This is a genomic window from Sphingopyxis sp. DBS4, from assembly GCF_024628865.1.
GTDB lineage: Bacteria > Pseudomonadota > Alphaproteobacteria > Sphingomonadales > Sphingomonadaceae > Sphingopyxis.
In genome coordinates this window covers 57,672-112,225 of record NZ_CP102386.1, presented here as the reverse complement: position 1 = coordinate 112,225, position 54,554 = coordinate 57,672, and the positions used below count along the sequence as shown (strand labels likewise).

The 54,554-nt window shown below is 64.4% G+C and carries 61 protein-coding genes and 1 pseudogene (2 of these 62 cut by a window edge); 47 read left to right on the top strand and 15 right to left on the bottom strand.

Features of this window, described 5'->3' with window-relative positions; all coding sequences use genetic code 11:
* The 13 genes from NP825_RS22225 to NP825_RS22165 form a co-directional block, all read left to right on the top strand.
* Positions 1-972, top strand: partial view of a hypothetical protein gene (locus NP825_RS22225; RefSeq protein WP_306999285.1) — the 3' portion only. It extends 333 nt beyond the left edge of the window; 972 of the gene's 1,305 nt are visible here — the last part of the coding sequence; its start codon lies off the left edge, out of view; its stop codon occupies positions 970-972.
* Between the two features lie 10 nt (positions 973-982).
* The gene (locus tag NP825_RS22220) at positions 983-1,225 is read left to right on the top strand and encodes a hypothetical protein (RefSeq protein WP_257551837.1); all 243 of its coding nucleotides are present in this window, start codon (positions 983-985) and stop codon (positions 1,223-1,225) included.
* Positions 1,218-1,493, top strand: a complete 276-nt coding sequence (locus tag NP825_RS22215) for a hypothetical protein (protein ID WP_257551836.1) — start codon at positions 1,218-1,220, stop codon at positions 1,491-1,493. Before NP825_RS22220 ends, NP825_RS22215 begins: the two co-directional genes overlap by 8 nt.
* A 4-nt stretch (positions 1,494-1,497) precedes the next feature.
* Positions 1,498-1,668, top strand: a complete 171-nt coding sequence (locus NP825_RS22210; protein WP_020819421.1) for a hypothetical protein — start codon at positions 1,498-1,500, stop codon at positions 1,666-1,668.
* 98 nt (positions 1,669-1,766) lie between these two features.
* On the top strand, positions 1,767-2,033 hold the full coding sequence (locus NP825_RS22205; protein WP_257551835.1) for a hypothetical protein: 267 nt from the start codon (positions 1,767-1,769) through the stop codon (positions 2,031-2,033).
* Positions 2,034-2,225: 192 nt separating this feature from the next.
* Entirely contained in the window at positions 2,226-3,566 is a 1,341-nt protein-coding gene (locus tag NP825_RS22200) for a ferric reductase-like transmembrane domain-containing protein (RefSeq protein ID WP_257551834.1), read from the top strand.
* A gap of 9 nt (positions 3,567-3,575) precedes the next feature.
* Entirely contained in the window at positions 3,576-4,043 is a 468-nt protein-coding gene (locus NP825_RS22195) for a hypothetical protein (protein ID WP_257551833.1), read from the top strand.
* 63 nt (positions 4,044-4,106) lie between these two features.
* Positions 4,107-6,251 carry a TonB-dependent receptor gene (locus NP825_RS22190; protein WP_257551832.1) on the top strand — a complete coding sequence of 715 codons (2,145 nt, stop codon included), beginning with the start codon at positions 4,107-4,109 and terminating at the stop codon, positions 6,249-6,251.
* 372 nt (positions 6,252-6,623) lie between these two features.
* The gene (locus NP825_RS22185; RefSeq protein ID WP_021223103.1) at positions 6,624-6,956 is read left to right on the top strand and encodes an energy transducer TonB; all 333 of its coding nucleotides are present in this window, start codon (positions 6,624-6,626) and stop codon (positions 6,954-6,956) included.
* Between the two features lie 78 nt (positions 6,957-7,034).
* Positions 7,035-7,736 (top strand): VIT family protein, encoded by a 702-nt coding sequence (locus NP825_RS22180; RefSeq protein WP_257551831.1) that lies wholly within the window; start codon positions 7,035-7,037, stop codon positions 7,734-7,736.
* Positions 7,737-7,809: 73 nt separating this feature from the next.
* Complete coding sequence (locus NP825_RS22175) at positions 7,810-8,541, top strand: cytochrome b/b6 domain-containing protein (protein WP_257551830.1); 732 nt, start codon at positions 7,810-7,812, stop codon at positions 8,539-8,541.
* 85 nt (positions 8,542-8,626) lie between these two features.
* Positions 8,627-9,304, top strand: a complete 678-nt coding sequence (locus NP825_RS22170; RefSeq protein WP_257551829.1) for a response regulator transcription factor — start codon at positions 8,627-8,629, stop codon at positions 9,302-9,304.
* A complete protein-coding gene (locus tag NP825_RS22165; RefSeq protein ID WP_257551828.1) occupies positions 9,301-10,317 on the top strand; it encodes a HAMP domain-containing sensor histidine kinase in 1,017 nt (338 codons plus the stop codon). Before NP825_RS22170 ends, NP825_RS22165 begins: the two co-directional genes overlap by 4 nt.
* Before the next feature lie 191 nt (positions 10,318-10,508).
* On the opposite strand, the gene NP825_RS22160 is transcribed toward NP825_RS22165, so the two are convergent.
* Genes NP825_RS22160 through NP825_RS22150 form a run of 3 tightly spaced genes read right to left on the bottom strand, consistent with a single transcriptional unit; the run spans position 10,509 to position 12,171 of the window.
* Positions 10,509-10,847 (bottom strand): DUF6616 family protein, encoded by a 339-nt coding sequence (locus NP825_RS22160; RefSeq protein WP_257551827.1) that lies wholly within the window; start codon positions 10,845-10,847, stop codon positions 10,509-10,511.
* 20 nt (positions 10,848-10,867) lie between these two features.
* Complete coding sequence (locus NP825_RS22155; RefSeq protein WP_257551826.1) at positions 10,868-11,644, bottom strand: DNA alkylation repair protein; 777 nt, start codon at positions 11,642-11,644, stop codon at positions 10,868-10,870.
* Positions 11,641-12,171, bottom strand: a complete 531-nt coding sequence (locus NP825_RS22150) for a MarR family winged helix-turn-helix transcriptional regulator (protein WP_257551825.1) — start codon at positions 12,169-12,171, stop codon at positions 11,641-11,643. The genes NP825_RS22155 and NP825_RS22150 overlap by 4 nt, the downstream gene beginning before the upstream one ends.
* 313 nt (positions 12,172-12,484) lie before the next feature.
* On the opposite strand from NP825_RS22150, the gene NP825_RS22145 reads away from it, so the two are divergent.
* From NP825_RS22145 to NP825_RS22130, 4 genes are read left to right on the top strand one after another with little or no spacing between them, the layout of a single operon-like run.
* On the top strand, positions 12,485-13,597 hold the full coding sequence (locus NP825_RS22145; RefSeq protein ID WP_257551824.1) for an efflux RND transporter periplasmic adaptor subunit: 1,113 nt from the start codon (positions 12,485-12,487) through the stop codon (positions 13,595-13,597).
* A 9-nt stretch (positions 13,598-13,606) separates the two neighbouring features.
* Positions 13,607-16,678 (top strand): efflux RND transporter permease subunit, encoded by a 3,072-nt coding sequence (locus NP825_RS22140; protein WP_257551823.1) that lies wholly within the window; start codon positions 13,607-13,609, stop codon positions 16,676-16,678.
* Positions 16,671-16,970: a DUF3240 family protein gene (locus NP825_RS22135; RefSeq protein ID WP_257551822.1), complete on the top strand. Its 300-nt coding sequence runs from the start codon at positions 16,671-16,673 to the stop codon at positions 16,968-16,970. Before NP825_RS22140 ends, NP825_RS22135 begins: the two co-directional genes overlap by 8 nt.
* A complete protein-coding gene (locus NP825_RS22130) occupies positions 16,967-18,214 on the top strand; it encodes a TolC family protein (RefSeq protein WP_257551821.1) in 1,248 nt (415 codons plus the stop codon). Before NP825_RS22135 ends, NP825_RS22130 begins: the two co-directional genes overlap by 4 nt.
* 7 nt (positions 18,215-18,221) lie before the next feature.
* Here the strand turns inward: NP825_RS22130 and NP825_RS22125 are convergent, their stop codons facing one another.
* The 7 genes from NP825_RS22125 to NP825_RS22095 are packed head-to-tail and all read right to left on the bottom strand — an operon-like array spanning position 18,222 to position 26,267.
* Positions 18,222-19,082: a class I SAM-dependent methyltransferase gene (locus NP825_RS22125; RefSeq protein ID WP_257551820.1), complete on the bottom strand. Its 861-nt coding sequence runs from the start codon at positions 19,080-19,082 to the stop codon at positions 18,222-18,224.
* A 2-nt stretch (positions 19,083-19,084) separates the two neighbouring features.
* On the bottom strand, positions 19,085-20,560 hold the full coding sequence (locus tag NP825_RS22120; protein ID WP_374046586.1) for an efflux transporter outer membrane subunit: 1,476 nt from the start codon (positions 20,558-20,560) through the stop codon (positions 19,085-19,087).
* A complete protein-coding gene (locus NP825_RS22115; RefSeq protein ID WP_257551818.1) occupies positions 20,560-21,684 on the bottom strand; it encodes an ABC transporter permease in 1,125 nt (374 codons plus the stop codon). Before NP825_RS22115 ends, NP825_RS22120 begins: the two co-directional genes overlap by 1 nt.
* 6 nt (positions 21,685-21,690) lie before the next feature.
* Entirely contained in the window at positions 21,691-22,848 is a 1,158-nt protein-coding gene (locus NP825_RS22110) for an ABC transporter permease (protein WP_257551817.1), read from the bottom strand.
* Positions 22,845-24,629, bottom strand: coding sequence for an ATP-binding cassette domain-containing protein (locus tag NP825_RS22105; protein ID WP_257551816.1), 1,785 nt, complete (start codon positions 24,627-24,629; stop codon positions 22,845-22,847). Before NP825_RS22105 ends, NP825_RS22110 begins: the two co-directional genes overlap by 4 nt.
* A gap of 1 nt (position 24,630) precedes the next feature.
* On the bottom strand, positions 24,631-25,662 hold the full coding sequence (gene hlyD / locus NP825_RS22100; protein ID WP_257551815.1) for a secretion protein HlyD: 1,032 nt from the start codon (positions 25,660-25,662) through the stop codon (positions 24,631-24,633).
* Positions 25,659-26,267 carry a TetR/AcrR family transcriptional regulator gene (locus NP825_RS22095; protein WP_257551814.1) on the bottom strand — a complete coding sequence of 203 codons (609 nt, stop codon included), beginning with the start codon at positions 26,265-26,267 and terminating at the stop codon, positions 25,659-25,661. Before NP825_RS22095 ends, hlyD begins: the two co-directional genes overlap by 4 nt.
* A gap of 225 nt (positions 26,268-26,492) precedes the next feature.
* Between NP825_RS22095 and NP825_RS22090 the strand changes: the two genes are divergently transcribed.
* The 15 genes and pseudogenes from NP825_RS22090 (at position 26,493) to NP825_RS22020 (ending at position 36,636) form a co-directional block, all read left to right on the top strand.
* The gene (locus NP825_RS22090) at positions 26,493-26,849 is read left to right on the top strand and encodes a helix-turn-helix transcriptional regulator (protein WP_257551813.1); all 357 of its coding nucleotides are present in this window, start codon (positions 26,493-26,495) and stop codon (positions 26,847-26,849) included.
* A 10-nt stretch (positions 26,850-26,859) separates the two neighbouring features.
* Complete coding sequence (locus NP825_RS22085) at positions 26,860-27,396, top strand: arsenate reductase ArsC (RefSeq protein WP_257551812.1); 537 nt, start codon at positions 26,860-26,862, stop codon at positions 27,394-27,396.
* Entirely contained in the window at positions 27,393-27,839 is a 447-nt protein-coding gene (gene arsC / locus NP825_RS22080) for an arsenate reductase (glutaredoxin) (protein ID WP_257551811.1), read from the top strand. The genes NP825_RS22085 and arsC overlap by 4 nt, the downstream gene beginning before the upstream one ends.
* Positions 27,840-27,851: 12 nt before the next feature.
* Entirely contained in the window at positions 27,852-28,925 is a 1,074-nt protein-coding gene (gene arsB, locus NP825_RS22075) for an ACR3 family arsenite efflux transporter (protein WP_257551810.1), read from the top strand.
* Positions 28,922-29,704: an arsenical resistance protein ArsH gene (gene arsH, locus NP825_RS22070; protein ID WP_257551809.1), complete on the top strand. Its 783-nt coding sequence runs from the start codon at positions 28,922-28,924 to the stop codon at positions 29,702-29,704. Before arsB ends, arsH begins: the two co-directional genes overlap by 4 nt.
* Positions 29,705-30,116: 412 nt before the next feature.
* Positions 30,117-31,095 (top strand): annotated as a pseudogene (locus NP825_RS22065) (hypothetical protein).
* Positions 31,092-31,445: a DUF3768 domain-containing protein gene (locus NP825_RS22060; protein ID WP_257551808.1), complete on the top strand. Its 354-nt coding sequence runs from the start codon at positions 31,092-31,094 to the stop codon at positions 31,443-31,445. The pseudogene NP825_RS22065 and the gene NP825_RS22060 overlap by 4 nt, the downstream one beginning before the upstream one ends.
* Before the next feature lie 84 nt (positions 31,446-31,529).
* Positions 31,530-33,185 (top strand): ATP-binding protein, encoded by a 1,656-nt coding sequence (locus NP825_RS22055; RefSeq protein ID WP_257551807.1) that lies wholly within the window; start codon positions 31,530-31,532, stop codon positions 33,183-33,185.
* A gap of 225 nt (positions 33,186-33,410) precedes the next feature.
* Complete coding sequence (locus NP825_RS22050) at positions 33,411-33,875, top strand: DUF736 domain-containing protein (protein WP_257551806.1); 465 nt, start codon at positions 33,411-33,413, stop codon at positions 33,873-33,875.
* Positions 33,876-34,059: 184 nt separating this feature from the next.
* On the top strand, positions 34,060-34,326 hold the full coding sequence (locus NP825_RS22045) for an antitoxin (protein WP_257551805.1): 267 nt from the start codon (positions 34,060-34,062) through the stop codon (positions 34,324-34,326).
* A complete protein-coding gene (locus NP825_RS22040; RefSeq protein WP_257551804.1) occupies positions 34,323-34,736 on the top strand; it encodes a type II toxin-antitoxin system VapC family toxin in 414 nt (137 codons plus the stop codon). Before NP825_RS22045 ends, NP825_RS22040 begins: the two co-directional genes overlap by 4 nt.
* Positions 34,737-34,943: 207 nt before the next feature.
* Positions 34,944-35,462 (top strand): hypothetical protein, encoded by a 519-nt coding sequence (locus NP825_RS22035; protein ID WP_020818772.1) that lies wholly within the window; start codon positions 34,944-34,946, stop codon positions 35,460-35,462.
* Positions 35,459-35,932, top strand: a complete 474-nt coding sequence (locus NP825_RS22030) for a DUF6878 family protein (RefSeq protein WP_257551803.1) — start codon at positions 35,459-35,461, stop codon at positions 35,930-35,932. Before NP825_RS22035 ends, NP825_RS22030 begins: the two co-directional genes overlap by 4 nt.
* Positions 35,933-35,936: 4 nt before the next feature.
* The gene (locus NP825_RS22025) at positions 35,937-36,326 is read left to right on the top strand and encodes a hypothetical protein (protein WP_257551802.1); all 390 of its coding nucleotides are present in this window, start codon (positions 35,937-35,939) and stop codon (positions 36,324-36,326) included.
* A 4-nt stretch (positions 36,327-36,330) separates the two neighbouring features.
* Complete coding sequence (locus tag NP825_RS22020; protein ID WP_257551801.1) at positions 36,331-36,636, top strand: hypothetical protein; 306 nt, start codon at positions 36,331-36,333, stop codon at positions 36,634-36,636.
* 139 nt (positions 36,637-36,775) lie between these two features.
* On the opposite strand, the gene NP825_RS22015 is transcribed toward NP825_RS22020, so the two are convergent.
* Together NP825_RS22015 and NP825_RS22010 are read right to left on the bottom strand one after the other, a co-directional pair.
* Complete coding sequence (locus NP825_RS22015; protein WP_257551800.1) at positions 36,776-37,648, bottom strand: nucleotidyl transferase AbiEii/AbiGii toxin family protein; 873 nt, start codon at positions 37,646-37,648, stop codon at positions 36,776-36,778.
* A complete protein-coding gene (locus tag NP825_RS22010; RefSeq protein WP_257551799.1) occupies positions 37,641-38,312 on the bottom strand; it encodes a hypothetical protein in 672 nt (223 codons plus the stop codon). Before NP825_RS22010 ends, NP825_RS22015 begins: the two co-directional genes overlap by 8 nt.
* 320 nt (positions 38,313-38,632) lie before the next feature.
* Between NP825_RS22010 and NP825_RS22005 the strand changes: the two genes are divergently transcribed.
* The 4 genes from NP825_RS22005 to NP825_RS21990 all read left to right on the top strand — a co-directional run bounded on the left by NP825_RS22005 (position 38,633) and on the right by NP825_RS21990 (position 41,038).
* Positions 38,633-39,328: a hypothetical protein gene (locus tag NP825_RS22005; protein WP_257551798.1), complete on the top strand. Its 696-nt coding sequence runs from the start codon at positions 38,633-38,635 to the stop codon at positions 39,326-39,328.
* Between the two features lie 11 nt (positions 39,329-39,339).
* Positions 39,340-39,624: a hypothetical protein gene (locus NP825_RS22000; protein WP_257551797.1), complete on the top strand. Its 285-nt coding sequence runs from the start codon at positions 39,340-39,342 to the stop codon at positions 39,622-39,624.
* A gap of 391 nt (positions 39,625-40,015) precedes the next feature.
* Positions 40,016-40,555 carry a DUF736 domain-containing protein gene (locus NP825_RS21995; RefSeq protein WP_257551796.1) on the top strand — a complete coding sequence of 180 codons (540 nt, stop codon included), beginning with the start codon at positions 40,016-40,018 and terminating at the stop codon, positions 40,553-40,555.
* A 168-nt stretch (positions 40,556-40,723) separates the two neighbouring features.
* On the top strand, positions 40,724-41,038 hold the full coding sequence (locus tag NP825_RS21990; protein ID WP_257551795.1) for a type II toxin-antitoxin system prevent-host-death family antitoxin: 315 nt from the start codon (positions 40,724-40,726) through the stop codon (positions 41,036-41,038).
* Positions 41,039-41,405: 367 nt separating this feature from the next.
* Here NP825_RS21990 and NP825_RS23695 read toward each other — a convergent pair whose 3' ends face one another.
* Entirely contained in the window at positions 41,406-41,489 is an 84-nt protein-coding gene (locus NP825_RS23695) for a hypothetical protein (RefSeq protein WP_374046585.1), read from the bottom strand.
* Between the two features lie 535 nt (positions 41,490-42,024).
* Here NP825_RS23695 and NP825_RS21985 point away from each other — a divergent pair.
* From NP825_RS21985 to NP825_RS21965, 5 genes are all read left to right on the top strand, one after another.
* Positions 42,025-42,354: a single-stranded DNA-binding protein gene (locus NP825_RS21985; RefSeq protein ID WP_007015553.1), complete on the top strand. Its 330-nt coding sequence runs from the start codon at positions 42,025-42,027 to the stop codon at positions 42,352-42,354.
* Positions 42,355-42,407: 53 nt separating this feature from the next.
* The gene (locus tag NP825_RS21980) at positions 42,408-42,737 is read left to right on the top strand and encodes a hypothetical protein (RefSeq protein ID WP_257551794.1); all 330 of its coding nucleotides are present in this window, start codon (positions 42,408-42,410) and stop codon (positions 42,735-42,737) included.
* A 32-nt stretch (positions 42,738-42,769) separates the two neighbouring features.
* Entirely contained in the window at positions 42,770-43,372 is a 603-nt protein-coding gene (locus NP825_RS21975; protein WP_257551793.1) for a hypothetical protein, read from the top strand.
* A 670-nt stretch (positions 43,373-44,042) separates the two neighbouring features.
* The gene (locus NP825_RS21970; protein WP_257551792.1) at positions 44,043-45,122 is read left to right on the top strand and encodes a DUF2493 domain-containing protein; all 1,080 of its coding nucleotides are present in this window, start codon (positions 44,043-44,045) and stop codon (positions 45,120-45,122) included.
* Positions 45,123-45,308: 186 nt separating this feature from the next.
* Positions 45,309-45,875 (top strand): hypothetical protein, encoded by a 567-nt coding sequence (locus tag NP825_RS21965; RefSeq protein ID WP_257551791.1) that lies wholly within the window; start codon positions 45,309-45,311, stop codon positions 45,873-45,875.
* 2 nt (positions 45,876-45,877) lie between these two features.
* Here the strand turns inward: NP825_RS21965 and NP825_RS21960 are convergent, their stop codons facing one another.
* Positions 45,878-46,141: a hypothetical protein gene (locus tag NP825_RS21960; RefSeq protein ID WP_257551790.1), complete on the bottom strand. Its 264-nt coding sequence runs from the start codon at positions 46,139-46,141 to the stop codon at positions 45,878-45,880.
* A gap of 598 nt (positions 46,142-46,739) precedes the next feature.
* Here NP825_RS21960 and NP825_RS21955 point away from each other — a divergent pair.
* Both NP825_RS21955 and NP825_RS21950 read left to right on the top strand, forming a co-directional pair.
* On the top strand, positions 46,740-47,231 hold the full coding sequence (locus NP825_RS21955) for a hypothetical protein (protein ID WP_236626951.1): 492 nt from the start codon (positions 46,740-46,742) through the stop codon (positions 47,229-47,231).
* Between the two features lie 368 nt (positions 47,232-47,599).
* Entirely contained in the window at positions 47,600-47,824 is a 225-nt protein-coding gene (locus tag NP825_RS21950) for a hypothetical protein (RefSeq protein WP_015460600.1), read from the top strand.
* A 117-nt stretch (positions 47,825-47,941) separates the two neighbouring features.
* Here NP825_RS21950 and NP825_RS21945 read toward each other — a convergent pair whose 3' ends face one another.
* Positions 47,942-48,160, bottom strand: a complete 219-nt coding sequence (locus NP825_RS21945; RefSeq protein ID WP_020818471.1) for a hypothetical protein — start codon at positions 48,158-48,160, stop codon at positions 47,942-47,944.
* Positions 48,161-48,712: 552 nt separating this feature from the next.
* Between NP825_RS21945 and NP825_RS21940 the strand changes: the two genes are divergently transcribed.
* The 4 genes in view from NP825_RS21940 to NP825_RS21925 are tightly spaced (at most 46 nt apart) and all read left to right on the top strand, a layout consistent with a single transcriptional unit that may run on beyond the window.
* Positions 48,713-49,003 carry a hypothetical protein gene (locus NP825_RS21940; RefSeq protein ID WP_257551789.1) on the top strand — a complete coding sequence of 97 codons (291 nt, stop codon included), beginning with the start codon at positions 48,713-48,715 and terminating at the stop codon, positions 49,001-49,003.
* On the top strand, positions 48,993-51,302 hold the full coding sequence (locus NP825_RS21935) for a type IV secretion system DNA-binding domain-containing protein (RefSeq protein ID WP_257551788.1): 2,310 nt from the start codon (positions 48,993-48,995) through the stop codon (positions 51,300-51,302). The genes NP825_RS21940 and NP825_RS21935 overlap by 11 nt, the downstream gene beginning before the upstream one ends.
* Before the next feature lie 3 nt (positions 51,303-51,305).
* Positions 51,306-54,338, top strand: coding sequence for a MobF family relaxase (gene mobF / locus NP825_RS21930; protein ID WP_257551787.1), 3,033 nt, complete (start codon positions 51,306-51,308; stop codon positions 54,336-54,338).
* A 46-nt stretch (positions 54,339-54,384) separates the two neighbouring features.
* Positions 54,385-54,554, top strand: the 5' portion of a protein-coding gene (locus NP825_RS21925; protein ID WP_089221408.1) for a hypothetical protein. Its footprint extends 31 nt past the window's final position; the window shows 170 of its 201 coding nt (coding positions 1-170); it begins with the start codon at positions 54,385-54,387; its stop codon lies off the right edge, out of view.

The following is a 54,554-nucleotide window of genomic DNA, read 5'->3' as shown; positions in this document are numbered from 1 at the left end:
TATGCCGATGGCTGGTATGCCGCGCATGCGGGCTGGGATCCCGAATGCCGCAAGCCTGGCCCACTCGATGCGGTCGCCGAAGCCTATGATCACGGCTTTTGCGATGGTGGCGGTAACCGCGATGACCTCTTCGACACCGCGCGCCGCGCCTTGATGGTGGATCGCACACCAACGTCTTCAGCCATTTTGCCCGCGCGGCCTCGTCCCAGCGAATGGCTCAAGCCGACTGACGTGCCGCGGCCGGCACGCTGGCATCGTCGCCTCCTCCTGATCGGTGCGCCCGAAGCCGGACTGGTCGCCGCGCCGGCAAAAACGGCCCTGCTTCGTCCGGCTCTCGATTCCTGCTCGGGCTGCGGGGAGGCGACCATCGTCGTCATTTCCGGAGCCGGTTTTCACCCTCTCGATAGGGCCGATACGGCGCTGCCCCTCGGTGGCCCCGAAGCACTGGAGGGACTCGCGTCCGATCGCGCACTCCAGGCTTGCTTGCGGGCGCTGCTCGGTGACCGCGACTTTGATGACATCCTTGTCGCTGCCCAAGGGTATTATCTGGCTTTGCTCGATGCACATGCTGCAGCGCTTCCGCTTTGCCGGACAATGGAGCGAACGCGGAACACCGCGCTCCAGCAACGGACGCACTTTCGTATCTGGCTCGATCGTGGGTTTCTCGCGGGCCAGACGGTCGGGGCAGGCCACATTCGTTGGGGCAAGGCCGTCAATGGCCTGACGGGCCGGCTTGGAGAATTTACGGCCCGTTATGCCGGCAAGCTTCCCCCGCGCGGCCACCGCATCGTCATCGAAACCGCCGACGGTAAGCCTGCCGCGGGCTTCGTCACGGCGCGAGGCGAGCCATTGGCATGGGAAACTGTCATCGCAAATCGCGCCCGTCTGCGCAGTACGATGGCAGCGCGCCTGCGGGCATTCGGCGGTGCAACGCGGCTGGCATGGCCAAGGCCAGCAAACACGTCAATCTAGGGAAGGAACGATGATGAAAATCCGAAAGGTGACTATTGGCGTCACGCTGTTGATGCATGACAGCGATGAGGATCGCCTCTCGACCATGAGCCTCGCCCGTATCGGCGAGGAAATGGACTTCGGTGACATGGTTGGCGCCTTCGCCATCACATCCGCCGACAATGTCCCACCCCATGCCCTGCAGGCTGAACTCACCGCGCTCGGCAACGACGGAACCTTCTTTGACGACAGGATGGAGCACGCAGATGACTGACGGATCGTCCATGACGAAAGCATGCACAGTCGCCGCAGTGCTGTGCGAGTTGCTCGAGACCCACATGCAGGCATGCGACGTGGGAGGGCGGCCGTCAGGGGATCACCACCATCATATCGTCTCGGCCGTGCATGGAACCCGTGCTGACGTGGAAACCCTCTCCAGCTGTGAAAATGAAGACGGTGTCGAGATCGGGTTGACGCTCAATGATGGCGCCACCTTCCGGATACAGGTTGAGAGCCTGTCCGCATCTCCTGGTCAGGAATAGCCCCATGACCGAGGACGAATTCGATCAACTCGTTGATGATGCGACGCATGCAGTCAACAATCTAATCCCGGATCTCTATCTCGACGGCATGGGCGACACTGCCCATAGCGGTGTGCTTTACGCGATCAATGATGCCCTCAGCACTATATTGCGGGACGTCATCGAACCCCGCTGATGACTTCGGCCTCGATCGGGGCTGACGATGTCGGCTGTGCGCCAAGGCATCTGGGCCTGTCACCCGCGATCATTCCAATGCCTCAAAGGGAGATCAGCATGTCTGCGCCAACCCATTTCGTTCACGTCTATGCCACCGTGCGCGTCAAACTGGGCGTGACCGCACATGACCAGCTTGCAGCAATGAAGGAGGCAGATCGCCTTCTCTTTGCCAACGGTTTCGGTGTTCGTCTGATTCCGAGTGCTACAGGAGAGCTTGAAGCGGACTACGCCGAAGAAGTGTCCGGCTATCTTGTCGATGAGGCGGGCGACCACGAATACGACCGGAGCCGGACTTATGCTGCCGATGGTGCACCCATTTCGTGAAATATATCACGCTGCGAGGCCTGACACTATCGAATTTGGGTAATGCTCGTCAGGCTTTCGTCAGACTTGTCGGCGATGTTCGCATGCGCCGAGCAAGGGGTTATGCCTTCTTGTCCGAAATCAATCCCACAGCTGGCCCGATCGCTACAGGGCGAAGGGAACAATTGACGCAAGGGCCGGACAAGGATCGAAATGCGCAACCTGCGACTGACATTCTGGGGCCTGGCCGCCTTGGTCACCATGTTGTGGCTTCTCGCGGACCTGTCCATATTCCGGTCATCCGGTTTTTTCGCGATCCGCAACGCGGCGGTGCAGTATAGCGGCGCGCTGGCGATCGTCTGCATGAGCGTCGCGATGATGCTCGCCATCCGCCCCCGCTGGCCCGAACATGGGCTGGGCGGACTGGACAAGATGTATCGTCTCCACAAATGGCTCGGCATCGCGGCATTGGTAACGGCCATCGCGCACTGGCTGTGGGCGAAGGGTCCGAAATGGGCCGTGGGGTGGGGCTGGCTCGAACGACCGTCGCGTGGCCCGCAACCGCCCGCAAGCAATCCTGTCGAGGCCCTGTTCGCCAGTCTCCGCCACACGGCGGAGGGTCTGGGCGAGTGGGCCTTTTATGCCGTGGTTGCGCTGATCGCCGTCGCGCTCATCCAGCGCATTCCCTACCGCTTCTTCTATCGAACGCATCGGCTTCTGGCGCTGGCCTATCTCGTGCTGGTCTTTCATGCCGTGATCCTGACGACGTTCGGTTACTGGCTGTCTCCGTTCGGTCTCACGCTGGCGGCGCTGCTTGCCTGCGGCACCGGGGCGGCGATCCTCATTCTGTCGCGCCGCGCAGGCCGGGATCGGCAGGTATTCGGCAGGATTGCCGCCATCCACCATTATCCGGGCGTGCAGGCGCTCGAGACCATCGTCGACATGGGGGAGGGGTGGCCCGGCCACCGACCCGGCCAGTTCGCCTTTGCCGTGTCGGACCCGGCCGAAGGGCCGCATCCCTATACCATCGCGTCCGCCTGGCGCGAGGATGAGCGGCGGATCACCTTCATTACCAAGGGCTTGGGGGATCATACGCGGCGCCTGCCCGAAAAACTGCGCGTCGGCCAGGAGGTCAGGATCGAGGGCCCCTATGGATGCTTCACATTCGATGATGATTGCGCCCGTCAGATCTGGATCGGTGGCGGGATCGGCATCACGCCGTTTATCGCCCGTATGAAGTATCTGGCCCAGAGTGCCAGTGGATCGCACCCGGAGATTGATCTCTTCCACTGCACGGCCGAAGCGGATGACGAGGCTCTGGGCAAGCTGCAAGCGGATGCGGCGGCGGCCCATATTCGCCTGCATGTTCTGGTCGATGCACGCGATGGCCGCCTCGATGGCGAGCGAATACGCGCCGCCGTGCCGGAATGGAGGGAGGCGAGCCTCTGGTTTTGCGGCCCCCTTGGCTTTGGTGAAACGCTGCGCCGGGACTTTGCCGCGCTGGGCTTTCCGGTAGCGAAACGTTTCCATCAGGAACTGTTCGCGATGCGCTAAGTCAAGGCGATGTATGCGAAAAAATACGACTTGTCACCTCGACATCAGCAGGACCGATTTCTAAAGACCGCTCCCGTGACCATGATCCGCTCCTTCTTTGCCCGGCATCGCTGGCTGGCCATCTGGCTGGCCGGGGCCGCGCTCATGCTGAAGGTGCTGGTGCCGGCCGGGTTCATGCCGACCGTCTCTTCGGGTGCGATATTGGTCCAGCTCTGCTCGGGCCAGGGTCCGCAAACGGTCATGATGGAGCTTCCGGGCAGGTCCGGCGATCATGATCCCGCGGATCACAAGCAGGCCGACAAGCCTTGCGCTTTCTCGGGTCTGTCGTCGCCGGCGCTCGCCGCCGCCGATCCGATCCTGCTGGCGCTCGCCATTGCCTTCATCCTGGCGATGGGCTTTCTTGGCCTATCTTTCGCCCTGCCCGCTGCCTCGCCATTTCTGCGGCCTCCGCCAATAGGACCGCCAACAGCCGCCTGATCCCTTTCGCCGTTCGTTTTCAACGGCGTGCGGACCGCCGCGCGCCTGGATCAGGATTCATCCATGTCTGTCATTTCCAAAGCCGCGAGCGCGGCTGCAATATTCTATGGCCTGTCGGCCGCGAGCGCCTTTGCGCAGGATACGCAGGTTCTTCCGTCCATCGAGATCGATTCCGAGGATCGCCCTGCCGGTCCCGTGTCGTCCGAGGTCCTTTTGCGTGACAAGGTCGCCCCCCTGCAATCGGGAACAAGCGATACGGCAGCGCTGATCGGCCGCCTGCCGGGGGTCAGCAGCTTCGGCGCCGGTGGCTTTTCCAGCCTGCCGGTGATCCGGGGCCTCGAAAGCCAGCGGCTGACCATATTGGTCGACGGCGTGCCGATCGACATCGCCTGCACCAATGCGATGAACCCGCCTTTGTCCTACACCGATCCGCAGACGATTGATGCGATCAGCGTCATCACGGGCGTGACGCCGGTCAGCATGGGCGGTGACAGCATCGGCGGCGCGATTTCCGTCGAAACCCTGACACCGCGCTTCGCCAAGGCGGGCGAACGGTTGCTGACGGGCGAACTGTCCACTTTCTACCGCAGTAACGGCGACGGCTTCGGCGGCGCACTTTCGATCACGGCGGCAAGCGACCGGCTCAGCCTCAGCTATGCCGGTTCCTTCACCCAGTCCGACAATTACAAGGGCGGCGGCCGTGACGGCACCGTCCGTTCGACTGAATACAAGAAGACGGACCATGCGCTGAGCCTGGCCGCGCAAACCGATATCGGCCTGTTCGAACTGAGGGGCGGCTATCACTTCTCGCCGTACGAGGGCTTTCCCAACCAGTATATGGACATGACATCCAACAAGAGCTGGTATCTGAACGGTCACTGGAAGGGCGCCTTCGACTGGGGCGATCTGGACCTGCGCGCCTTCTATCGCGACACCGACCATCGGATGAACTTCCTGGCGGACAAGGGCGGCACCGCGACCGGCGGTATGCCCATGAACACCGAGGTTCATAGCGCCGGCTATACGCTCAAGGGCGACATTATGCTGTCCAATCGCGACACGCTGCGTCTCGGGAGCGAATTCCACCACCAATGGCTCAATGATTACTGGCCGGCGGTCGCGGGCCACATGATGATGGGGCCCAACACTTACATCAATGTGAACGGCGCGAAGCGCGACCGGCTTGGCACCTTTGCCGAATGGGAGGCGAAGTGGACGCCGCAGCTCACCACGCTGGTCGGCGTGCGCAACGATCAGGTCTGGATGAACACCGGCGAGGTCCAGCCCTATTCCACCTCGATGATGAATATGGCCGACGCGATGGCGGCCACCGCGTTCAACGCCGCGGATCGCAAACGGCATGACAGCAACTGGAGCGCCACGGCCCTTGTCCGCTATGCGCCGAGCGATCAGGCGACGCTCGAACTGGGCTATGCGCGCAAGAGCCGTTCACCGGGCGTCTATGAGCGCTACAGCTGGGGACGCGGTTCGATGTCGAGCCGGATGATCGGCTGGTTCGGCGATGGCAACGGCTATGTCGGCGATCCCGCCCTGAAGCCCGAAAGGACTGATACGATAAGTGCCGCGGTCAGTCTGAAAGGCGCCGGCGCCAATGGCTGGACGCTCAGGATCGCACCCTATTACACACGCGTCCATGATTATATCGATGTCGTGAAACTGGCCGATTTCACCAATATGATGGGCATGCCGACGGGGTTCGTGCAGCTTCGGTTCGCCAATCGCGAAGCCGAGCTATATGGCGTCGATGTCTCGGGTTCGCTTGCGCTGTGGCAGTCGTCATCGGCCGGCACGGCGAAACTGACCGCAACGGCAAGCTGGTTGCGCGGGCGCAATCTGGACGACGGCGGGTCGCTCTATCATCAGATGCCGTTCAACGCGACGTTTGCGCTGGAGCATCGGCTCGGGGGCTGGGAGAGCGCGGTCGAACTGGCGGTCGTGGCGGACAAGAACCGGGTCGACGCCACGCGCAACGAACCCCGAACGGACGACTATGCGCTCGTCAATCTTCGGACCGGCTATGCCTGGGGCAATTACCGGCTGGGCCTGGATGTCCAGAACCTGTTCGACAAGGGCTATGATCTGCCGCTGGGCGGCATGTCGCTCGGCGATTACAAGGCGACTGGCGACTTGCGGCCGGTGCCTGGTCGTGGCCGCTCCTTCAACATCGGCCTGACTGCGAAATTCTGAGGCATGGCCGCCAGTCCAGCATACCGGCTGGCCCAGGCGAGCGATACGAGGGCTTTCGGGTTCCTCGTGTCGCTTGCCCTGCATGCGGGTGTTCTTGCGGCCTATGGCCTGTGGAGCCACAGTCCGCGCCTAATCCCCGAAAGGCGGGAGGAGCCCCGCACAGTCACGATCATGACGCTGCCTTCGCTCGAAACCGAACAGCCGTCTGCCCGCCGGCCGAAAGCCGCCCCCAGGCCGGCAAATCAGTTGACGCCCCCCAGTACAACGCCAGCGACACGCGCGCGGCAAGGGCCGCAGGCGTCGCCCGACCGGTCTGCCTCCGATCAGGCTGCCTTGACGCTACCTGTCGCACCGTCGCCCTTGCCTGCCCGCATGAACGTCGACATGCCGCATCCCCAACCTGCTTCGCCGCAGGCTGCGTCATCAACGCTCAGCACTGCGCGTGCGGCCTATCTTCGGCGGTTGTGGGAATGGATTGCCGCGAGACGCCCGGCGGGTCTCCATCTTGAGGGTGAGGCGCTGATTAATTTTTCCATCGGTGCTGACGGCGCCTTGCGCGAGATCTCGCTCGCGCAATCCAGCGGCAATGCGCAGCTTGACCGGCTCGCCCTTCGCACGGTTCGCCTGGCGGCGCCCTTTCCGCGCCCGCCTGAAAGTCTCGGCGTGGGAACGCTCGATTGCGTCCTGCCTTTCCATTTCAATTAGCGCCGGAAATCACATTGCGTCAGGGGCTGGTCAGCAAATGCGGTCATGGTCTTGTGCCGACCCTTGGCTGGAGGACCCATGACCCGCTTGCACGCTCACCCCGAACGACATGCAGTATCGCGTATCGGCTGGCTCCGCGCGGCGGTCCTTGGCGCCAATGACGGTATCGTTTCCACAGGAAGCCTCATCGTCGGCGTCGCCGCTTCGGGAACGGACCGATCAGGCATCCTCGTTGCCGGCATCGCGGCGCTTGTCGCCGGCGCCATGTCGATGGCGGCTGGCGAATATGTCTCGGTCAGCTCGCAGGCCGATACCGAGAAGGCGGACCTCGCCCGCGAAACGGCGGAACTGACCACGCAGCCCGGGCTCGAGCGGCAGGAACTGGCGGACATCTATATGGCGCGCGGCCTGGACCCCGATCTTGCGTTCAAGGTTGCCGACCAGCTCATGGCGGACGATGCGCTTGGGGCGCATGCCCGCGATGAGCTGGGAATTTCCGACATATCCACGGCGCGGCCGTTGCAGGCGGCATTCACATCCGCCGCGACGTTCAGCGCCGGGGCGATCATGCCGCTGGCGGTGGTTGCCGCCGCGCCGGGACAGCAATTGATACCGCTCGTCGTCGCCGTTTCGCTTCTGTGCCTCGTGCTGCTCGGGGCGCTTGGCGCGAAGGCGGGCGGGGCCCCTGTCATGCGGTCGATCGTCCGCGTCACGTTCTGGGGCGCCCTGGCGATGGCGCTGACGGCAGGCGTGGGCGGCCTGTTCGGAGCGGCTGTCTGACGTGATCGCTGCCCCGCGTTCGTCAGCGCGCCGTCAGCAATCGCTCTTATGGCAAAGGTCAAGGAGACAAATGATGCTCATGGCAAAAACGAGCTACAGTGATAGTTTCAGGGTCTGGGATGTGCCGCTCAGGCTTTTCCACTGGCTGCTGGTCGCAGCCATCACGATTGCCTTTCTGTCCTCGGAAGGAGACAGCCCCATCGCGGACTGGCACATGGCGGCAGGCTGGACCGCCGCTGTCCTGCTCGTCTTTCGTCTTGCCTGGGGGTTTATCGGCGGCGAGCATGCGCGCTTTGCCAATTTCGTGCGACCGTCACGCCTTCTGTCCCACGTCCGGGAACTTGTGACGGGTCATCCACAACGCACGATCGGGCATAATCCGCTGGGCGCGCTCGCTGTTCTGGCCATGCTCATTGCAACCGGCGCGGTGCTGTGGACCGGCATCCAGGTCGACGCGGGGCAGGCCGACGAGGATCTTCACGAGGCGATTGCCTATGGCCTGCTCGCGCTCATCGGCGTTCATGTCGCAGCAGTGGTCCTGATGTCCGTCTTCACCCGCGAAAATCTCGCGCGCGCCATGGTCACCGGTCGCAAGAGCATCGCTCTGCACCCTGGCGCCCACGATGCCCATCGGCCGGCCGTCGTCGCGGTGCTGCTGGCCGTCCTGGTGGTCGGGATGACGGTGTTTGGCATCCTGCGCTACGATTCCGCGGCGTTCAGTGCGCAGTCGCACGGTGAGACAAAGGAAGGGCATGAAATCGAAGGTGGAACAGCTGTTCAAGACGAGGATAATGACCGGGATTGAGACGGCCTCTTTCGATCCCCGCGCGGGGCTGGTCAGATCGCAGGGCGGGAGTTGAGCAGGGATCGTGCTAGGAAAGCCGGCATAGATGCGCGTTCTTGTCATAGAGGATAATGACCGGCTGGCGAAGCTGGTTGCGGACGGCCTTCAGCGCCGGGGCTTTTCGTGCGACATCGCCACTTCCCTCTCCGATGCCGACAGCGCACTGGGCGGGGCGGTCTATGATGCGATCGTGCTCGATCTCGGCCTGCCGGACGGCGATGGCGTCGCCTGGCTGGCGAACCGCCGCCAGTATCGGCAAATGCCGCCCGCGATCATCCAGACCGCGCGCGGCGCGCTGGAGGACCGGGTCACGGGGCTTGACGCCGGCGCCGACGATTATGTCGTCAAGCCCGTCGAGATCGATGAACTGGCTGCGCGCATTCGCGCGTTGCTCCGCCGCCCCGGCCCGCGCGTGCAACCTGTGCTGGAAGCGGGCTGCCTGCGGTTCGACACGGCGGCGCGCACGGCGCACTGCGGGGACCGCGCCATCGATCTGTCCCGCAGGGAGGCCGACCTCTTGGAACTGCTGCTGCGGCGGGCGGGAACCGTCGTCCGCCGCGAGACGATCGAGGACGCGCTCTACAATTTCAACGAGCCGGTGACGCCCAATGCCGTGGAAGCGGCGGTCTCCCGCTTGCGCCGGAAGCTGGACGAGGCCGGCGCCACTGGCGCGCTCCACACCATCCGCGGCGTCGGCTATATGCTGAAGGATGTCGCGGCGTGACCTATCGGCGCTCCGTGTCGCGCAAACTTGCGCGAGGGCTTGCTCTCGTCGGCCTTGTCGGCACCATCTTGTTGCTTGCAGCGGTCGTCTTTTTCTACAGCCTGACATTCGACGATCTGACGGCGCAGGACGCGCTGATCAAGGCCGTGCGCGAGATGCTGGAGCATGTCGCGCTTCCACTGGTCGTGCTGATGGTGCCCGTCGCCTTCGTCGTGCGGCGCGTGATCCGACAGGCTTTTGGCTCCCTTGAGGAAGCCGCAACCGCGATCGAGGCCGCGCGTGGGCACGAACGCGGCTTTCGCATAGACACGTCCCATCTGCCGGCCGAAGCCCTGCCGTTCACGGATGCCGTCAATGATCTGCTCGGCCGGCTTGACGATGCCGCCATGCGCCAGGAAGCCTTTGCCGCCGATGTCGCGCATGAACTGCGCACGCCCCTCGCGGTGCTGTCGCTCGAATTCGACCGGCTCGATCATGACGACGCCGCGCGCCTCAAGCATGACGTTGCCGCGATGCGCCGCCTGGTCGACCAGCTCATGCTGCTCGCCCAGGTCGATGCCGCCGCCGCCGCGCAATTTCCGCTGGAATCCGTGTCCCTTGTCGAGATCGCGCGCGATGTCGTCAGCTTCCTGGCCCCGGGCATCATCGCGGAAGGGAAAGCCATCATGCTCGATGCAGGCAGCGCGCATCCAGTGGCGCGGGGCCGGCGCGAAGCGATCGCCGCCGCCTTGCGGAACCTCATCGAGAATGCTGTCCGGGTGACGCCATCGGGAGGCACGGTGACCATACGAGTTGGCCCGGATCCGGTGATCGCGGTGGGCGATGGCGGAGAGGGCCTCTCACCCGATCGGCTTTGCGAACTCGTGCGGCGGCACAGCCGGGCGGACCATGCCAGCACCAACGGCGCCGGGCTTGGCCTGGCGATCGTCGACCGGATCATGGCGGCGCACGGCGGACGGCTGACCACCGATCCCGCCGCGCGGGAATTGTCCCTGCATTTCCCAGGTGCCTGATCTCGCACGCGCTCCCTGCCTATAAAGAGATGCGTTTCAACGACATATATATATATATGCCTCTCCCCATCGCCGTCAGGGTACATTTAGCGCGAAGTCGCACCATCGACCCAACCGCTTTCCTGTCCGGTCCCTCGCAGTTCGATGCGCGCACATCCGCGCCTGGCGTGTTTCGGGACTTTCGCGAACGGCTATATCGCTGCGAGTTGCGCAAGATGGCTGTTCAGATCGACGCCGGGGCCAACCGCGTTGATCGTTTCGAAATAGTCATGCCACCCGGAAGCAGCGATGCCTGACGCAAGGGCGGCTATTGCCGCCGCGTCGGGCGCGCGCCAGATTGCGAAGAATTTTTGCGATGGAGCATGGAGGGTCGCCGCATCTGTTTCACCCAAGGCGATTGCTTCCACGCCAAGGGCCGACAGCGCGGCCATGCCGGAGCCGATGGCCTCGAAAAACTGGCGGCGGCCGTTCTGGTCGAGCGTCAGCCAAGCGGGTTTCGGGGAATAGAGTTCGGCCAGATAGTGCGCCATGTGAGCGGTCCTTTCGTATGTCAGCTCTTGCGGTCGATGGTGCGCAGGGCACGCTTGCAGATTCGGGTGGTTGCAGGCGTGGCGTTTTCGTCCGACCATCGGCCGCAGAGCGACCGCACCCAATCGGGCCGGTCCTTGCTGGCGTCGTTCAGCCAGTTGCCAACGGAGTCCTGCACATAAGGGGCGGGATCGGCCCGGAGTGGTTCGAGGATCGGCAACGCCCTTTCCGGCTGTTGCCGCAGCGTTCCGAGATGGGCGCACCACACGCCGCGCGGCCGGGTTGCTTCGCTGGCGAAGCGCCGCAGGCGTTCGGACGGTTCGGCTGTCCAAGTGGCGAGCAGCGCAATGGCACTGTCGAGATCGGCGGCGATATGCGGCCGAACGGCCATCCATGACCATTCCCGCACCCCGAAATGATGATCGTCGGCAAAAGGCCGGATTGCGTCGAGCCGGGCGGCAAGAGGCATGCTGTCGGTCGCACCGATCATGAAACAGGCCCAACCGCGCGCCGTATCGGATACATGGTTGCGCAACTCGTCCACGGTGGCGAGGCCGTGCCATTCATGGATCAGGCGTGCAGCCAACGCCATGCGCCGCGAAATGCCCTCGCCCGCCGCTTGCTGCATCGTCGCTATAGCATCTTCCCCGATTTCGGGGAGAACGGCGCGCATAAGGGCGGCGAAGTCCACGGCCAGGCACTCGGTCAGCGTGGTGGCCTCGACAGCGCCAGCGTTGAGCAGGACGAGCCGGGCTGGCTCAATATCCGCGACACGTTTTCCCGACCGGCCAGCACTCACCGGGGATCGCCAGCAGCAACGGCCGTGCTGTCCTTCGCCGGAATCTCCACATTACGCCAGACCCGCAGCAGCAGGCTGCTAAGAGCTTCGCGCTGGCGCTGGTCGAAGCCCGCGAATAGCGAGCCAATCCATTGGCTATGCTCATTGAACAGATCGAACGCCACGGCCTGTCCCTTGGTCGTCAGACGCACCGACACCTTGCGGCGATCTTCCTTGTCACGATGTCGGGCAAGGAAGCCGTCCCGCTCCAATCCATCGAGAAGGCCGGTAATCGTGGCGCGCGTGACCCCGGCCCGTTCGGCCAGCTCATGCGGTGCAAGTCCTTCCGGCAGATCGCGCAGCAGGAACAGCAGAACGAATTTCCCTTCCGAGAGGCGATGCGGCGCAAGGCGTGCAGCGCAAGCCCGGTCGATGGCCGAGGCCAGCGCCAGGACCTCGAAACAGAGCCGCATATTCTCCGTGTCCGGTTGTCCACGGCGTTGCATTTCATCGAGCAAGGCAAGGTGCTTCTGTTCCAGTAACGGCATATGGCAGCATATAATATGCCGCCTAATTATAAGTCAATGTCGCGAAATTCTGAAATATCCCTACAAAATCGGCAGCTTTGAATGGTCAGGTGAACCTCGTCAGCCCTCTGTCGACCGAGCAAGGATCAATCCGCCGACCAGCGTCAAGAGCCGCCGCAGGGCCGACACCGCGCAGTCTTCGACCATGCGGGCATCGACGATCGCGCCAAGCCGCGCCATCTTAAGGAAACACCAATGGTGGCAAGGTCGATCAGTTCGGCGCGACGGATGGCCCCGTCAGGGTTTCGTCAGTTTCGCACATTAGGCGAAGCCCATGTCGAAGCGGAACTATATCGTTGCCGGCCTTGCCGTCATCGCGCTGGCGCTGGGTGTCTGGTGGCTTGCCGGGTCCGGCACGGCGCCTGAACCCGCCCCTTCATCCCCCGAAGCCGGGAAAGCGGCACCGGGCGTTCTGCCCGTTGACCGCACGCAGGCCGCGCAGCTTGGTATCCGCCTGGCGCCCGCCGTCACCGCGAGCGAAGCCCCCATCGCCGTCATTCCGGCGGTGATCCAGCCGCCCGCCAATGCGCGCGTGGCCGTGGCCGCGACCTTTCCCGGCGTGGTCATGCGGACGCTGGTGGTTGAAGGCGATACCGTCCGGCAGGGCCAGCCGCTCGCGGTTATTTCCAGCCGCGACGTGCTGACGATGGGGGCCGACCTGACGCGGGCCAATGCGCGGGCAGGGGTCGCGCGGTCGAACGCTGCCCGGCTCTCGCAGCTTGCCCGCGAAGGCATCATCGCCGGCGCGCGCGCCGATGAAGCCCATGCACTGGCGGCCGAAGCAGGCGCCGATGTCGCCGAAAAGGCGCGCATCCTCAAAATGGTCAATGGCGAGGGGAGGGGCGGCACCTATACGCTGACCGCGCCGATCGCCGGGCGCGTCACGACCGCCAGCATCCAGACGGGCAATCCCGTGGACGGAACCACCGCGCCTTATGTGATCGACGCCGCCAACCGCTATGAGGTTGTCGGCCAGTTGCCTGAACGGCTCGTCGGTACGGTCCGGCCGGGCATGAGCATATTGATCGAACCCGACATCGCCGGGCGCGTCACCGCCGTTGGCTCGACGATAGACCCCGCCACCCGTTCCGCCATGCTCAAGGCCGAGATTCCCGCCGGGCCGGGCATCATCGCGGGGCGCGCGACCAGCCTGTCGCTGTCCGGGCCGGCTCCGGCCGGCGCCGTCAGCGTGCCCGGCGAGGCGATAGCCATGATCGGGGACAAGACTATCGTCTTCATTTCGACTGGTGACGGATACGCGATCCGCGACGTGAAGAAGGGCGGTTCCGTTGGGGGACAGACCGTGCTGCTTTCGGGCGTCAGGCCGGGTGAGCAGGTGGTCATTTCCGGCACGAGCGCGCTCAAGGCGCTCGCTTTGTCGCGATAGGTCCGGGCCATGTTGCGTTCGCTGGTCGCCGCCTCCCTCTCCTGGCGCCTGCTCGTCATCGCGCTGGCGCTGGCCGTTGCCGGGCTGGGCACCTGGGCCTTCATGACGCTTCCCGTCGATGCCTATCCGAACATCGCCCAGACGCAGGTGAAGATCATCCTCAAGGCTCCGGGCATGACGCCCGAGGAGGTGGAAAGCCGCGTCATCACACCGATCGAGATGGAAATGCTCGGCATTCCCGATCAGGCGATCCTGCGCTCCACCGCCAAATACGCCATCGCCGACATCACCATCGATTTTGTCGACGGCACCGACATCTATTGGGCGCGCCAGCAGGTGGCGGAGCGGCTGTCGAACGTGATGCCCGATCTGCCCGCGTCGGTCAGCGGCGGCCTTGCGCCGATCTCCACACCGCTTTCGGACATCTACATGTTCACGATCGAGGGGCCGCTCTCGCTGCAGGAGAAGCGCGAACTGCTCGACTGGACCATCCGTCCGGCGCTGCGCACCGTTCCCGGCGTCGCTGACGTGAACGCGCTGGGCGGCTTTGTGCGGACCTTCGAGGTCAGGCCCGATCCCGTTGCGCTTGCGGCGGCAGGGCTCTCCATCGCCGATATCCAGGCGGCGATCGAAAGCGGCAATCGCAACGATGGCGCCGGGCGCCTGAAAAGCGGGGAGGAAGCCCTGATCGTGCGTGCGGTGGGGGCGATCCGGTCGGTCGAGGATATCCAGCAACTGGTCATTGTGAGCCGCGGTGACCGCATCGTTCGGCTGGGCGAGCTGGCGACGGTCGGCATCGGCAGCCTCACACGTTATGGCGCGGTCAGCAAGAATGGCCAGGCGGAGGCTGTTCAAGGACTGGTGATCGCCTTGCGCGGTGCCGATGCGCGGCAGGTGGTCGATGGTGTCCGCGCCCGCCTCGCGGAAATCGAAAGCACATTGCCCGCCGGCACCCATGTCGATGTTTTCTACGATCGGTCCGACCTGATCGCGCGCGCCGTCGGCACGGTCGAGAAAGCCCTGCTCGAAGCCGCCGTGCTTGTCGTCGTGCTGCTCATCCTGTTCCTGGGTGACTGGCGGGCGGCGGCGATTGTCGCTGCTACCCTCCCGATGGCGGCGCTCATCACTTTCCTTTTCATGCAGGGCATGGGCCTGTCCGCCAATCTCATGAGCCTTGGGGGCCTGGCTATCGCCATCGGCCTGCTGGTCGACGGGTCGATCGTGGTGGTGGAAAATATCGTCGAACGGCTCGGCCGGGCGCATGAGGAGGGAACCCCGCGCCTCAACCTCGTCTATCAGGCGGCAAGCGAAGTCATCGTGCCGGTCTCGGCCGGGATCGCGATCATTGCGCTGGTCTTCCTGCCGCTGCTGTCATTGCAGGGGCTTGAAGGCAAATTGTTCGCGCCGGTTGCGCTCACCATCGTCTTCGCGCTCGCCGGTTCGCTGCTGCTCGCGCTCACTCTGGTCCCCGTGCTTGCATCCTTTGGCCTTAAAAGCGGCCATCATGGCGAGCCGTGGCTGATGCGCCAGCTCGGCCCTCGCTACCGGGGGCTTCTCGACGGCGCCTTCGCACGCAAGCGGCTGGTCTACGGGCTGTCGGCGGCGGGGCTCGTCATCGCCGGCATCGCCTATGGCGCGGTCGGCAAGACCTTCATGCCGACGATGGATGAAGGGTCGATCATCGTCCAGCTCACCAAGCTGCCCTCCATCGATCTCGACCAGTCGATCAAGGGCGACATGGCCGCGCAACGCGCATTGATGCGCGTGCCGGAAGTGCAGGACGTGATTGCGCGCGTCGGATCGGACGAAATCGGCCTCGATCCGATGAGCCCCAATGAAACCGACAGCTTCGTTCGTCTGAAGCCGCGCTCCGAATGGCGCGGCGACAAGGATCTCATCGTCGAGGACATGCGCAAGGCGATGGCGGGCCTGCCCGGCATCGAGCCGAGCTTCACTCAGCCGATCGAGATGCGCGTTTCCGAAATGCTGACCGGCGCGCGCGGCGATCTTGCCGTCAAGATCTTCGGGCCGGATCTGGCGACGCTGGGCGAACTGGCGGATCAGGTGCAGCAGATATTATCGAACGTCGATGGCGCCTCCGAAGTGCTGACCGTCGCCAATGATCGCGTCGATTATCTCCAGCTCGACATCGACCGCGCCGCCGCCGGGCGCTTCGGCATGCCGGTCGACCGCATACAGGATGCGCTGCGCGCGCAGGTCGAAGGTGCCCATGTCGGCATCGTCGCCGATGGCCAGAAGCGCGTGCCGATCGTCATTCGCGGCGACGAGGCGCTGCGCGCCGATCCCGCCCGTTTTGCCGATCTGCAATTGCATACGCCGACCGGCATAGTCGCGCGGGTCAGCGACATGGCGCGGATCGAGCGGACAGCAGGGCCGGTCAAGCTCGACCATGAGAACGGGTCGCGCTTCGCGCTGGTGCAGGCGTTCGTTTCCGGGCGCGATCTGGTCGGCTATGTCGACGAAGCGCGCGCCGAGGTCGGCGCGAAGGTCAAACTGCCCGCCGGCTACAGCATCGTCTGGGGCGGGCAGTTCGAGAACCAGCAGCGCGCCTCGGCCCGGCTGGCGGTCGTGATCCCGATCGCGCTGCTGCTGATCTTCTTCGTTCTGCTGGCGACGCTGCGCTCGATGCGCGCCTCGGTGCTCATCCTTGTCAATATCCCCTTCGCCATGGTCGGCGGGATCGTCTCGCTCTGGGCTTCGGGAGAATATCTGTCGGTTCCGGCGTCGGTGGGATTTATCGCGCTGCTCGGTATCGCGGTGCTCAACGGGCTGGTCATGGTCACCTATTTCCGCCAGCTCCGCGACGATGGGCGGAGCATGGCCGAGACGGTGCGCCTCGGCGCCGAGCGCCGCCTGCGCCCCGTTTTGATGACCGCCAGCATCACGGCCTTCGGCCTTGTGCCGCTGCTATTCGCGACCGGCCCAGGATCGGAGATTCAGCAGCCCCTCGCCATCGTCGTGATCGGCGGCCTCATCACCTCCACCCTGCTGACGCTCATTCTGCTGCCGATCCTGTTCGAGCGTTTCGGTGAAAGCGCGGGAGAAACCGACAATGGCTGACATCCTGCTGACCGTCCATTGCGCCTCGCATGACGCCGATAGCGTGACCGACGCCCTCCGCGCCGCCTGCGACGCACCGATTCATATCGCGGAGCAGGCGGTGCGCGGCTGGGACTTTGGCGATGCCAGCACGGCGGAACGGGTGTCGGGCCTGTTACGCCGCAGCGCGCTGGAACTGATTGTCGATGAGGACGCCCTTGGGACGCTGGTTGACGCGGTCACGCAATCGAAGCGGTCGCTGCCGGTGCGCTGGCATGCCGTCCCGGTTTCAGCCCGGGGGAGGATCGCATGAGATCGCCGCTTTTCCTGGGGGTGCTTGTCGCATTGCTCACGCCCGCTGGCGCTCTTGCCCAGCGCGCCGATTTGCCGCCGAGCGAAAAGGTTGCCGAAGCGCTGGACAATCATCCGGCTGTGGCGGCCGCGCGGGCGCGAGTGGACGCCGCCCGCGCCGACCGCGACATGCTGGCGAAGGGGATCCATGAGATTGCCGTTACCGGCAGCTATGTTCGCCGTAGCGTGGACAGGGAAGGCGGTTATGACGAGTTCGACGCCACGATCGCCCGACCGTTCCGTCTACCGGGCAAGGCGGCGCTTGACCGTGAGGCCGGCGCCTTGGGCATAGAGGTCGCGGAAAACCGGATGGAGGATGCCCGGCATCAGACGGCTTTGCTGCTGTCGGGCTATTGGAACGACTGGCTGGTCGCCGGCGCGCTCTATCGCAACGACCTCGATACAGTGCGCTGGCTGGAAAAGGAGCTGTCCGCGCTGCGCCGGCGCGTGGCGCTGCGCGATGCGGCGGCGCTCGATGTCGATCAGGCCATGGCGGCGCTGGCCCAGGCCCAGGCGCAGGTGGCGAGTTCGCTCGCTGCGCGCGAACAGGCGCGCGTGACGCTGGCCGCGAATTTTCCAGAAATACCGCTACCCACCGAGCCGCCGGAAACCTCCGTCGCGATGGTGCCGGCCCAGAAACTTGCGGCGATGCGGGATCTGGTGATCGAACGCAGCCATGAAATCCGCGCCGCCGAGCGCGAGGCGCAGCGGCTGGCGGTTGTCGCACGGCGTGTTCGCGCGGACCGGATTGCCGATCCGTCCTTCGGCGTCCGGCTGTTCAGTGAGCGGAGCGGCATGGAGCAGGGCGCGGGGGTGGTCATGTCGATGCCACTGGGCGGCGGCCACAGGCGCGCGGCGGCGGACCGGGCTTCCGCGGAAGGCAATGCCGCGCAGCTTGAGCATATGTCCGTCCAGCGGACCGTGAGGGCCATCGCGGATGCCGATCTGTCCAGCGCCACATTGCGGCTGGAGGCGTGGAAAAACACGGATCTGTCAGCGCAAAGCGCCGCTAGTGCGCTGGCCCGAACCGAACGTGGCTACCAGCTCGGCCAGATCGACCTCGCCGACCTGCTCTATGCCCGCCGTCAGGCGGGTGAAGCGCGCCGGTCCGAGATCATGGCGCGATCGGAAGCGGCCCGCGCCCTGCTCAAGCTGGAGATCGATTCGCATAGCCTGTGGATGGTTCACGATGAGGATGGCGGTTGACGCCAGGTCACGCGCGGGCGCTCACCAGCCAGGCTTTCGCGCCCATGCGAACACCTTCATCATCGCAATTGCGCTCGAACAGTTGGACGAGGCTGCGGTGAACGGCCACGCGCGTGTCGTTCCCGCTCGCCCGGACGAGATCGCCGACCTGCATGCCGTCGAGCACGAAGCGGGAGGCGCTTTCGGGATCGCTGCCGGGTCCGCCGACGCGCTGCTCGCCCGTCCAGGCGGCGAACGATATGTCACAGAAGCCGGCGCTTTGCAGAAGATCGGTCACATAGTCCTGCTCGCCCAGCGCGAACGGACCAGGCTCGCGCGGCTGCGGCGTGGGCAGGTCGATATGCCGACGGATTGCGGCCATGACATTGCGCTGCCACGGATTGTCGGCGATCGGCGCCCACACCGCGATGTCGAGCCGTCCACTGGCACGTAGCATTCGGCGCAGATTGGCGAATGCGGCATAGGGATCGGGAAAGAACATCGTGCCGAAGCGGGAGTGGAGCCGGTCGAACGGCGCTTCTTCAGGCATGGCCGTTGCGGCGTCGCCTTGTTCGAAGCGGATGTTGGCAAGACCGGCGTGCCGTGCCCGCTCGCTGGCGGCCGCTACCAGTTCGGGCGATATGTCGAGGCCGAGCGCCAATCCTGTGTTGCCCGTCCTTTCGGCGATCCGCCTCGTCGTCCAGCCGCCGCCGCAGCCGATATCGACCACCTTCTCCCCAGCGGCATAGGCTGCTCGCGCCAGCAGCGCTTCGCCGATCGGTTCGATCATGCTCTCGAAACGGTCGAGCTGGGCAAGCCAGCGTGTGCCCGCTTCCCCCGCCCAGTCGTGCGCGGCCGGTTCCTTGCTGTTCCCGTCAGCGTCATTCATCGCTATCCTCCCACTGTGGCACCAATTGAAACGGGTTTGGGAGTCGGCGTATCGGACAAGTCCCAGCCCCCACCGATCGCCTTGTACAACGCCACCAGTTGCACCGCCGTTGTGGCATGCGCGCGGGCACAGGCCGTTTCAGCTTCGTGCAGGAGGCGCTCGGCCGCAAGCAGTTCAATCCGCGCGATATCGCCGGTCGCAAAACGAGCCTCGGCGTGGCTGAAACTCCGGCGTGAAGCCTCGAGCGCCGTTTGACGACGCGCGAGCGCATCGCGTCCTGCGTCATAGTCGCTCAAGGCGCGCTCCGCGTCGCCCAATGCGGCCAGGACGGCCTGTTCATAGCCCAGCGCGGCCTGCCGCTGAACGGCCTCCCGCGCGCGTATCTCCGCGCGCACGCGGCCGCCGTCGAACAAGCGCCAGGAAATTAGCGGCAGGATCGAGTAGCGGGTGCTGGAGGCGTCGAACCAGTCGCCCGTGCTAAGCGCCTGAAATCCGCCGCCCGCTGCGATAGAGAGCTTGGGAAACAGTTCGGCGGTCGCCACGCCGATATCGGCGGTGCTGGCGGCGAGGCGCCGTTCGGCAGCCAGAACATCGGGACGGCGACGCAAGATGTCGGCCCGTTCCCCCACGGGCAGCGCCGGCAGCGTGAGAGGCGACGCGGCGGCATCGAGCAGCTTGAGTTCACGTTCCGGCGGTGAGCCGAGCAGGACACCAAGGCCGAGCACTGCCCCGCGCTGCCGCGCCTCTATGCCCGGCAGCAGGGCGTTGGCGGCGGCCCAGCGTTCATGGACTGCGTCCACGTCAGCACCGGCAACATCGCCGAGCGCCGCGCGACCGCGCATGAGTTCCAGCGTCTGGTGCAGCGTCGCGACCGTCGCCCGCTGTGCGCGCAATTCATCTCTGGCGCCGGTCGCCTCGAACCATGCGCGTGCGACCTCGGCCGCGATCCGCATGCGCACGCCCTGCGCCTCCGCTTCGGTCGCCTGCAAGCGGGCGTTGGCGCCTTCCAGCGCCCGCCGGTTCGCGCCGAACAGGTCAAGTTCCCAGGCCGCGTCGAAGCCGGCATCGTAGATCGTCTGAGACGCGTCGAGGCCGGGAATGGACCCAACGGGCAGCGGGCCGTTCTCGCTTTGCCGACGCTGGTTCACACTGGCGCCAGCAGAAACCGTGGGCAGTTGCCGGCCAGCGGCGCGGTCTCGCAGCGCGCGCGCCTCGTCGATCCGCGCGGCGGCTTGACGGATATCCAGATTTTGCGCCAGTGCGGTATCGACCAGCCTCTCCAGTTCGGGATTGCCCAGGGCCCTCCACCAGCGGGTAAGGCCGGTTGGCGCGGAGTCTGCCGCGACCGGCCGGGTCCAGCCGCTGCCGGTATCAACGGACGGTGGCGCGCGATAGTCGGGGCCGACGACACAGGCCGTCAACGAGGTGCAGCCGACTATCACCGCCGCAAGGTGCGGCCACCGATGGGGGATGCGTATCATTGCAGGCGTCCTCGAACGAAGATGGTGGCCATGGTGAGCGACACCAGGGCGATCAGCGCCAATGGCCAGAGGCTGGCAATTATGTCGTGGGGCGCCATGGCTTTCAGAAAGCTGCCTTCGACGATGATCAGGAAATGGGTGAGTGGAATTGCCTGCGCCAGCCATTGCAGCAGCATGGGCATGTTCTCGACCGGCGTGGCAAAGCCCGACATGAGGACGGATGGCACGCCGATGGCGAAGGCGCCGAGGATGGCCTGCTGCTGGGTCGCGCTGATCGCCGAAATCATCAGGCCGATGCCCACCACCGACAGGATGAACAGGACCAGGCTGACAAACAGCAGCGCGAACGACCCGTTGAACGGAATCCGGAACGGTCCCGCGGCGGCCGCCATCATCAGAAGTCCGAGCATGGTACCGATGACCAGCGCCGGCAAGGATTTGGACAGGATGATTTCCGGCGTGGAGGTTGGCGACACCAGCAACTGGTCGAACGTTCCCAGTTCGCGCTCACGGGCGATCGACAGCGAGGTTATGAGCAGCGCGCTGAAGAACGCCAGGATGCCGGAGAGGCCGGGCACGATGAACCAGCGATACGTCAGATTGGGATTGAACCAGTTGCGCACCGCCACCGGCGTCGCAGGACCTGTGCCGGGGTTGGCCTCCGCGCCGACTTCGGCGGCGATGGCGGAGAGATAACTGGCGGTGATCTGTCCCGAATTGCTGCGCCGGCCGTCGATCAGCATCTGAACGCGGCCGCTGTCTCCGGCAGCGATTGCGCGCGAAAAGTCCGGCTGGATATCGAGCGCCGCGATCACCTTGCCCTGGTCGATCAGGCGTCCCAGCTCCTGACCGTTGGTCACGCGATAGACCTGCGTAATGAAGTCGGCCCGATCAAGCCGCGCGATCAGTTCATGCGACCAGCGGCCCGCATCCTGATTGTGCACGGCAATATCGACGTTGCGCACTTCGAGCGTCGCGGCGAAGGCGAACACCAGCAGTTGCAGCAGCGGCGGCATGAACACCACCATGCGGCTGCGCGGATCGCGCAGGATGCTCAGCACTTCCTTGATGAACTGCGCCCGCAGCCGGGTGAAGGAGAGATAACCATTGTGCCGCGTCATGGCTCGTCACTCCAGATTCTTGCGCGTGGCGCGCTTGGCCAGGAGGAAAAACAGGACGCCGATGGCGCCCATCGCCAGCAGGTTCGGCACGAAGACCGCCCAGATGTCTCCGGCCAGAAAGACGGTTTTCAGCGAAGACACGAAATAACGCGCCGGGATCGCCCAGGTGATGGCCCGGATCGGCGCGGGCATCGCGTCGATCTCATAGAGAAAGCCCGACAGCATGAAGGCCGGCAGAAAGCCGGAGAACAAGGCGATCTGCGCGGCCAGGAACTGGTTGCGGGTGACAGACGAAATCAGCAGCCCCTGGCCCAGCGCCGGCACCATGAACGTGGCCGAAAGCAGCAGGAGCGCCGCCAGCGATCCGCGCAGCGGCACGCCGAACACGAAGACCGCCAGCGCGGTCGCACCGAGCGTGGCCAGCATGCCGAGCGCAAAATAGGGCAGGAGCTTGCCGATCAGGATCTCCGCGACCGATGCGGGGGTGGAGAGCACCGCTTCCATCGTGCCGCGCTCCCATTCGCGCGCCACCACCAGCGCGGTCAGCATGGTGCCGATGATGGTCATGACGATGGCGATGGCGCCGGGCACCAGCGCGCGGCGGCTTTCCAGTTCGGCGTTGAACCAGTAGCGCGGCTCCATCGTGACGACCGCGCGTGGCGTCTCGCCCTCAAGCCCGCCCCGCCAGGTCTGCACCACGCCCTGCGCATAATTGGTGACATAGTTGGCGGTATTGGGCTGCGAACCGTCGGCGATGATCTGCACCAGAGGACGCGCACCGCGATCGGCAAGGCGCTGCTCGAAATCCTGCGGGATCACCACAAATCCGCGCAAATCGCCTGAGACGACCTGGTCGGCGACTTCGCGCCGGTCATGGGCGAAGGTGACGTCCAGATAACGGGTGCCGGCGAAGGCGGCGGCCAGCGATTGCGCCGAAGCAGACTGCGATTCCTGCACGACACCGATGCGCACCGCGCGCACGTCGAGCGACACCGCATAGGAAAACAGCAGCAGCAGCACGACCGGAAGGGCGAAGGCGATCAGCAGCGTGGACGGATCGCGTATCGCCTGCAGGCTTTCCTTTAACACCAGCGCGCAAAGGCGCTTCGGATCGAAGCGGCGCATGGCTTGAAAGTCCGTTCGCGATCCGCCCGCGCCGTTCATGCGGCAACTCCGCTGCGGGCTTCGTCAGCGCGGTCCTCGGCTTCGACCAGATGAATGAAGGCGTCCTCCATGGTCGGGTCCGGCCGGAGATCGCTGATCGCGCTGCGTTTGAGGGCGTCCGGCGTGTCGAGCGCGATCAGCCGGGCGCGATAGAGCATCGCCACCCGGTCGCAATATTCCGCCTCGTCCATGAAATGGGTGGTGACCATCACCGTCACCCCCTTGCGGGCAAGGCCGTTGATATGGGTCCAGAATTCACGCCGTGTGATGGGATCGACGCCTGAGGTCGGTTCATCCAGGAACAGCACGGGCGGGCGGTGCATCACCGCGCAGGCCAGCGCCAGACGTTGCCTGACCCCGAGCGGCAGCGAATCCGGCGCCGCCGACAGCCAGGGTTGCAGCCCGAAGATGTCGATCATCTCGTCGATCCGCGCCTGCCGCGCGGCGCCTTTCAGGCCATAGACGCCCGCGGAGAACTCCAGGTTCTGCCGCACGGACAGCAGGCCATAGAGCGAGAATTTCTGCGCCATATAGCCAAGCTGGCCTTTGGCAGCACCGGTCGCCCGGCGCAGGTCCAGCCCCACCACCTGCGCTTCGCCGCTGGTGGGTTTGAGCAGGCCGCACAGCATCTTGAAGGTGGTCGATTTGCCGGCGCCGTTCGGCCCGAGCAGACCGAATATCTCGCCCTTGCGGACCTCGAAGCTCACCATGTCGGTGGCGGTGAAATCGCCGAAACGCTTGGTCAGATCGCGGCAGGAGACGGCAACGTCTGAAGCCAGTTCGACCGGCGGCATCCCTTCGGCAAGCGCCGATGTGCCGCCCGGACCGCCGCCCAGAAGATCAATGAAAGCATCCTCGAAGCGGGCAGGCACCGCTTTCAGTTGCGCGCCGACCCGATCGGCGAGCGCGCTAATTTGCTCGGTTCCCGCATCGGCGCGCAGCACCACGCGGACGCCGGCGCCCTGGATCACCCCGTCGCCGACACTGTCCAGGCTGAGCACTTCGGCGAGCACGGCCCTGCGCTGATCGCCGACCTGTTCCAGCCGAAAGCTCCGGCTTGTAAGGCGCGCGGCCAGCTCTCCGGGCGGTCCGTCATAAGCGAGCTGCCCTTCGTTGAGCAGCAGCACATTGTCGCAGCGTTCGGCTTCGTCGAGATAGGCAGTCGACCAGACCACGGCCATCCCTTCGTCGGTCAGCGCCTGCACCATGCGCCACAGGTCCTGACGGCTGACCGGATCGACGCCGACGCCCGGTTCGTCGAGCAGCAGGACGGCAGGCCGGGCCATCAACGCGCAGGCGAGGCCCAGCTTCTGCTTCATGCCGCCGGAGAGCTTGCCCGCCAGGCGTCCGGTAAAAGGGGCAAGGCGCGTGAAGTCGAGCAATTGGGCAAACAGGTCGGCGTGCCCATCGGCATCCATGCCGCGCAATTGCGCATAGAGGCGCATATTCTCCATGACCGACAGGTCTTCATAGAGCCCGAAGCGTTGCGGCATGTAGCCTGTCGCGACATGGATGGCGTCATTGTCGTCCGCCACATCGAAGCCCGCCACCGTGGCGTGGCCGCTGGTCGGCACCAGCAGTCCTGTCAGGATGCGCATCAGGGTGGTCTTGCCCGCGCCGTCCGGCCCGACCAGCCCGGTCAGTCGGCCATAGCGTATCTGCGCGCTGAGATCCTGTAACGCAGGCGCACTGCCGAAATGCTTGCTCAACCTGTCGATGACGACCGCGACATCGCCATTTCCTTCTCGTGCCGGGCTCGATGTCGCGCTGGCGGCCAGCATATCAGCGGCCCTTGGTACGCGCGCTTGAAGCTTGCCTGGCATCGACCGCGATGGTCACCGGCATGCCCTGGCGCAGCGCAGCATCGGCATTGGTGACCACGATCCGCAGGCGATAGACCAGATCCGTGCGCAGATCGGTGGTTTCTACCGTTTTGGGTGTGAACTCCGCCCGCGGTGATATGAACCCGATCTGGCCTTGATAGGTCTTGTCGGACGAGTCGCTGCGAACGCGCACCCGCATTCCGGGCGCGATGCGCCCCAGATCCGGTTCGCCGACATAGGCGCGGACATAAACCGGTGCATCAAGGCTGAGGCTATAGACCGGGCTTTGGCTGACAACCATGCTGCCGGGTTCGCGCACCCGTGCGATGATTGTGCCGGTACTGGGCGTAAGCAGCACTGTATCGGCCAGCGCAGTTGCGGCTTGGGCCCGTGCTGCCTGTGCGGCGGCGAGGCGGGCTTGCCCGGCCGCGATGTCTTCCTTGCGGAAGCCTTCGGTGGCTTGCGAATGCGCGGCCCGGGCCGCCTTGACACTGGCAGCGGCCTGATCGCGCGCAGTGCGCGCGGCATCGACCGTCTTTTGACTGGCGGCTCCCGACGCGAGCAACTGGCTCTGCCGGTCGAAATTGCGCCCCGCTTCCCTGGCGACGGCGAGGGCCTGATTGAGGGTCTCCTGCGTCTGCGTAATCTCTTGCGGCCGCAGCCCGCGGCGCAATTTGTCGAGGTCTGCCTGTGCGACCGCTACGGCGGCGTCGGCCGCCGCGAGCGCTTCCTCGAACGGTTGCGCGTCGAGAGTCGCCATATGTGCGCCCGGCTCGACATGATCGCCTTCATCGAACAGCATCTGCGCGACGCGGCCGGACTGGCGGAAGGCCAATTGCACCTCCCGAATATCGACATTGCCGTATAGATTGAGGGCGTCGCCGTCGCGGCTGCCCCGCTGCATCCACAGCCATCCAGCACCGATGATCACGATGACGGCCGCAATGATCAGGATCCGCTTTGTCGTGCCGGACAGGCGGATGTTCTTCATGATGATGCTCCGACGCCGCGCAGATAGATGGCGAACACGCCGGGCGCATCGCTGCGGATGCGGGTCACATCGCCCGCCAGCATGGATTGCATGACCAGGCCCTGGACCGTGCCGATGAACAGGGTGGCCGCGGCTTCCGGATCGAGGTCCGCATGCAGTTCGCCCCGTGCCTTTCCGGCGTCGAGCAGGGTATGCAGCCGTTCGCCATAATGGCGGATCAGGGTCTGGGCCATGCGTTTGGGAAGCGTCTCGCCCGGTCGCTGCAACTCCCCGAACAGCATTCGCGGCACACCGGGGTGGTCAGACACGAAATCGATATGCGTCATGAAAACCGCCTCAAGCGCGGCAGCCGGAGAGGCGGCTTCTTCGATCGCCTTGTCCACGCGGGCGAGCAACCGCTCGGTCACCCAGGACATGACCGCCTGCAGGATGGCGTCCTTGGTCGGGAAGTGGCGGAAGAGAGCGCCCTGGGTCAGACCCATCCGTTGGGCGATGGCCGTCGTTGTGATGTCGTTCGGGTTCTGTTCCGCAGCCAGGTCGACCACCGCCTCCACGGTCGCCGCCCGTCGCTCGTCAGCGGGAAGATGTTTGGACCGCCCGTTCATAGCTTGCGCCTTCAAAGGTAGATAGTAATCTATTACTATCTACCTTTGATGCATGTCGGGCGCAAGAGAGTTTCGCCTGGATTGAGGCTGTCGGCCCATCCGCATGAGTGCATCGACCATGGTCACTCAGACCATCGGCCATTCCATAGAGGTATATGATTCTATATTTCTCAAAATATAGATTGACCGTGCAGGCGCCTACCATTATTCGATGGACCTGGAAGGATGGAATCGATCATGAAGGAGTTCAATCGGCAGGACTCGGCCGTCGAGGCGCTTGGCGCGCTGGCGCATGACACGCGCCTGTCTGTCTTTCGTATGTTGGTGAAGGCAGGGCCCGATGGACTGATTGCCGGCGCCATCGCGCAGGCCGCCAATGTGCCTCCGTCCACCATGTCGCATCATCTGGCTATTCTTGAACGGGCGGGACTCGTGGAGTCCGAGCGGGAAAGCCGGCTCATCCACTATCGCGCCGATTATGAGGGGATGCGCCGGCTGCTCGCTTTCCTGATGCAGGACTGCTGCCAGGGCGTCCCTGAAATGTGCGCCGATCTGTTCGGCGAGCTCGACTGCAAGGCCTGAGGTTACTCCCATGTCCGACACGATCGGCCTCGGCAAGACCTACAACGTGCTCTTCCTGTGCACCGGTAACAGCGCCCGCTCGATCCTGGGCGAAGCCATCATGAACAAGCTGGGGGAAGGGCGCGTCCACGCCTGGAGCGCCGGCAGTCAGCCCAGGGGCGAAGTCCATCCGATGGCGCTCTCGGTTTTGAACGGGCTTGGGTTCGACACAGCGGGCATGCGCTCGAAAAGCTGGGACGAATTCGCCGTGCCGGACGCGCCGCAATTCGATTTCATCTTCACCGTCTGCGATAATGCTGCGGGCGAAACATGTCCCGTGTGGATCGGCCATCCGATGACGGCGCACTGGGGCATCGAGGATCCGGCCGCCGTCGAAGGCGATGGTCAGCGCGAGGCTTTCATGCAGGCCCTGCGGTATTTGCAGAACCGTATTTCGCTGTTCCTCGCGCTCCCGCTCGCCAGCCTCGACGAGATGGCGATGCGGCGCAAACTCAGGGAAATCGGCCAGAGCGAGGGCGCCAGCGCCAGGGCAGGAGCAAATCAATGACTCGGCAGAAAAGTTGCGGCGACATCGTCATCTACCACAATCCCGAATGCGGAACCTCGCGCAATGCGCTGGCCATGATCCGCAATGCCGGCATTGAACCGCATGTCATCGAGTACCTCAAGACTCCGCCTGCGCGTGCCTTGCTGGAAAGCCTCATCGTCCGCGCCGGCGTCGCCCCGCGCGCCCTGCTGCGCGAGAAGGGCACGCCCTTTGCCGAACTGGGGCTCGACAATCCTGATCTTACCGACGCCCAGTTGATCGATGCGATGATGGCGCATCCGATCCTCATCAATCGGCCGCTGGTCGTCTCGCCGCTGGGCGTGAAGCTTTGCCGTCCGTCCGAGGAGGTGCTCGACCTCATACCGGCGGACCAGCGCGGCGCCTTCGTCAAGGAAGACGGCGAACAGGTGCTCGATGCCGCCGGCAGGCGCGTCACCGGTTGAACGAGGATCAAGATGAAAGCTCAGCCCAGACGTGAACGCCTGTCGTTTCTCGATCGGTATCTCACCTTGTGGATTTTCCTCGCCATGGCGCTCGGCGTGGGTCTGGGATCGACCTTCGAAGGATTGCCAAGGGCGATCGACAGCCTGTCCTGGCGGACCACCAACCTGCCCATCGCCATCGGCCTGATCCTGATGATGTATCCGCCGCTCGCGCGGGTGCGCTATGAGGAACTGCCGCGTGTGTTCGAAGACAAGCGGGTGCTGGCGATCTCGCTGATCCAGAACTGGATCATCGGCCCGGTGCTGATGTTTGCGCTCGCCGTCATCTTCCTCAGCGACAAGCCGGAATATATGACAGGCCTGATCCTCATCGGCCTCGCCCGCTGCATCGCCATGGTCATCGTCTGGAACCATCTCGCCAAGGGCGACAACCAGTATGTGGCTGCGCTGGTCGCGTTCAATTCAATCTTCCAGATCCTGTTTTTCAGCGTTTACGCCTGGTTCTTCCTCGACTTTTTGCCGCCGCTGTTCGGGTTGGAGGGCAGCGTCATCCATGTCAGCTTCTGGACCATCGCCGAGGCGGTGCTGATCTATCTCGGCATTCCCTTTCTGGCAGGATTTCTCACCCGCAAATGGCTCGTTCAAGCCAGGGGCAATGAATGGTATGAAACCCGCTTTCTGCCCAGGATCGGCCCGATCACGCTCGTCGCGCTGCTGTTCACCATCGTCGCCATGTTCAGCCTCAAGGGCAATGAGATCGTGACACTGCCGGGTGACATACTGCGGATCGCCATCCCGCTCACCATCTACTTCGTGGTTCAATTCAGCATCAGCTTCTTCATGGGCAAACTGATCGAGAGCGACTATCCGCGCACGACGGCGGTGGCGTTCACGGCCGCCGGCAACAATTTCGAGCTGGCGATTGCGGTCGCCATCGCCGCCTTTGGACTGGCCTCGCCGGTCGCCTTCGCTGCGGTGATCGGGCCGCTGGTCGAGGTTCCGGTGCTGATCCTGTTGGTCAACGCCGCCTTCTGGTTCGGGCGGCGCTGGTTCCCCGATAGCGTGCCGGCGGAGGTCCGGGCATGAACGAGACTGGCCACACCCGATTGCGGACGCTCGCCGATCCCGGCCATCTTCCAGCGCTCAAGCCTGACTATGTTCATCGGCGTCCAGCCCTGGGCCTGGGGGATAGCAATCCGCCGCCGCGCATCCTGCTGCTCTACGGATCCTTGCGCGAACGGTCCTATTCGCGGCTTGTGGTGGAAGAGGCGGCGCGTCTGCTCCAGTTCTTCGGCTGCGAAACGCGGATCTTCGATCCCTCCGATTTGCCGATGCCCGATCAGGTCCAGGATGACGATCATCCGGCGGTTCACGAACTGCGTGCACATTCGCTCTGGTCCGAGGGCCAGGTCTGGTGCAGCCCGGAACGGCACGGCCAGATCACCGGGATCATGAAATCGCAGATCGATCACCTGCCGCTGGCTTTGAAGGGCATGCGCCCGACGCAGGGTCGCGCCCTTGCCGTCATGCAGGTCTCCGCAGGTTCACAATCGTTCAACAGCGTGAACAGCTTGCGCGTCCTCGGCCGCTGGATGCGGATGTTCACCATCCCCAACCAGTCGAGCGTCGCCAAAGCCTTCACCGAGTTCGACGAGGCCGGGCGGATGAAGCCGTCGAGCTATTACGACCGGATCGTCGACGTGATGGAGGAACTGGTGCGTTTCACTGTCCTGCTCCGCCCGCATGTCGATCAACTGGTCGATCGCTATTCGGAGCGGGTCGAAACGGATCGACCGGTCATTGCTCCGGCGGAAATCCTCGCCTCGATCGATGGGACTCTGGTTCCGCCACGACAGAAGGCATGATGCCCAATGGCCCCGCGCGTCTCGGTATCCAGAACGAACTGGCGGACATTTATGGCCGTTTGAGTGCCTTCGACTGACCGGGTCTGGACGAGGGCGTGACGGCTTGCTGCTATGCCGAGTCCGAAAGGAGCTGGATCGCCGGTGCCCAGGATGGGGCGTGGGCGGCTTTCTACATCAGCGGCGATGCGACGGATTACGGGATTGGTTCGAGGCTGAGCGCACTTTTCCGCAAAACGCCGCCGATGACGCCTGTTGTGCGCCGGCGGTGCCAATAGCGAAATCAGGCTGCCGCGACTGATGGCGCGCAACAGTATCTCATGGACGTGGATCGATGCCGGAGCCGTCCAGGTGAGAGGGGAGTGGGAAGGAGTGATCGAGCCAAAGCTCTGCTCAAGCCCATTTGGATATCCCCATGCGCGATCTCACCTCAATCCCGGCCGAGGCCGGCCCCGGTCCCGCGCGCCTGCTCGATTATATTCGCGTCGATGCGCCGCAACCCGTCGTCCTGGCCTATGGCATCGGTGTCGACAGCACCGCGCTTCTTCTCGAACTTGAAAGCCGGGGCACGCTGCCCGACCTCGTGATCACCGGGGACCCCGGCGTCGAGAAGCCGGAAACCTACGCCTTATCAGAAGATGATCGCCGCCTGGATGGCGGCGCGAGGAATTCCCTATGTGACGGTGCGCTACACACCGCGCCGCTTCAAGCATTGGCCGCCCTATTTCGATCTGCTGTCCAACGTTCTGACGAACGCCACCTTGCCGAGCATTTCGCTGGGGCGCCATTCGTGTTCGCTCAAATGGAAGGTCGCCCCGCAGGACGCCTTTCTCAAGCAGTGGGAACCGGCCAAGGAGGCCTGGGCGCGCGGCCAGAAGGTCGTTCGCCTTATCGGCTACGACGCATCGCCGGCTGACACGCGGCGTTATACCCATGCCTCGACCATCACGAGCGATCTTTTCGAATGCCGCTACCCTCTGCGCGATTGGGGCTGGGATCGCGCGGCCTGCATTGCCCGGATCGAAGCCGCTCAGCTTCCCATCCCGCCAAAATCGAGCTGCTTCATCTGCGGGGCGATGAAGCCGGACGAAGTTCGCGCCCTTCCGCCCTGGTGTCTGCGCCTCATCGTGCTGGTCGAGGCGAGAGCGGCCCCGCGTCTCAGGACCGTCGAAGGCCTGTGGCGCCGCTCGACGCGCACGCGGCCCGGGCGCATGACCGATTTCATCCGCGCCGAAGAGTTGCTGCCGGCCGCCGACATCGACGCGATCATCCACGACGCGCCTGCCGACCTCATCCGGTTCCAGGATGTGGCGGCCCATGTCCCGCTCCCCGACCGTCCGGCCATGGCGGAGTGGCTCGAGCAGTTCAACGCCGGCCTGAAGGAGGCAGCATGACCATCTCCGTTACAGAACAGATCGCCCGTTTGAACGACCGTTGCCGCCAGGGTTTCGATCCGACCGCTCGCCTTGTCGTGACCCGCGCCTGCCTCGCTCGTCTCGCAGGCGAAGAAGACGCGGTTCGTGAAATCATTGCCCAGGCTGAACTCCTCGCCGCCGTCCGCCGGTATGACTTTGGCTCCGACGACGGCCCGGAACGAGACTTCGGCGCCTTTGATCTTCGGGGCGAACGCATCTTCTTCAAGATCGACTATTATGATCCCGCCCTCGAATTCGGATCGGAAGATCCAGCGGACGCATCGCTCACGCGGCGCGTGCTCACGATCATGCTCGCCGAGGATTATTGAGGGCTTCGATCGCGCCCTTCGGCGGTCCGGGAAAAGGGGAGGGGGACTGCAGGCGGAGAATTTCCACTTGTCGAGGAGCCCCAGATGTCCCTTCCCGCCACGATCAACAGCCAGGTCGATCCTGCCGCCGTCACCAGAGTCACCCGCCTCTTCAATAACACGCTTGGCGATATTCTCTCCGAGCTTATCCAGAACGCACGCCGGGCGGGTGCGAGCGCGGTCGACCTCAAGGTCATCGACGCCGATGGGACTGCGTTTCTCGCCATTGCCGACGATGGCGCCGGGATCGAGGATCCATCGGTCATTCTCGCCCTCGGTCGGTCGGGTTGGGGTGACGAGATCGCGCGGCGGGAGGATCCTGCCGGCATGGGCGTGTTCAGCCTTGCCGGTCGCGATGTCGAGGTTCGCTCCTGCCCGCGCTCGACTGGCGAGGGCTGGTCGATCCGCATCGCTTCAGGCGATTGGGAGTCCGGCGCGCCCATCGCCGTTGCGCCCTGCACCCACCCGTTCGGAACCGAGATCCGGGTGCCGATTGACGCGCACTGGTCCAAGTCACTCGAGACCATTGCACAAAGCGCCGCGCGTTATTGCCCGCTTCCGGTTCGGCTCGACGGCCAGGACCTGCTCCGCGAGGACTGGCTGAAGGGCGCAGAGACGATCATCCAGCAGGACGGCGTCCGCATCGGCATCTATCGCAACTATCTTCACCGGCATTTCAGTCCGAGCATCAACTTCCATGGCGTGACTGTCGCTTCGCTCCTTCCGACGGTCGCGGAAAAGGATCGCCACTGGGCGGCCAAGATCGACATCGTCGATGCTCCGGAATTGCAGCTCGTACTCCCGGCCCGCAAGGAGATGGTCGAGAATGGCGCGCTGCAGAGCCTGCGCGCGGCGATCCGCCTCGCCATCTACCGGCATATCCAGGCGCTCGGCAGTCATCGTCTGGCCTTCGCGGACTGGCGAGAGGCGGCCGATCTCGATGTTCAGCTTCCCGAGGCACGGGGTGAGCTTTTCTCATGGACGCCGGCGGTCGCCGACTACAACAGCGGGTCCGGGCACCAGCACCTGACCTCGACGGACGATCTCGTCCTGATCGATGATTTCGGGCCGCCGCTCGAGCAGTGCGCTGCATTCGCGCTCTCGAAGGACGGCCGCTATGAGGGACGGCTCGCCGAATCCGACGAGGCGATGGTGGGCTATGGCTGGTATGACCGGCTTCCCCGGATCACTGATCTCCGCTTCGAGATCGACAAGGGGGGCGAGACGCTTGTGCTCGGTGGGTCGGACCTTCCCGGTATCGACAGCGGCACGGTCGAGCGACTGGATCTCGTGCTGACGATTTCCGGCTCCGCCCCGGAAACGCTTCATGTACCGGCGCCTGTCGCCATCGAATATGACGAGGGCCTCTTCTGGAGCTTCGAGGAGGCCAATATTCTCCTGGCGGCACCCACGGCCGTCACGCCTGCCGAACTGGTCGATCTGCTCGACGCCGCCTGCTTTTGCGCCAGCGACGATCGCGAGGCTGATAGCTGGGACACGCAGCACGATCGTTTCCTGCTCGATGCGCAGGAAATGGCGACCCGTCTCCTTCTGGGCGATGAAGCGGCCCTGCTCGAGCGCCTGCGCGCCGTCCTCGCCTACCGGACCCAATGGTTCGTTCCGGAAGGCTCCCGGTTCGTCGCCGTTATCGGACGCGAGGCCATCGATCTACGGATTGAGCGGGTTCCGGCGAGCAGCTGATCTGCTGCCCGACGATTGGCGTCGGGGGGTGGGGTTGATCAGGCCGGGACCAGGCGGGGGCTGTTCGGATCGATCCATGGATCGACCGGATCGTCCCGAGGCCGCGGACGCGGGCCTCGGATATGGCGCTTGCGCGCTGGCTCGGCCGAACGGCCGAGGAGAGGAGGGGGAGGAAGGACGGTGTCCCGGACACAGTGTTCGAGACCATCATCCAGGAGACTTTCCATGAATATTGGTTCGATCAAGCAGAATGAAGGCGGTATTTTCGTCGGCAAGATCGAGACGCTGACGATTGCGATGACGATCGCGCTGCGCGAGGTGCACTCGGCCAATCCGAAGGCGCCGAAGTTCGAGGTGCTGGCGCTGTCGGCATCGCGGGCGTGGGTGCAGGTGGGTGCGTTGTTCGAGTTGTTCTCGAACGGCACGGGCGAGGCGTTTCTCAACGGGAAGATCGAGGATCCGAGCCTGGCGGCGCCGCTTTACATCTCGGCGTTCCGCCAGGAGGACGGCAGCTACAACCTGGTCTGGTCGCGTCCGACGCGGCGGCGCGACCTCGCCTCGGAGATGGCGCGCAAGGCCGATGACGCGCTGCCGCCGCTGCCCGGCGAAGGCGAGACCGCCGGCGCGCCGGCGCAGGGCGCCGAGGCCGGCCTCGGCCAGTCGTCGGCAGAGCACGCCTTCGCAAGCTGAGCACCGTCCAGTCGTTGCTTCAAGAGGCCCTCGCTTCCATCTCGGAGCGGGGGCCTTTTGCATTTCTCCATGACAGAGGGCCGCATCACGCTCGGCTCCGGCGCGGCAACACCCGGCATGGGCTACAATCTTGACATTTCCCCAGTACAATGCATATGGTCATGCATATGCAAAGGAGGTCGATATGGCCCGGAAAAAAGCAGTTTCCGTCCCTCCACGAGAAGCCAAACTGTTCCGGAACAACAAGAGTCAGGCTCTGCGCATCCCTGCCGATTTCGAGCTTCCGGGTGACCGCGTGATGATCCATCGCGATGGCGAACGCCTCATTATCGAACCGGTACGCCGCAAGAATCTTCTGGAAGTCCTCGCATCCCTGCAGCCGCTCGGGCCCGATGATCAGTTTCCCGATGTCGAGGGCACATTGCTCCCGATAAAGGCCATCGACCTGTGAGCGGGCTCTATATGCTCGACACCAATACCGTCTCCGAGCTTGCCCGCAATCCGCAAGGATCGGTTGCCGCACGCGTCGCCGAAGTGGGCCCGGATGCGATCTGTGTCAGCATCATCACCGCGGCGGAACTCCGCTACGGCTGCGCCAGAGCGGGTTCGCCGCGGCTGCTGGCGCAGATCGAGGCCATTCTGGATAGCCTCCAGATCCTTGCCCTCGATGTCCCCGCGGACACTGAATATGCCGGTATTCGCGCAGAGCTGGAAGCAGCCGGCAAGCCTATCGGGCCAAATGACTGGTTCATCGCTGCCCATGCCTATGCCCTGGAAGCGGTGCTGGTGACCGCGAATATCACAGACTTCTCGCGGATACGCGCACTCAAAGTCGAGAACTGGATCACCGACCTTCATTGACCGGATGCCGGGCAATCACCGCATGGCTTTCGTCTAGCGCATCGGTTTGCTCCAGTGGCGGGCCGCCGCCACACGCTTCGCGATCGACCCTAACCCTTGAGATGACCTTCGGCTCCATAGCGGATCGGGGATCCTTTGCCGTCCACTGGCCTCATGGCCGGAGAGAGGAGGGGGTGTGCCTTTGTGTTCACGCAACAGGAGAAGGCCATGTCCGACATCATCGACCTCGGCGGCGCGCCCGGACACGAGGATTGCGCGCAGCTCGGTCACACCCCCGACTTCGAGCGCCTTAACCGGCTTGAGGTCGCCGCCTATCGGGCCGCCGTCATCGCCCGCTTCGGCCCGCCCCCGGACGGGTGTGCCCTCGTCTTTATCACCAACCGGCACGACTTCGGCATCTATCGCACGCTCGGTCTCAAGGTCGATGCGGGCGCTTATCGTCGCGATCCCTCGGTCGCGGCCTATGTCGAGGCCGCCCAGGACGGTCTCGCCAGCTGGGTCGAAGCCGGTTTCGCGCCCCCGGTCCGCTACGACGACGGCCGTGCCCCCGCGGTCGACCGGGACCGTATCGACGACATCGTCATGGGTGCGCTGCTCGCGACGCGGCCCGACCCGCTGGGACGGTTCCCCATTCCCGACTTCGAGATCCTTCATCGCAATCTCGCCGCCGCCTACCCCCGCTGCGCCGAGGCCGCGAACCGCTCGCTTGAGGAGACACCAGTATGATACCGACGCAACTTACCTCCGACCAGGCCGCCATTCAGGCTCGTATCGAGGCCGAGATCGCAGAGCATGCCGCCGCCGTCCGCCGTGTCGAAGCGCGCTGCAAGAGCGCGTTCCTGCCTATCCTGCGGGATCATGGCATCACACGCGTCGACATCAGCTATGATGGTGGCGGTGATGAAGGCATGATGGACGATGTCACCGCCTATGGCGGCCAGTCTGTCCGGGAATTGCCTTCGGTGCTGTGCGACCATTACGCCGTCGACTATGGCGGAAACGTTCGGAGTTCCGCATTGCAACTGGAGGACGCCCTGTCGGCTTTTGCTGAAAATGCCGTCTGCGACCATCATGGCGGCTGGGAAAATGGCGAGGGCGCCTACGGAGAGATCGTCATCGATGTCGACTCGGGAGGCGTGACCATCACGCATAATGCCCGGTTCATCGACTACGACACCACCGAGACGGAGCTGTGATCTCATGTCTCACTGCTATTTTCATGCGCTCAGCTCGGCGCGCCGCTGGGGCGGCGTGCCGGGTGACTATATCGCCCTTCATCAATGGTTCGATGAATCCAAGAAGATCATCGCTGATCCGCGCCACCGGGCGCTCAGGCACCATGCCGAGGGGATTTTCCTGCTCGAGACGATTTTTGGCGTGACCGTTCGCAACAGCGACGGACGTCAGGTGCCGGTGCGTCTGATCGGGGAGGCGCACGTCACCGAAGATCTGGGGCGCATTCCGTCTTTCGCCGACTGGGCACGGCTCATCCAGCCGATGCCCTGGATGTTGCGCGGCAATCCCGCCGGTTCGCCGGGCCTCGATCCTGCTATTTCCGGTTCACCCGCGCCCAACGCTGCTGTAGTCTGATCTCATGGATCAGGGACCCTTCAGCAAGGCCGCCGCAGACAACGCCCTCAATCGTCTCATCGCAATTGCCCTATCCGACACCGGCCAATCACGCCGGGTCGCAAACTTCCTTCTGGCTTGGTGGAACGGCGAGGATTGCGGGCACTTCCCTATCGCCGATCTGTTCGGCGTCGACGCGACGATCGCGACCCACATCACGACGATCGTCGGTTTCCTCGGCCAGCATGAAGGCGCGATTTATCCAGATGCCTTCGGCCGCAAGGCCGAGATGATCGAACTGGTTGGCCGCTGGCGGGATTTCGGCGCCTAGAAGCTCTCCAACATGCAGGGCAACCCGCTCGTTATCGATCTCCTGCTGTAGCTCGGGCAGGAGATGACCCGAGTTGCCATCGCGCACGGTTCCATAGGCCTTAGGTCAGGCGTCGAGCGCTTGCCCTGGTGGGGGGCAATTATGCATTGGCATTCAGTCCGGGAGGCGGAACCAGCCGGTCCAGCTTCGCCATGAAGAAGCGCTCGCTCCACAGGTCGATCGATTTGAGTTCAGCCGGACGCAGGAAGCGGCGCACATCTTCGGCCGCCGCTTTCCAGTCGAGACCGGCGATCGTGCTGCCCAGCGCGTCCTTCAGCCAGGGCATATTGACGGCAATGCTCTCGTCACCGGCCCACGGTCCGGCTTGAATCAGCGCCGCGCGCAGGAGCGGCAGATTGGGGGCAGTTCCCTTTGCGACATACCAGGAGAAATCGTACCAGTCCCTGCCTTTGAGGAAGCCCCGGCAGAGCAGCGCATGGATCTTGAGCGCGAAGTTGGACGGCAGATCCTGATGCCGCACTTCATAGTCGGCCGGAAAATCGAGATAGGTCGCATCTTCGCCGGAGCCGGCGGGGGGATTGACGTCGATTTCCAACTTGATGCGGATCGTCCGGGGCTTGCCTGTCCCGGCAAAGATAAGGTCGAGCTGGCTGGCGATCGAATCATTCTTGAGGAGCGCCTGGCGGATCGCGCTGTCCATTTTCGCCTTGGGCCGCGCGTCGAGCTTCAGGCCGAACTGGCCGAACACGTCGACCAGAACCGTGAGATAAGGCGACCAATCGAAATCCGGATCGGGTGCGCGGAGGAGGAAATCGAGGTCTTCTGAAAAACGCGGCAGGCCATGAAGGATACGCAGCGAGGTGCCTCCCTGAAACAGGGCGACATCGAAGAAATCGCCGCGCCACAGGGCGTAAAGCGCGATCTCCTGGAGGATTTCCTTGACGGCATTTTCCTCTTCGAGGGCGTTGGCCGCATCGTAGCTGCGCAGCTTTTCCTGGATGATGTCAATCATGATTGGAAGCCTTTCGGGCCATGACGGCGTATTCGAGCGCGGCGAGAAAGGCGTTCACGGCCTTGTGCTTGTAGGTGGATCTGAGCTTGGCGAAATCCTTTCGTCGAAGCGAGACGAGCCTGTCCGGGTCGATCCGCATGCCATGGGTCAGCCATTCGATCCCGCTCCATTGTTCCTTGCGCAGGGCAACCAGGTCCATCAGCGCCCGCAAAGGCTGGGCGACGAAGGCGGTGAGTTTGCCCATCTGGACCCGATCAACGCCGATCAGGAACCGATAATCGGCAATGGCGAGAGGGTGGAAGCTGAACGCCCCGAAGTCCGGCGTGTCGAAGTGCAGCGTTTTGCGTCCCGGTGTCACGCTGGCGGTGGTGAAAACCGCTTCGGGAATCCAGCCATGCCAGGTCAGCGCGCTTTCGAGCGAGATATAGCTGCCTGGTACGAGACTCTGGGCAATGGCGAAGGGATGTACAGTTTGGCTGCGATAGTCTCGCCCCAGAAGATATGTGCCGCGCTTCACCCGAAGCAGGGAGCCATCCTTGAGGGCACGGTTTACGAGGCCGTAGCGCCGCGCATCCCCGCCGCCCAGCAACCGCCCAAGCTGGCGTTCGCTCAAGATATGGTCGGCCAGCCCTGCTGCCGTGATCTGCTGTGCCAAGGATGACATGAATTTCCTCATACTTCCAAATTGTGAAAGTTTCCAGAAATTATTGGATGAGCGGCCAGAATGAGCAAAACCTTCCCCGGCGCGCCGCAGGCCTTGTCTCCCGACGTGCTGGTGTCGGCGATACGCTTAGACTCGCTGACGGTGCCCACGCCTTCTGTAAGCCACTGACCGAGACCGAGGCTCTCCTCCGCGCGCCTCGCCGCATCTGCGCTTCGCGCACGCAAAGAGGAGCAGGGAAGGGGGAAGGGGGAAGGGGCAGGACATGTCTCCAAGGCCGGAGACCTGGCCGTCCCGAACCTATTTTTTCGTGAGGAGCGAACATGGCCAACCATTTCGTCAAAGCGAGCTTTGTTCTCACCGTTACCGAGGCCGAGGCCGAAGTCCTGCGCAAGATCGAAGATGCTACAGGAATTCTCGATGATTCTGGTTTCGAGCAGGATGAACTTGCCGCAGCTTATGCCGCGCTCGGCGAATCCTTCACGTCGTGCTTCCCGTCGATCGAGGCCGATCCCTTCGGTGGATTTCGCGCGATCTTCAGCGATCCCGATTATCCACGCCTCGGCTTTTCGCTGCAGGTCGATCCGTCCGACGGGTCAGGCCGTTGCAAGGCCTGGTTCTACGGCGACCAGGTCGATGTCGAAACCGCCGCGCTGCTGATCCAGGCCGCCGCGAGGTCGGCTCTGCCGTTTGGCTTCGAATATGCGCTCGATTGCGATCGCCTGCGTCCTGGTGAGTTCGGCGGCGGCTATGTCGTCATCCGCGAAGACGGGCTCGAGTTCGCAGGTTCGTCCCGGCTCCTCGATCGCGCTATCGCGCGCGGTCACCACGAAGGTGTCGACGGATACGTCCTTGTCACGCGCGACGCCGAGGCCGGCCTGCTCTTCTGGAACAGCCATTCGGGCTTCGGCTCGCTTGCTGGCGCCACGGTGTTTTCCGAGGCCGAGGCCGCGAACTTCGATCCGCCCATTGCCGACGACCAGCCCGAATGGCTGGCGCTCCCGGCCCCACTCAACTGAAGGAGCCGCACATGCGCTACATCATCGCTCTTTATGAGATCGACCGCGCCTATGGTGGAGCAGAAGAGGGTGGCTGGTGGTACGACACCGGCGAGTTGGCCCGCCTTCTCGCGCTGGCGCCGACCGAAGCACGGGCCATCCAGTTGGCTGATCGCGCCAACCGCCTGCTCGAACGGCTACAGCGTCATCGTCGCCGCGTCGATTCCGTCCTTTATGATGGCGGCCGTTATACTGCCATCGTCTTCGAATGGACGGCGCCCCCGGCCTTTCCCGAGGCCCGGCCGCACTACGCCTGAACGCGACTGTCCGCCGTTGACGGGCCACCATCCCAGGTTGCGGCCCTGCGGAATAGCTGTGCACGGAAGAAGCCCAGTCGAATTCCGGCATCCTGGAGCCAACTCGCCAAAGCCAGCGGCCTGACGCGCGAGCGTTTCGCGATGGCCGATCATCTCCTGCGTCTGATCTGCTGCCCGACGATTGGCGTCGGGAGGTGGGGTTGATCAGGCCGGGACCAGGCGGGGGCTGTTCGGATCGATCCATGGATCGACCGGATCGTCCCGAGGCCGCGGACGCGGGCCTCGGATATGGCGCTTGCGCGCTGGCTCGGCCGAACGGCCGAGGAGAGGAGGGGGAGGAAGGACGGTGTCCCGGACACAGTGTTCGAGACCATCATCCAGGAGACTTTCCATGAATATTGGTTCGATCAAGCAGAATGAAGGCGGTATTTTCGTCGGCAAGATCGAGACGCTGACGATTGCGATGACGATCGCGCTGCGCGAGGTGCACTCGGCCAATCCGAAGGCGCCGAAGTTCGAGGTGCTGGCGCTGTCGGCATCGCGGGCGTGGGTGCAGGTGGGTGCGTTGTTCGAGTTGTTCTCGAACGGCACGGGCGAGGCGTTTCTCAACGGGAAGATCGAGGATCCGAGCCTGGCGGCGCCGCTTTACATCTCGGCGTTCCGCCAGGAGGACGGCAGCTACAACCTGGTCTGGTCGCGTCCGACGCGGCGGCGCGACCTCGCCTCGGAGATGGCGCGCAAGGCCGATGACGCGCTGCCGCCGCTGCCCGGCGAAGGCGAGACTGCCGGCGCGCCGGCGCAGGGCGCCGAGGCCGGCCTCGGCCAGTCGTCGGCAGAGCACGCCTTCGGTGGCGAACAGCCTGAAGGCGGCCGGCGTCAGCGTCGTCAGCGTGCGGCCGAACAGGTGGAGGAGCCCGAAGCCGTCAGCTGAAATCCCCCCGTCGTGCCCGGTCCCGCGCCTCCAGGCCGGGCACGATCCCCGCAGGGTCCGCTTCGTTTCACGCGAAGCGGACCCTGTTCTTGTTTGGCGGCGGTATTTCTCGAACCTACTAAAATTGCCATATTTGGCATATGCCAACTATTCCGCCTGGAGCGTGCCATGAATGCGGAAACCTTGGGGTCGACAACGCAGAAGAAAGTTCCGCGGACGGCCTTCCACAATCATACCGGTCAATATCCGGATATCAGCCGGCGAGAACCGATCACCGCCACAAAACATGGGCGTCCGGACATCACTATTGTCGAGGCCGCCTATTTCGAACGGCTCGCCGCTGGACAGATTCTTGCGGTGCTCGATCTCAACGCCGCCGATGCCGATCAAATGCCCGACGCGCATCGGGATCTTTTCGAGGCCGCGAAGCCCTCCGCCGAAGAAATCGGACAGGACGTTTGGAACGATGACGCCGCTCCTTAAGGTCGGCGACATCCTCCACTATGTCTATCTCTTCACCCGTGACCAGTAGGCCGGTCGGGACGAGGGCATCAAGACACATCCAGTCGTTGTGATCGTGTGCAGGGTCAGCGCGCTTTCACGGCCGCGATCGCCACGAAGAGCGACAAGGCGGGCCAGACGCTGGCCATTCCCGACGCCGTTGCCGATCGCGCCGGACTCGCGGCGGCACGTCAGCGGTCATCGACCAGTATAATCATTTCACCTGGCTCGGCTTTGATATCCGTCCCGTTACAGCCGAACCTTCCTATGTCGCCGGACGGATGCCGCCTGGATTCCTGGGTGGCATCCTCTCGGCTATCATCGGCAAAGCCAAGGCCGTCGATCGCGACTAAGGCCTGGCGCGCAAGTCAGGGGCCGGGCCCGGTTCCCATCCGGCGGCCGCGACAGTCCCCACCGCAGCACCGGTGATCACCTGCCGCCGTGACGGCCGTGATCAGCGGCGCCCTTCCTGCCGAAGCGCGCGATCCGGCGCGCTCGCCCGGGACGGACCCGCCGGCCAATCTCGTCGTCTCCGGGATGTGGCCCGGCCTCCGGCTGCAGGCCGCCCGCGGGATCGTCGAAGCGATCGGCGCGCACCGCGCCCACTGGCGGCCGCCTCGATCGGAGCCCGCGGCCGGGCAACGCAGGACGCCCATCGCCGGGCCATCGGCCGCGCTGGTTGAGGGCAAGCGGCCTGGATCGAGCCTTCCACAGTCGGTGCGTCCCCGTCTCCTGTCCGCCATCCGGCCACCCGCTTGTCGGGATGAACGCTACGCCCGTGCGGGACCGCCGCAACCCCCGATTTTGCGGCCGTGTTGAGGCCTGGCGGCCTCTGCCCGCACCACCCGAAAAATCGCAGGTTCCCCGTCGCTGACGCTCCGGTGCGGCGCCCCCTCGTTCACGGGCTTTCGCGACTGTTCATCCCAGCGGGGTCGGCCCGCTGGCGAGAACGCGAAAGGCACACGACCATGAACAAGGTTTTTCTCTCAGGCCGCATCACCTCCGACATCAGCCGCTTCGGCACCGACAGCAAGGGCGGCGTCAGCTTCAGCCTCGTCACCTCCAAGCCGGTGATCAAGGACGGCCAGGTACAGAAGGACGACAACGGCTACACCGAGACCTACGACGAGTTTCACACGGTGAAGGCCTTCAACGGCCTCGGCAAGTCGGTCGCCAACCACAAGAAGAAAGGCGACAAGCTGATGGTCGTCGGCGAGATCCGCTACAGCCGCAACGAGCGCGATGGGCGCACCTACTACAACACCGACATCGTCGCCGAGGAAATCGAGTTCCTCTGATCCCTGACGGGCGGCCGTCAGCGACCGCCCTCCTCATTTCCACGGAGAGCACAATGTTCCATCTCGCCACCTTCGATGAGATCGCCGGCATTGCCCACGGCATCGAGACCACGAACCCCGCCATGGTCGACCGCATCCGGCGTGCGGCAGACCGCCTCAACCGCTACGAGATCGCCGCACGCCTCGCCCAGGCGATTGCCGAAGCCGCCGACGCGGCCCACGTCCGCGCGTTCGAAGAAGCCCAGTTCGGCGAAGCCAGTGCCGATGCGATCGTCGATAGCGAATATTACGACGACCTCGCCGCGGCCTGGTCGCTGGTCGCCGGCGAGCACCAGCTGATCAGCCCCGATGCCATCTTCGCGCATGACGGGTCAGTTCACTGACCCGTCCTTCCGCTCAAGCAAGGATTCCGCTCATGGCCACACAGCCCGCCCCCAGACACGCCGTAGAGCATTGCTACGGCGTCCTTCTCCATCACCGCCTCGCCTGGTGGCTCGTCGAGTTTCCCGAACTCGACGCGGCGCCGGTTCGCGCGCGCAAGCTCTCGGGCCGGCTCACGCCGGCCCTTGCCGACTGGCTCCGCTCGGAGACCGGCGATGCCAGTCTTCCCGCAGAGGTCACGGCCCTGCACCCGGACAGCCGTTGCTGGTCGGGGGAATTCTCCTGTGTGCGCGCCGCCGGCAGCGACGATCTGTATGATATCGACGCGCATCCCTGGAGCAGCGATGCCGGCGAACTCGAGCTTCGGTTGGCGCGCACGATGATCGATGCGACGATCCGGCCGCTTCCGTCCGGCTTCACCTCGGTCTTCTTCGATCTTCCTTCGGAGAATCAGCCGGTGCTTGCCATTCGCCTCAGCGGCTATAGCTGCGCGACCTTCGAGCTGATGACCGCTCGATACATGCCGACCTATCGGCCGCGCTCGCCGTGGCGCGACATTTCGAACGACGCCGTCTCCGACAGTGGCAGCGACATCCTTGGGTGGCGTGAGGCTGCGGACTGGATCGGCCCCGTCTGATCGCTGCCGACGTCGAATGCCCGGGACGGGCGCCAGTCATGTCCCGGGCGCCGGCGTGACCACCCCTCGCACGGCGGAAGCCGCGATGCCGAAGGCCCTGCCGGCACGAGCGGATTGGCTCGCAGGATATTGCCCATATGTCTGATCTCGGGGCGCTACGCTCCCGGTTGCGGCATGGCGCAGCATGGGGATGGGGCGGCGGCACGGATGGTTGGCGCATCCCGTCCTTCGCCAAGGCAGAAGGACGGGACCGGGGCTCTATTCGCTAAGCCGCCGCCCGCGCATGCGCGCGGTCCCCGGCTAACCTCACGGAGCCGAGGCCTGCGCCTCGTCTCCGCCCGTCCGGGTCACGATCCCGCTTGCGGTTGTCCTCGCCGGTGAGGTTTTACACCCCTATTCCTCTCTTGTGTCTGCCTAGTGTGGCATGCGGGGTTGGCGGTCCGTCGAGCATGAGCGGTCCCCCCAATTTTGACGGCGCCGCCGCGCCGCTGACGCGTCCCGGCAACCCCGACAAAATCGGTTCCCCCACTCCCCGTTGGCGCGGCGTTAACCGGGGTCCGGCCCTGCGGCCGGCTTCCCGGTTAACGTGCCTGACCTCCCTGACCACCGCATGCCCTGAGCCAGGTCTCATCCGAGGGGATGAGACAGCAAAAACGCCATGGAGGCTCACATGACCAAGTCTTTCACGAACTTCGCCGACCTCGCCAGCTTCATCGCCGGCGAAACCGGCCATCACGGCCGGAGTTCAATCTACGAGGGTGCTTTCATCGAGCACGACGAACGCGCCAAGCTGTCGCCCGTCGACGAGACCGAGCAACGCGAGATGCCCGATCCCGAGCAAGCCCGCGCAGCGGTGGAAATGGTGATGGCGACGCTGTTCGACGTGTTTCGCGACACGCGGCTCGAGCCTTTCGCGAGCGATCTCGCCTGGGGCTTCGTCAACAGCTTCCATGTCGTCGCCAAGCGCATCAACGACCGCGAGGACGACGCAGCCAAGGAGCTTGGAGATCTCGCCCGCAGCTTCGATCCGAGCGAGATTTACGCCTCGCAGCTCGAAGAGGCGCAGCTGCTGTGTCAGTCGCTGCAGGGATGCCGCGATGCGATGGAATGCATGCGCGACCATGCCGCCGAAGTCTATCGCGTCGAGACTGGCCGCCCCTACTCGCCGACCCGCGGCAGCCGGGTTTCCCGAGGGGTCACCGCCTCGATGATCGATGCCCGCGACTATCTCGCTTCCCGAATTCGCGAGCGCCGCGAGCAGTTCGCGCCCGAAGGTCCCGTCGTCGCCTTCTCCGGCGGTCAGGTCTGGGACGACCACGAGATGCTCTGGCGCGGTCTCGACTCGATCAAGGCCCGCGTGCCGGAAATGATCCTCGCGACCACCGCGCAGACCAAAGGCTGCGACGCGATCGCCCAGGCCTGGGCGGCAGCGCGCGGCGTGAAGGTCATCCTGTTCCGGCTGGATCGCCGCCTCGGCGCCAAGGCCGCCTTCGTCCGCAACGATCGCCTGCTGGCACTCAAGCCGGTCGAAGCAGTCATCTGCGAAGGGTCGGGCATCCAGATGAACCTCGCGCAGAAGCTGCGGCAGGCCGGCGTCCCGCTTCACGTCGTGAAGCTCGATCAGAGTTCGAAGACGCGGCAAGTCCAGTCCAAGGCGAATGCTTCCAAGTCCCGCGACGAATACGATTCCTGGACGCAGGACGATTACTACGCCGCGATGGTGAATGGCGGTGGCCAGCGTCGTCGGTGACGCGCCTTGGAGAGGCCCCGGCGGACGCCGGGGCCTCTCTTCCCTTCTCTTGGCTCCACGCGCCGCACGGGGGCATCGAACCCCCGCGCGGCGCCGACAAGCACATGCCCGTCCATGCCACCGAACCCTGGGGCTCCAAAGGGAAGGGGGATGAAAGAGAGGTGGTTTGCCCAAGGAGACAAAGTCATGTCCATCCTCTTTCGCATCGCCGTTCCTGCCGACGATACCCTCGCACCGCTTGCCGTCATCACTGCCCGCCAACTCGCCTCGCTGCGCCGCGTTCTTCGTGCTGAAGGCGACCGGATCGGCATCGCGCTCATCGAACCCGACGACATCATCGGCGACAGTTTCGAGGTCTGGGTCTGCCCGCTCGCGCTGGCGGCCGTGACGGCCATCTTCGACCATGATCCGGCGGTGATTAGCGTGGTCGAGGAAGCGCAGTTTCGTGGCCGCCGGGTCTGCGTCCACCACAACTCCAGCGCGGTCGAAATAACCATGAGGGTCGCGCTTACATCCGATAGCGGGCTTGAACTCGATCTTGCCTATGGCAACGCCTATGCGCTTCTCGAAGCCTTGGGCATGGACCCCGAGAGCGTAGGAGAAATCGCCCTTTCACGGCTCAGGGAGCGCATTGCCGACCCGGCTACATCACGGCGCGCGATGCGGTTTGGCGTCGAACAGTATCTGCCCCGGCTGAAGCGCCTGGCAGAAAGCGCCGATGGAACGGACGATGCCCGCCTCGCCTGGGCCTGATCTTAATGAATTTCCCGCGACAGATCATTGCGAGGGGCGCCCAGCAACCGGTCGATCGCCATTTGCAAATGCGGGGTGCAATCGGTGTCCCGGATCGAATCGAGCACGCCCAGAGCCTCGCGCATCAAGACCAGCGCATAAGCGCGCTGCATCCTCGCATCGCCACCATCGCCTTGCCCAATTTCGCCGCGCAGCATTCGGATCGATAGCATGACCTGCTCCACGAAATGTCGATCCGATGCCTCCAAATCTTCCGGCTTGATCATCCGACTTCCCCTTGCCTCCGCCGCGGCGGAAACGAGAGAGCCATTCCCGCCCAACGCTCCCGCGCGAAGGCGCGGGAGCCGGGGCTTAAGAACACGTCGAGACATGCGCCTACGCTTTTAGAGCCGAGGCTCCTGGACATATGCGCAGGCACCCCGGCGTGAAATCACACCGAGTGCCGTTCTCGACAGGGTTCTTAAGCCCCGGCGCTGCCGTTTTCGCAGCACACCGAAGCGCCTAGCACAGCGCCGAGGACCAACCAAGCGGCACCCTGTTCGCAGGCGTAGCGCCGGTGGATTTACTGCGACGTTACCCGTTCGACTTGCCGGGCAAGAGGCAAGCATGCGCACTCTCACATCTCGGCATCAGACGGGGCTTCATCGCCAAAGCATGACGCTGGGTGTTCCTCGGCCGTCAAGGATCAGCGGCCCCCCCAATTTTGCCGCCGCTCCGCTCCGCTACCCGGCAACAAAATCGGTTCCCCCGCTGCCCGCTACGCGGCGACCATGCCGTCCCTGACCGCCTCAACACCGCGTCCCGCTGAGCCCATCCTCATCGATGAGAGATGGGGAGCACGGCATCATCCTGATGGAGGCTCTTATGGACAATCTTTCCGACAATCTCCGGGCGCTGTTCAACGCTCCGATCTGCCCGTACTGCGCGACGCTCTACGATCCTGAGCAATATGACGAGGTCGATGAATGCGCCCGCTGTTCGAACTGCTGCAGGGCATACCTGGTCGCGGCCGAACACCGCCCACCACAGCCGGACATTCCGCAAGATGACCCGCTGTCCGCAGCCACCCAATCAGATAGTCTGGCGCAGTTTCGGGAGGAGGCGGATCGAGTCTCGAAAGCGATGATGCGCCAGACCGCCGGCGGCAGCTATGAGATGTATGAGCGCTGGTTCACGGAAGCGCTGGAGCCGACCGTCGACAAGCTCGATCCGGCGCTCCGGACACAGGCAATCGTGATCGCCACCGAGCTTGGCTATATCGACGATCCCGAGGTCATGGCGGCCGGCTTCGGTCCAGGCCTATGCTCGATCAGCGGTATCGATGAGCACTATTGCCATTGCGGCCGGCATCCCTGACGGCATTGGGGACCGGGCCTCGCGCTCGGTCCCTTTTCTTTCTGCCGCAGGCTTCGCGTCCCGGCTCGCTCGCGTGCCGCGCGGACCCGTCGGTCCGCACGCAGCTACGCCTTGCCGGGGTCTCCCGACGAGAGGAAACATCTCTCACAGACTTCCCATTATGTCGGACGCCCGAGCCCGCCTCAAGGACGGCGGGGCCCCACCATTTTCTTCGGCGGATCGAGCGCGGCGCTTGTCCTTCGGCGTCGGCGGCCGCCGAAGAAAATCGTGACCCCCACCGCCGCTCACGCGGTCGCTTCGCGATCCTTGACCCGGCCTCGGCCGCCCGACGCGCCGCTCCTGTCATTCAAGACCGACAGGAGCCTATCATGCAGATCATCTCGACCAGCGCCGCCGCCGACAACGCCGCCTTCTTCGCCGCCATCGCGAATGCCGAACGCCGCGCGCTTCACAGCTACTTCGACCAGCATGTCGTGGCGGACGAGGAGGCCGGCTACATCACCATTGACGAGGGCGATTACGGCGCGCTGCCGATGATGATCATAGACCGGATCGTCCACAGCGTGCCGGGCGGACGGCTTGACGAATTCTGAGACAGACGGGGAGGGGCGGCAACGCCTCTCCCCTTTTTTGCTGTGGGGTCAGAACGGACATGGAGGGCATCGAGCCCTCCATGTCCGTGCCGCGAGCATGCTCGCGGCGGGGGCTGTTCACGCGGTCAGGCGCTTTTCCACTTCGTCTATCCCGAGGCTCCGAATTCGGCCGAGCAGGTTCCCCAACCGTTTTGTCTCGAGCTTGAGAAGACCGGTCTTCTCGATGGCCTGAATGGCCGCCTCGCGTTCCTTCTCTTCCAGTCTTTGCCGCCGCTCTTCGAGCTTGCGGACATCCTTTTCGATCGCGGCTCTTTCCTGTTCCAATGTACGTGCCATGAAGGGCCTCTTGGTTCACGCTGATCGGGCTATGAACCGCGACACTATAGCCTCTCGCGACCGGCCTCGAAAGCGGAACGTCGCCGATGTTTTTCGGTGCATTTTTCCTCGTGCAAACAAATTCCATCAGCGTCGTTCACAACGCTAAGACGCGCAGACTGGCAGTCTCGCTTCGCGTAATCACGCCTTGCACGCCGTTCCGTCCAAAGGACGGCGAGGCGCCCCACCGAAGGCATTTTTCATCCCAGACCATCTGTGTCACATGACGACCCGAGGGTGGAGATCTGCCCTGGTACAGAGCAGCACACCGAACGCACCAGGGTGCATGGACTTTGACAGCGATCCCAATAGGTTAGTGGCACCCAGGTCTGTGTGCTGCTGTGGGACAGCATCCGAGAGGCGGAAAGCACCGCTAAAATCCGCCATTTCAGCGTGTTACGTCAGAACACAGCGCGCCCGTCGCTCGCGACTTCCTTGCCCTCCTGGCGCGGCTGCGCTATAAGACGGATCGGTTTCTGAGACCCCACCAGCCTCCCTGCTAGGAGGCCTGGTTTGACGACCCCCAACAAGCATTGCACGGTCCGCCTCGACCGGAGCAAATATGATCGCCTCGTCGAGCTTGCTACCGAACGTGGTTGCACGCTGACCGACCTGCTCCGCGCGGCCGTCGACAACTTCCTGTCATCCGGCCAGCTGCTGACCTCCAGTCAGCGCCGTATCGCACGGATCGGCGAGTTCCAGCACCTCGCGCTCGACATCATCATCCGCGAACAATTTCCCGAATATCGCGACCGTATCATCGCGGAAACCGACAAGCGCCTGGAGCTCTACCATGGCGCGTAAGGACGACATCCGCACCGATGGCAGAGCCATCCCGCTGACCCATCACAGCGCGCGTGGCAAAGTGCAGCGCAACTCAGGCAATTTCACCCGCGGCAGCCAGCTCATCACCCATGAGATGCTCATGTGGTTCTCGGGTGCGAAACTGCCTTTCATCCTCTGGTTCTTCGCCTTCCTCGGTGCCTGGTTCATCATCATGTCGATCAAGCTCGACGAGCACGGTTTCCAGCTCGTCTGCATGAAGGTCTACGCGACGCTCTGGAACTGGATCGACCTCGATCCAAACAAACGCGTCAACGTCACGCTGCCGAGCGGCGACATCATGCGAACGGTGATGCAGGCAGTCCCTTATATCCCCGAAGTCATCAAGGCTTGGAGCACCGCGATGCGCGGTCTCCTGGGAGCCTTTCTCATCTCGATCTTCGTGACCATTCCGGTGGCCATCTGGTTCGTCGATCTGTCGCATCGGCGGGGGCGTTCGATCCTTCAGGAACGGCACGAACGCGGGGCGATGCTCGTGGCCCGCGACATCCTTCAGGCCGAGATCAGCCAGCACAATCTCGAGAAGTTCGAGGAGGAGGCGCGCGATCTCTTCCCCGGCATGTCCCCTGCCCAGGTCCTCCGCCTTCCTTTCGGCAAGCGGAAGGGGGCGGGAATCCATCATCCTTACACGCTTGCCGGCGTGCCCTTTCCGCATCGGACCGAGCAGTCCCACGTCATGCTCATCGGCACCACCGGCTCGGGCAAGACCACCGAGCTCAGGAGCCTCGTGACGCAGATGCGCGAGCGCCAGGACACCGCCGTCATCTTCGACCTCACCGGCGCCTATGTCGAAGCCTTCTACGATCCCGCGCGCGACACGATCCTCAATCCCATGGACGCGCGCTGCCCGGCCTGGTCGATCTTCAACGACTGCCGCACGCACAGCGAGTTCACCGCGGCGGCGGCTGCCCTGATACCGTCGGATGGTGGTTCGTCCGAGCCCTTCTGGGCGCTCGCCGCGCGCACCCTCTTCATCGAGATGTGCATCCGCTTGATGGAGCGCGGACAGACTACCAATCTCGCGCTGTCCGAGAACCTGATGACCGCCGACCTGAAGCGCGTTCACCGCTTCCTCGCCAATACCATCGCAGACCCGCTGACCGCGCCGGAAGCTGCGCGCATGGCGGAATCGATCCGCGCGGTCTTCAACACCAACGCCCAGGCCTTGCGCTTCCTCCCTGACGACGGCGAGCCCTTCTCGATCCGCGACTGGATCTGCGGGGAGAAGAAGCCGGGATCGATCCTCTTCGTGACGTCGAGCTATGTCGATCTGCCGATGAACCGGGCGCTGCTGACGCTCTGGATGGACCTCGCCATCAACCGCCTGATGACGCTGCCGCGCACACGTAGCTTGCGGACCTGGTTCATGTTCGATGAGCTCGGCGCGCTTCACAAATTGCCGGCGATCGAAAATGGTCTTCAGACCGCGCGCGCGTTCGGTGGTGCAATGATCCTCGGCATCCACAGCTTCGAGAAACTCGTCGAGGTCTATGGCGAGCAGGGCGCGAGAAATCTTGCCTCGCTCGCCCGCTCGAAACTCATTCTCGCGACCGCCGATCTCGACACGGCCGAGCAATGCGCACGCTATATTGGCAACCGCGAGGTCCGCCAGATGGATGAGGCCTATAGCTACGGCTACAACAACACACGCGACGCCTCGACGCTGACCCCGCGCAAGCAGGTCGAGCCGCTCGTCATCGCCGACGACATCACCAACCTGCCCTCGATGCACGGCTTCGTGAAATTCCCCGACGGCTTTCCCGCCGCGCGGATCTTGCTCGAGTGGAAGGACTATCCGCAGGTCGCCCAGGGCTTCGTCCAACGGCCCGATATCGGGCCGGTTCGGTCGAAGCGCGGAGAGGAAGCGTTCGAGGAGGACGGAGCAGGGGAAGCGGGCGGACGGGACGGCGCCGGGCAGGTGATCGAGGAAGTGTCCGAAAGCACCAATCTCGCGAAGGATCTGGCCGCGCGCATCCTGTCCGCCGAGGTCGAGGAAGCGGACGATGCTGCGAGCCGGGCCGCCCAGCGTGCCGACGATCGCGATGAGCAGACCGCGCCCACGCTACACGCCGCGGACAGGGCCCAGGCGGGCCGCGCCAATGGCGAGGAGCAGCCGGTCGCGACGCGCGAGAGGGACCGGGGAAGCGAGCGGCGGTCCGATACGCCGCGAGCGCCCCAGGTCGAGGATCTGACACTGGTCGAGCTGCGCCAGGCCTTCCACCCCGGCCGCGGCGACGACGGCGTCGACATGGGGATCTGATCCATGCTGTCGGTCGCCGCCGTCCGCTCCGCATCCGGCGCCGCGAACTACTTCGCAAAGGACGACTATTATACCGTCGAGGGATCGTCCGAGGCCACCGCCTGGGCGGGGGAGGGCGCCGATGCGATCGGGCTGTCCGGCGAGGTCTCTAAGGAGGCCTTCGAAGGCGTGCTCAACGGCATCCTTCCGAGCGGCGAGGCGGTGGCCCAGGTCGAGAACCGGCGCGCCGGTTACGACCTCACTTTCTCGATGCCGAAGTCCGCGTCGGTCATGGCCTATGTTGCGGGCGACAAGCGTGTGCTGGCCGCGAACATGGCGGCCGTCCAGAAGACCATGGCCTGGGTCGAGAAGAACCTCGCCGAAGGACGCCGCGACGTCGAGGGACGTAAGGTTCCGGTCCAGACCGGCAATCTCGTCTATGCGCTGTTCCAGCACGATACCAGCCGGGCGCTGGATCCACAGGCCCACATCCATGCCGTCATCGCCAATCTCACCCGCATGCCCGACGGCAAATGGCAAGCGCTCCACGCCGACAAGATCTGGAGCCACAACAGCATCATCGGCTCGATCTACCATGCCTTCCTGCGCGCGGGCCTCGAACAGATCGGCTACCAGCTCGACATGAAGGGCAAGCACGGCACGTTCGAGATCGCCGGCGTGCCCAAGGCGGTGATCGCCGAATATAGCCAGCGGCGCGAAGAGATCCTCGACCGTGCGACCCAGCTCGGGATCAAGTCGCCCGAGGGTCTGCGCGAGATCACCAAGCGGTCGCGCGATCCCAAGCTCGATGTCGAGGACCGCGCCGCGCTGAAGCAGGACTGGGTGGACAGGGCCGCTGCGCTCGGGTTCGACGGAAAGGAATTGCGCGCGGCGGCCGAGGCGCGCGCAGGGCTGACGCCGTCCGAAAATGCACTCGAACGCGGCTACCGCGCGATCGTCGATGCCGTCGATGGCGCCCGCCAGACGCTGGGTGCGCTCCTTCGCCCCCAGGACCCCTTGGTGGACAATGCGCTTGCCCGAGCGGTCAGGTCGCCGGCCGAAGCGCGCGCGCAGCTTGGCGTCGCGTCCGCCGTGCGCATCCTTTCCGAACGCGAAGCCGCCTGGCCCGTCGCTCTGCTCAGCAAGACCGCGCTCGATCTCGGTCTCAAGGGCGTCACCGTCGATATGATCGAGAAGCGGATCGACCGGCTCGTGACGAACCGTCAGCTCATTCCGGGCGTCGCGACGGCAGCGGACCGGACGGGCCGCATGGTGACCACGCAGGAGGCGCTGCGCACCGAGGAGAGGATTCTTGGCGCGGTCGATGAGGGCAAAGGGAAAGCCGAACCGATCGTCGCGGCGGCCGACGCGCCGCAGCGCCTGCAGGATGCGGCGGCGCTTCCTCTGAACCCGGGACAGCTTGCCGCGGCGACGATGATCCTCTCCTCGGCCGACCGCACGGTGTCGGTCCAGGGCGTCGCCGGCGCGGGCAAGTCGACCATGCTGCAGGCGGTGGCCCGGGTTGCGGAAGCCGAGGGGCGCGAGATCACCGGCCTCGCATTTCAGAACAAGATGGTGGCGGACCTCGCCGAAGGGGCCGGGATCAAGGCGCAGACGATCGCCTCGTTCGTGCTTGCCAACGAGCGTTTCATCTCCGAGCGCGATACGCCCCGCTACGAGGCGGCGCGCGAGAAGCTCGCCGGCACCATGCTGATCGTCGACGAAACTTCGATGGTGTCGTCGAACGACATGCTCAAGCTCCACCAGATCACGGCAGCGGTGGGCGTCGACAAGCTGGTGCTGGTCGGCGATCGCCAACAGCTCTCCTCGATCGATGCCGGCAAGGCCTTCGCGATGATCCAGGCGGGCGGTGGCACCGTGGCGCGGATGGACCAGAACATCCGCCAGCGCACCGACCAGCTGCGGACGGTCGCCGCTCTCGCCAATATCGGCAAGGCCGGCGCGGCGATGAAGGTGCTGGGGGACCATGTGGTCGAGACGGCCGAGCCAGCCGCCGCGGCGGCCGCCATGTGGCTGGCGCTGGATCCGGCCGGGCGGGAAGCAACCGCCGTCTTCGCCTCGGGCCGCGATGCGCGCGCCATCATCAACTCGGCGATCCAGGACGGACTCGTCGCCGAGGGCAGCGTCAAGGGACAGGGCATCCACCTCACCGTCTACGAGCGGGTCAACACCACGCGCGAGGAGCTGCGCTATGCCTCGACCTACCGGCCGGGCCAGACGCTCGAGGTCGGCCGCGGCGGTGCGCAGGATGTAGGCATCAGGGCCGGTCGCTACGACGTCCTCAAGGTCCATGCCAATGGCAAGGTCGAACTCGCCGAGGGCCGTCGCAAGTTCCGGTTCGACCCGCAGAAGCTGTCGCCGACCGAACAGCGCGATCGGCTCCAGCTCTCGGAGAAGAAGGATCTGCAGCTCCGCGAAGGCGATCGCATCCGCTGGACCGCCAACGACAAGGAGCGCGGCCTGCATAACGCGGCGCTCGCTCGCGTCGTCGGCGTCGATGCCGACGGGGTGAAGGTCGAGACCGCAGACAAGTCGCTCCTGACGCTCGGGCTCGGTGATCCCATGCTCTCCAGGCTCGACCTTGCCTACAGCCTCAACATGCACATGGCGCAGGGGATCACCACCGACAAGGCGATCACCGTCATGTCCGCGCACGAGCGCAACCTCTCGAACCAGCGCCTGTTCAACGTCGGCGTCACCCGCGTGCGCGACGAGCTCACCATGATCGTCGACGACAAGGAGAAGCTCGAGCGCCAGCTCGATATGAATCCAGGCAACAAGACCTCTGCGATGGAGACGCTTGGTCGCCTCGACATCGATGGGAAGAAGGGGACGTCCCCCCACGACAAGTTCGATCCCGGGCCGATCGAGGGCGTCGATCTCACGGACCTTCCACCCCTGCCCACCGACCTGCCCCCGTTGCCAGATGGGGCAGTGCCGGCGGCGAAGGATCCGCAGCGCCCACCCGATCTGAATCCTGATCGCGGCGACGTGCTGCCGCCGCTGCCGGAGCGAAGCCTGGGTCTCGATTTGTAGCTTGAAGCCGCCGGCGAGGGGCCGGCCGCAATGAAGGAGAAATCCCATGGGATGGGAATTCGAAGAAGCCGGTAAGTTCGGCAGTGAGAAGGCGGCCGACGACTATGCCCGGCGCAACAATATCGACCCTCGCGATGTCCATATCGCGCGCAAGGGCGATGAGGTCGAGCTTAGCATTCGCCGCTCCGCTCTCGATCGCCGAGGCTTGCGCGATAG

Coding starts and splice junctions, on each gene's coding strand:
- NP825_RS22220 (WP_257551837.1), top strand. CDS start 983: ATGATGAAAATCCGAAAGGTGACTATTGGCGTCACGCTGTTGATGCAT.
- NP825_RS22020 (WP_257551801.1), top strand. CDS start 36,331: ATGGATCAGGGACCCTTCAGCAAGGCCGCCGCAGACAACGCCCTCAAT.
- NP825_RS22090 (WP_257551813.1), top strand. CDS start 26,493: ATGGAATCGATCATGAAGGAGTTCAATCGGCAGGACTCGGCCGTCGAG.
- NP825_RS21970 (WP_257551792.1), top strand. CDS start 44,043: ATGACCAAGTCTTTCACGAACTTCGCCGACCTCGCCAGCTTCATCGCC.
- NP825_RS22055 (WP_257551807.1), top strand. CDS start 31,530: ATGTCCCTTCCCGCCACGATCAACAGCCAGGTCGATCCTGCCGCCGTC.
- NP825_RS21935 (WP_257551788.1), top strand. CDS start 48,993: ATGGCGCGTAAGGACGACATCCGCACCGATGGCAGAGCCATCCCGCTG.
- NP825_RS22110 (WP_257551817.1), bottom strand. CDS start 22,848: ATGAACGGCGCGGGCGGATCGCGAACGGACTTTCAAGCCATGCGCCGC.
- NP825_RS22145 (WP_257551824.1), top strand. CDS start 12,485: ATGTCGAAGCGGAACTATATCGTTGCCGGCCTTGCCGTCATCGCGCTG.
- NP825_RS22050 (WP_257551806.1), top strand. CDS start 33,411: ATGAATATTGGTTCGATCAAGCAGAATGAAGGCGGTATTTTCGTCGGC.
- arsH (WP_257551809.1), top strand. CDS start 28,922: ATGAACGAGACTGGCCACACCCGATTGCGGACGCTCGCCGATCCCGGC.
- NP825_RS22190 (WP_257551832.1), top strand. CDS start 4,107: ATGTCTGTCATTTCCAAAGCCGCGAGCGCGGCTGCAATATTCTATGGC.
- NP825_RS22045 (WP_257551805.1), top strand. CDS start 34,060: ATGGCCCGGAAAAAAGCAGTTTCCGTCCCTCCACGAGAAGCCAAACTG.
- NP825_RS21980 (WP_257551794.1), top strand. CDS start 42,408: ATGTTCCATCTCGCCACCTTCGATGAGATCGCCGGCATTGCCCACGGC.
- NP825_RS22060 (WP_257551808.1), top strand. CDS start 31,092: ATGACCATCTCCGTTACAGAACAGATCGCCCGTTTGAACGACCGTTGC.
- mobF (WP_257551787.1), top strand. CDS start 51,306: ATGCTGTCGGTCGCCGCCGTCCGCTCCGCATCCGGCGCCGCGAACTAC.
- NP825_RS22170 (WP_257551829.1), top strand. CDS start 8,627: ATGCGCGTTCTTGTCATAGAGGATAATGACCGGCTGGCGAAGCTGGTT.
- NP825_RS22015 (WP_257551800.1), bottom strand. CDS start 37,648: ATGATTGACATCATCCAGGAAAAGCTGCGCAGCTACGATGCGGCCAAC.
- NP825_RS22200 (WP_257551834.1), top strand. CDS start 2,226: ATGCGCAACCTGCGACTGACATTCTGGGGCCTGGCCGCCTTGGTCACC.
- NP825_RS22150 (WP_257551825.1), bottom strand. CDS start 12,171: ATGCCGTTACTGGAACAGAAGCACCTTGCCTTGCTCGATGAAATGCAA.
- NP825_RS22095 (WP_257551814.1), bottom strand. CDS start 26,267: ATGAACGGGCGGTCCAAACATCTTCCCGCTGACGAGCGACGGGCGGCG.
- NP825_RS21945 (WP_020818471.1), bottom strand. CDS start 48,160: ATGGCACGTACATTGGAACAGGAAAGAGCCGCGATCGAAAAGGATGTC.
- arsC (WP_257551811.1), top strand. CDS start 27,393: ATGACTCGGCAGAAAAGTTGCGGCGACATCGTCATCTACCACAATCCC.
- NP825_RS22030 (WP_257551803.1), top strand. CDS start 35,459: ATGATACCGACGCAACTTACCTCCGACCAGGCCGCCATTCAGGCTCGT.
- NP825_RS22135 (WP_257551822.1), top strand. CDS start 16,671: ATGGCTGACATCCTGCTGACCGTCCATTGCGCCTCGCATGACGCCGAT.
- NP825_RS22175 (WP_257551830.1), top strand. CDS start 7,810: ATGCTCATGGCAAAAACGAGCTACAGTGATAGTTTCAGGGTCTGGGAT.
- arsB (WP_257551810.1), top strand. CDS start 27,852: ATGAAAGCTCAGCCCAGACGTGAACGCCTGTCGTTTCTCGATCGGTAT.
- NP825_RS21960 (WP_257551790.1), bottom strand. CDS start 46,141: ATGATCAAGCCGGAAGATTTGGAGGCATCGGATCGACATTTCGTGGAG.
- NP825_RS21965 (WP_257551791.1), top strand. CDS start 45,309: ATGTCCATCCTCTTTCGCATCGCCGTTCCTGCCGACGATACCCTCGCA.
- NP825_RS22035 (WP_020818772.1), top strand. CDS start 34,944: ATGTCCGACATCATCGACCTCGGCGGCGCGCCCGGACACGAGGATTGC.
- NP825_RS22125 (WP_257551820.1), bottom strand. CDS start 19,082: ATGAATGACGCTGACGGGAACAGCAAGGAACCGGCCGCGCACGACTGG.
- NP825_RS21990 (WP_257551795.1), top strand. CDS start 40,724: ATGAATGCGGAAACCTTGGGGTCGACAACGCAGAAGAAAGTTCCGCGG.
- NP825_RS22180 (WP_257551831.1), top strand. CDS start 7,035: ATGACCCGCTTGCACGCTCACCCCGAACGACATGCAGTATCGCGTATC.
- NP825_RS22085 (WP_257551812.1), top strand. CDS start 26,860: ATGTCCGACACGATCGGCCTCGGCAAGACCTACAACGTGCTCTTCCTG.
- NP825_RS22000 (WP_257551797.1), top strand. CDS start 39,340: ATGCGCTACATCATCGCTCTTTATGAGATCGACCGCGCCTATGGTGGA.
- NP825_RS22160 (WP_257551827.1), bottom strand. CDS start 10,847: ATGGCGCACTATCTGGCCGAACTCTATTCCCCGAAACCCGCTTGGCTG.
- NP825_RS21985 (WP_007015553.1), top strand. CDS start 42,025: ATGAACAAGGTTTTTCTCTCAGGCCGCATCACCTCCGACATCAGCCGC.
- NP825_RS21955 (WP_236626951.1), top strand. CDS start 46,740: ATGGACAATCTTTCCGACAATCTCCGGGCGCTGTTCAACGCTCCGATC.
- NP825_RS22215 (WP_257551836.1), top strand. CDS start 1,218: ATGACTGACGGATCGTCCATGACGAAAGCATGCACAGTCGCCGCAGTG.
- NP825_RS22130 (WP_257551821.1), top strand. CDS start 16,967: ATGAGATCGCCGCTTTTCCTGGGGGTGCTTGTCGCATTGCTCACGCCC.
- NP825_RS22205 (WP_257551835.1), top strand. CDS start 1,767: ATGTCTGCGCCAACCCATTTCGTTCACGTCTATGCCACCGTGCGCGTC.
- NP825_RS21995 (WP_257551796.1), top strand. CDS start 40,016: ATGAATATTGGTTCGATCAAGCAGAATGAAGGCGGTATTTTCGTCGGC.
- NP825_RS21975 (WP_257551793.1), top strand. CDS start 42,770: ATGGCCACACAGCCCGCCCCCAGACACGCCGTAGAGCATTGCTACGGC.
- NP825_RS22115 (WP_257551818.1), bottom strand. CDS start 21,684: ATGACGCGGCACAATGGTTATCTCTCCTTCACCCGGCTGCGGGCGCAG.
- NP825_RS22105 (WP_257551816.1), bottom strand. CDS start 24,629: ATGCTGGCCGCCAGCGCGACATCGAGCCCGGCACGAGAAGGAAATGGC.
- NP825_RS22010 (WP_257551799.1), bottom strand. CDS start 38,312: ATGTCATCCTTGGCACAGCAGATCACGGCAGCAGGGCTGGCCGACCAT.
- NP825_RS22210 (WP_020819421.1), top strand. CDS start 1,498: ATGACCGAGGACGAATTCGATCAACTCGTTGATGATGCGACGCATGCA.
- hlyD (WP_257551815.1), bottom strand. CDS start 25,662: ATGAAGAACATCCGCCTGTCCGGCACGACAAAGCGGATCCTGATCATT.
- NP825_RS22005 (WP_257551798.1), top strand. CDS start 38,633: ATGGCCAACCATTTCGTCAAAGCGAGCTTTGTTCTCACCGTTACCGAG.
- NP825_RS22185 (WP_021223103.1), top strand. CDS start 6,624: ATGAACGTCGACATGCCGCATCCCCAACCTGCTTCGCCGCAGGCTGCG.
- NP825_RS22025 (WP_257551802.1), top strand. CDS start 35,937: ATGTCTCACTGCTATTTTCATGCGCTCAGCTCGGCGCGCCGCTGGGGC.
- NP825_RS22195 (WP_257551833.1), top strand. CDS start 3,576: ATGTATGCGAAAAAATACGACTTGTCACCTCGACATCAGCAGGACCGA.
- NP825_RS22140 (WP_257551823.1), top strand. CDS start 13,607: ATGTTGCGTTCGCTGGTCGCCGCCTCCCTCTCCTGGCGCCTGCTCGTC.
- NP825_RS21950 (WP_015460600.1), top strand. CDS start 47,600: ATGCAGATCATCTCGACCAGCGCCGCCGCCGACAACGCCGCCTTCTTC.